The organism is Pseudoxanthomonas mexicana (assembly GCF_001556105.1).
Taxonomy (GTDB): Bacteria; Pseudomonadota; Gammaproteobacteria; order Xanthomonadales; family Xanthomonadaceae; genus Pseudoxanthomonas_A; species Pseudoxanthomonas_A mexicana_A.
The window spans coordinates 1-55,776 of record NZ_LSIF01000086.1 but is presented as its reverse complement, the minus strand read 5'-3'; the positions used below and the strand labels follow the sequence as shown (position 1 = coordinate 55,776).

Annotated in this window: 56 protein-coding genes; 43 read left to right on the top strand and 13 right to left on the bottom strand. The window is 66.3% G+C overall.

Translation table 11 applies throughout. The annotated features are described in order from the left end of the window. The first annotated feature begins 82 nt into the window (after positions 1–82). The 5 genes from AX730_RS15380 to AX730_RS15360 all read left to right on the top strand — a co-directional run bounded on the left by AX730_RS15380 (position 83) and on the right by AX730_RS15360 (position 5,056). Complete coding sequence (locus AX730_RS15380) at positions 83–1,378, top strand: tryptophan--tRNA ligase (RefSeq protein ID WP_062358003.1); 1,296 nt, start codon at positions 83–85, stop codon at positions 1,376–1,378. A gap of 4 nt (positions 1,379–1,382) precedes the next feature. After that, a complete protein-coding gene (locus tag AX730_RS15375; RefSeq protein ID WP_062358001.1) occupies positions 1,383–1,682 on the top strand; it encodes a hypothetical protein in 300 nt (99 codons plus the stop codon). A gap of 95 nt (positions 1,683–1,777) precedes the next feature. After that, positions 1,778–2,707 (top strand): MBL fold metallo-hydrolase, encoded by a 930-nt coding sequence (locus AX730_RS15370; protein WP_062357999.1) that lies wholly within the window; start codon positions 1,778–1,780, stop codon positions 2,705–2,707. Positions 2,708–2,902: 195 nt separating this feature from the next. Next, complete coding sequence (locus tag AX730_RS15365) at positions 2,903–4,549, top strand: M28 family metallopeptidase (RefSeq protein WP_062357997.1); 1,647 nt, start codon at positions 2,903–2,905, stop codon at positions 4,547–4,549. A 72-nt stretch (positions 4,550–4,621) separates the two neighbouring features. Further along, positions 4,622–5,056 (top strand): BLUF domain-containing protein, encoded by a 435-nt coding sequence (locus tag AX730_RS15360; protein WP_198147218.1) that lies wholly within the window; start codon positions 4,622–4,624, stop codon positions 5,054–5,056. 5 nt (positions 5,057–5,061) lie between these two features. Here AX730_RS15360 and AX730_RS15355 read toward each other — a convergent pair whose 3' ends face one another. The 5 genes from AX730_RS15355 to AX730_RS15335 form a co-directional block, all read right to left on the bottom strand. Next, on the bottom strand, positions 5,062–5,448 hold the full coding sequence (locus AX730_RS15355; RefSeq protein WP_062357994.1) for a VOC family protein: 387 nt from the start codon (positions 5,446–5,448) through the stop codon (positions 5,062–5,064). A gap of 139 nt (positions 5,449–5,587) precedes the next feature. After that, positions 5,588–6,967, bottom strand: coding sequence for a dihydrolipoamide acetyltransferase family protein (locus AX730_RS15350; protein ID WP_062357992.1), 1,380 nt, complete (start codon positions 6,965–6,967; stop codon positions 5,588–5,590). 41 nt (positions 6,968–7,008) lie between these two features. Continuing rightward, entirely contained in the window at positions 7,009–8,052 is a 1,044-nt protein-coding gene (locus AX730_RS15345; RefSeq protein WP_062358018.1) for an alpha-ketoacid dehydrogenase subunit beta, read from the bottom strand. Positions 8,053–8,060: 8 nt separating this feature from the next. After that, on the bottom strand, positions 8,061–9,146 hold the full coding sequence (gene pdhA, locus AX730_RS15340) for a pyruvate dehydrogenase (acetyl-transferring) E1 component subunit alpha (RefSeq protein ID WP_062357991.1): 1,086 nt from the start codon (positions 9,144–9,146) through the stop codon (positions 8,061–8,063). 286 nt (positions 9,147–9,432) lie between these two features. Then, positions 9,433–12,678, bottom strand: coding sequence for a lamin tail domain-containing protein (locus AX730_RS15335; RefSeq protein WP_198147217.1), 3,246 nt, complete (start codon positions 12,676–12,678; stop codon positions 9,433–9,435). A 208-nt stretch (positions 12,679–12,886) separates the two neighbouring features. On the opposite strand from AX730_RS15335, the gene AX730_RS15330 reads away from it, so the two are divergent. The 3 genes from AX730_RS15330 (at position 12,887) to AX730_RS15320 (ending at position 17,145) form a co-directional block, all read left to right on the top strand. Next, positions 12,887–13,747 carry a tryptophan 2,3-dioxygenase gene (locus AX730_RS15330; RefSeq protein ID WP_062357987.1) on the top strand — a complete coding sequence of 287 codons (861 nt, stop codon included), beginning with the start codon at positions 12,887–12,889 and terminating at the stop codon, positions 13,745–13,747. A gap of 128 nt (positions 13,748–13,875) precedes the next feature. Further along, the gene (locus AX730_RS15325; RefSeq protein WP_062357986.1) at positions 13,876–15,459 is read left to right on the top strand and encodes an AbgT family transporter; all 1,584 of its coding nucleotides are present in this window, start codon (positions 13,876–13,878) and stop codon (positions 15,457–15,459) included. A 183-nt stretch (positions 15,460–15,642) separates the two neighbouring features. Continuing rightward, positions 15,643–17,145 carry a peptide MFS transporter gene (locus AX730_RS15320; RefSeq protein WP_062357984.1) on the top strand — a complete coding sequence of 501 codons (1,503 nt, stop codon included), beginning with the start codon at positions 15,643–15,645 and terminating at the stop codon, positions 17,143–17,145. Positions 17,146–17,231: 86 nt separating this feature from the next. On the opposite strand, the gene AX730_RS15315 is transcribed toward AX730_RS15320, so the two are convergent. Beyond that, complete coding sequence (locus tag AX730_RS15315) at positions 17,232–17,705, bottom strand: MarR family winged helix-turn-helix transcriptional regulator (protein WP_062357982.1); 474 nt, start codon at positions 17,703–17,705, stop codon at positions 17,232–17,234. A 78-nt stretch (positions 17,706–17,783) separates the two neighbouring features. Between AX730_RS15315 and hppD the strand changes: the two genes are divergently transcribed. The 3 genes from hppD (at position 17,784) to hmgA (ending at position 20,658) form a co-directional block, all read left to right on the top strand. Beyond that, a complete protein-coding gene (hppD, locus tag AX730_RS15310; RefSeq protein ID WP_062357981.1) occupies positions 17,784–18,881 on the top strand; it encodes a 4-hydroxyphenylpyruvate dioxygenase in 1,098 nt (365 codons plus the stop codon). A gap of 63 nt (positions 18,882–18,944) precedes the next feature. Next, positions 18,945–19,343, top strand: coding sequence for an endonuclease domain-containing protein (locus AX730_RS15305; RefSeq protein WP_232310281.1), 399 nt, complete (start codon positions 18,945–18,947; stop codon positions 19,341–19,343). A gap of 10 nt (positions 19,344–19,353) precedes the next feature. Further along, the gene (gene hmgA, locus AX730_RS15300; protein ID WP_062357977.1) at positions 19,354–20,658 is read left to right on the top strand and encodes a homogentisate 1,2-dioxygenase; all 1,305 of its coding nucleotides are present in this window, start codon (positions 19,354–19,356) and stop codon (positions 20,656–20,658) included. A 7-nt stretch (positions 20,659–20,665) separates the two neighbouring features. Here hmgA and AX730_RS15295 read toward each other — a convergent pair whose 3' ends face one another. Next, entirely contained in the window at positions 20,666–21,208 is a 543-nt protein-coding gene (locus AX730_RS15295; protein WP_232310280.1) for a hypothetical protein, read from the bottom strand. Between the two features lie 125 nt (positions 21,209–21,333). On the opposite strand from AX730_RS15295, the gene AX730_RS15290 reads away from it, so the two are divergent. From AX730_RS15290 to AX730_RS15250, 9 genes are all read left to right on the top strand, one after another. Then, complete coding sequence (locus tag AX730_RS15290) at positions 21,334–21,957, top strand: lectin (protein WP_232310279.1); 624 nt, start codon at positions 21,334–21,336, stop codon at positions 21,955–21,957. 85 nt (positions 21,958–22,042) lie between these two features. Continuing rightward, the gene (locus AX730_RS15285; RefSeq protein WP_062357976.1) at positions 22,043–22,993 is read left to right on the top strand and encodes a calcium/sodium antiporter; all 951 of its coding nucleotides are present in this window, start codon (positions 22,043–22,045) and stop codon (positions 22,991–22,993) included. An 87-nt stretch (positions 22,994–23,080) separates the two neighbouring features. Beyond that, positions 23,081–25,912, top strand: coding sequence for a monovalent cation/H+ antiporter subunit A (locus AX730_RS15280; RefSeq protein ID WP_062357974.1), 2,832 nt, complete (start codon positions 23,081–23,083; stop codon positions 25,910–25,912). 16 nt (positions 25,913–25,928) lie between these two features. Beyond that, complete coding sequence (locus tag AX730_RS15275) at positions 25,929–26,351, top strand: Na+/H+ antiporter subunit C (RefSeq protein WP_062357973.1); 423 nt, start codon at positions 25,929–25,931, stop codon at positions 26,349–26,351. Then, a complete protein-coding gene (locus AX730_RS15270; RefSeq protein WP_062357971.1) occupies positions 26,348–27,913 on the top strand; it encodes a monovalent cation/H+ antiporter subunit D in 1,566 nt (521 codons plus the stop codon). The genes AX730_RS15275 and AX730_RS15270 overlap by 4 nt, the downstream gene beginning before the upstream one ends. A 2-nt stretch (positions 27,914–27,915) precedes the next feature. Next, positions 27,916–28,416 (top strand): Na+/H+ antiporter subunit E, encoded by a 501-nt coding sequence (locus AX730_RS15265; protein WP_062357970.1) that lies wholly within the window; start codon positions 27,916–27,918, stop codon positions 28,414–28,416. Between the two features lie 17 nt (positions 28,417–28,433). Next, positions 28,434–28,697: a K+/H+ antiporter subunit F gene (locus tag AX730_RS15260; RefSeq protein WP_062357969.1), complete on the top strand. Its 264-nt coding sequence runs from the start codon at positions 28,434–28,436 to the stop codon at positions 28,695–28,697. Continuing rightward, entirely contained in the window at positions 28,694–29,059 is a 366-nt protein-coding gene (locus AX730_RS15255) for a Na+/H+ antiporter subunit G (protein ID WP_062357968.1), read from the top strand. The genes AX730_RS15260 and AX730_RS15255 overlap by 4 nt, the downstream gene beginning before the upstream one ends. Positions 29,060–29,063: 4 nt before the next feature. Next, complete coding sequence (locus AX730_RS15250) at positions 29,064–29,924, top strand: SDR family oxidoreductase (RefSeq protein ID WP_062357967.1); 861 nt, start codon at positions 29,064–29,066, stop codon at positions 29,922–29,924. A 12-nt stretch (positions 29,925–29,936) separates the two neighbouring features. Here AX730_RS15250 and AX730_RS15245 read toward each other — a convergent pair whose 3' ends face one another. From AX730_RS15245 to AX730_RS15235, 3 genes are all read right to left on the bottom strand, one after another. Further along, complete coding sequence (locus AX730_RS15245) at positions 29,937–30,416, bottom strand: Mpo1 family 2-hydroxy fatty acid dioxygenase (RefSeq protein ID WP_062357966.1); 480 nt, start codon at positions 30,414–30,416, stop codon at positions 29,937–29,939. A gap of 91 nt (positions 30,417–30,507) precedes the next feature. After that, complete coding sequence (locus AX730_RS15240; protein WP_062357965.1) at positions 30,508–30,840, bottom strand: SMR family transporter; 333 nt, start codon at positions 30,838–30,840, stop codon at positions 30,508–30,510. 91 nt (positions 30,841–30,931) lie between these two features. Beyond that, the gene (locus tag AX730_RS15235) at positions 30,932–31,858 is read right to left on the bottom strand and encodes a phosphoribosylaminoimidazolesuccinocarboxamide synthase (protein ID WP_062358015.1); all 927 of its coding nucleotides are present in this window, start codon (positions 31,856–31,858) and stop codon (positions 30,932–30,934) included. Positions 31,859–32,056: 198 nt separating this feature from the next. Here AX730_RS15235 and AX730_RS15230 point away from each other — a divergent pair, with 198 nt between their 5' ends. From AX730_RS15230 to AX730_RS15185, 10 genes are all read left to right on the top strand, one after another. Beyond that, positions 32,057–32,386, top strand: a complete 330-nt coding sequence (locus AX730_RS15230; protein WP_062357964.1) for a J domain-containing protein — start codon at positions 32,057–32,059, stop codon at positions 32,384–32,386. Positions 32,387–32,394: 8 nt separating this feature from the next. Then, complete coding sequence (gene rpe / locus AX730_RS15225) at positions 32,395–33,084, top strand: ribulose-phosphate 3-epimerase (RefSeq protein ID WP_062357962.1); 690 nt, start codon at positions 32,395–32,397, stop codon at positions 33,082–33,084. 244 nt (positions 33,085–33,328) lie between these two features. Beyond that, positions 33,329–34,267, top strand: a complete 939-nt coding sequence (gene yegS / locus AX730_RS15220; RefSeq protein WP_062357961.1) for a lipid kinase YegS — start codon at positions 33,329–33,331, stop codon at positions 34,265–34,267. Between the two features lie 145 nt (positions 34,268–34,412). Continuing rightward, entirely contained in the window at positions 34,413–35,885 is a 1,473-nt protein-coding gene (trpE, locus tag AX730_RS15215; RefSeq protein WP_062357959.1) for an anthranilate synthase component I, read from the top strand. Then, complete coding sequence (locus AX730_RS15210) at positions 35,885–36,976, top strand: threonine aldolase family protein (protein WP_062357957.1); 1,092 nt, start codon at positions 35,885–35,887, stop codon at positions 36,974–36,976. The genes trpE and AX730_RS15210 overlap by 1 nt, the downstream gene beginning before the upstream one ends. 3 nt (positions 36,977–36,979) lie before the next feature. Continuing rightward, positions 36,980–37,558: an anthranilate synthase component II gene (locus AX730_RS15205; protein ID WP_062357956.1), complete on the top strand. Its 579-nt coding sequence runs from the start codon at positions 36,980–36,982 to the stop codon at positions 37,556–37,558. A 65-nt stretch (positions 37,559–37,623) separates the two neighbouring features. Beyond that, positions 37,624–38,667 (top strand): anthranilate phosphoribosyltransferase, encoded by a 1,044-nt coding sequence (gene trpD, locus AX730_RS15200; RefSeq protein WP_062357954.1) that lies wholly within the window; start codon positions 37,624–37,626, stop codon positions 38,665–38,667. A 1-nt stretch (position 38,668) separates the two neighbouring features. Then, on the top strand, positions 38,669–39,028 hold the full coding sequence (locus tag AX730_RS15195; RefSeq protein ID WP_062357953.1) for an antibiotic biosynthesis monooxygenase family protein: 360 nt from the start codon (positions 38,669–38,671) through the stop codon (positions 39,026–39,028). Between the two features lie 47 nt (positions 39,029–39,075). Continuing rightward, complete coding sequence (gene trpC, locus AX730_RS15190) at positions 39,076–39,870, top strand: indole-3-glycerol phosphate synthase TrpC (protein ID WP_062357951.1); 795 nt, start codon at positions 39,076–39,078, stop codon at positions 39,868–39,870. Continuing rightward, entirely contained in the window at positions 39,867–40,589 is a 723-nt protein-coding gene (locus tag AX730_RS15185; protein WP_062357949.1) for an HAD-IB family phosphatase, read from the top strand. Before trpC ends, AX730_RS15185 begins: the two co-directional genes overlap by 4 nt. Before the next feature lie 15 nt (positions 40,590–40,604). Here AX730_RS15185 and AX730_RS15180 read toward each other — a convergent pair whose 3' ends face one another. The 3 genes from AX730_RS15180 to AX730_RS15170 all read right to left on the bottom strand — a co-directional run bounded on the left by AX730_RS15180 (position 40,605) and on the right by AX730_RS15170 (position 43,352). Beyond that, a complete protein-coding gene (locus AX730_RS15180) occupies positions 40,605–40,979 on the bottom strand; it encodes a zf-TFIIB domain-containing protein (protein ID WP_083537963.1) in 375 nt (124 codons plus the stop codon). A gap of 69 nt (positions 40,980–41,048) precedes the next feature. After that, positions 41,049–42,719 carry a type IV secretory system conjugative DNA transfer family protein gene (locus AX730_RS15175; protein WP_062357945.1) on the bottom strand — a complete coding sequence of 557 codons (1,671 nt, stop codon included), beginning with the start codon at positions 42,717–42,719 and terminating at the stop codon, positions 41,049–41,051. 42 nt (positions 42,720–42,761) lie between these two features. Further along, positions 42,762–43,352, bottom strand: a complete 591-nt coding sequence (locus AX730_RS15170; RefSeq protein WP_062357943.1) for a hypothetical protein — start codon at positions 43,350–43,352, stop codon at positions 42,762–42,764. A gap of 653 nt (positions 43,353–44,005) precedes the next feature. On the opposite strand from AX730_RS15170, the gene AX730_RS15165 reads away from it, so the two are divergent. The 13 genes from AX730_RS15165 (at position 44,006) to AX730_RS19195 (ending at position 55,565) form a co-directional block, all read left to right on the top strand. Then, positions 44,006–44,455: a hypothetical protein gene (locus AX730_RS15165; protein WP_232310278.1), complete on the top strand. Its 450-nt coding sequence runs from the start codon at positions 44,006–44,008 to the stop codon at positions 44,453–44,455. A gap of 16 nt (positions 44,456–44,471) precedes the next feature. Beyond that, positions 44,472–45,386, top strand: coding sequence for a VirB8 family type IV secretion system protein (locus AX730_RS15160; RefSeq protein ID WP_062357941.1), 915 nt, complete (start codon positions 44,472–44,474; stop codon positions 45,384–45,386). Beyond that, positions 45,383–46,147 carry a TrbG/VirB9 family P-type conjugative transfer protein gene (locus AX730_RS15155; protein WP_062357939.1) on the top strand — a complete coding sequence of 255 codons (765 nt, stop codon included), beginning with the start codon at positions 45,383–45,385 and terminating at the stop codon, positions 46,145–46,147. The genes AX730_RS15160 and AX730_RS15155 overlap by 4 nt, the downstream gene beginning before the upstream one ends. Further along, the gene (locus AX730_RS15150) at positions 46,144–47,349 is read left to right on the top strand and encodes a TrbI/VirB10 family protein (RefSeq protein WP_062357934.1); all 1,206 of its coding nucleotides are present in this window, start codon (positions 46,144–46,146) and stop codon (positions 47,347–47,349) included. Before AX730_RS15155 ends, AX730_RS15150 begins: the two co-directional genes overlap by 4 nt. A gap of 13 nt (positions 47,350–47,362) precedes the next feature. After that, on the top strand, positions 47,363–48,403 hold the full coding sequence (gene virB11, locus AX730_RS15145; RefSeq protein ID WP_062357932.1) for a P-type DNA transfer ATPase VirB11: 1,041 nt from the start codon (positions 47,363–47,365) through the stop codon (positions 48,401–48,403). A gap of 101 nt (positions 48,404–48,504) precedes the next feature. After that, entirely contained in the window at positions 48,505–49,302 is a 798-nt protein-coding gene (locus AX730_RS18560) for a lytic transglycosylase domain-containing protein (RefSeq protein ID WP_083537961.1), read from the top strand. Between the two features lie 74 nt (positions 49,303–49,376). Further along, positions 49,377–49,751 (top strand): TrbC/VirB2 family protein, encoded by a 375-nt coding sequence (locus tag AX730_RS15135; protein ID WP_062357930.1) that lies wholly within the window; start codon positions 49,377–49,379, stop codon positions 49,749–49,751. After that, on the top strand, positions 49,744–50,058 hold the full coding sequence (locus AX730_RS15130; RefSeq protein WP_083537960.1) for a VirB3 family type IV secretion system protein: 315 nt from the start codon (positions 49,744–49,746) through the stop codon (positions 50,056–50,058). The genes AX730_RS15135 and AX730_RS15130 overlap by 8 nt, the downstream gene beginning before the upstream one ends. 4 nt (positions 50,059–50,062) lie before the next feature. Further along, positions 50,063–52,573 (top strand): VirB4 family type IV secretion/conjugal transfer ATPase, encoded by a 2,511-nt coding sequence (locus AX730_RS15125; RefSeq protein WP_062357926.1) that lies wholly within the window; start codon positions 50,063–50,065, stop codon positions 52,571–52,573. A 22-nt stretch (positions 52,574–52,595) separates the two neighbouring features. Continuing rightward, on the top strand, positions 52,596–53,384 hold the full coding sequence (locus AX730_RS15120; RefSeq protein ID WP_062357925.1) for a hypothetical protein: 789 nt from the start codon (positions 52,596–52,598) through the stop codon (positions 53,382–53,384). A gap of 60 nt (positions 53,385–53,444) precedes the next feature. Continuing rightward, positions 53,445–54,521, top strand: a complete 1,077-nt coding sequence (locus AX730_RS15115; protein ID WP_083537959.1) for a TrbL/VirB6 family protein — start codon at positions 53,445–53,447, stop codon at positions 54,519–54,521. Further along, entirely contained in the window at positions 54,522–55,019 is a 498-nt protein-coding gene (locus AX730_RS19580; protein WP_083537957.1) for a DUF4189 domain-containing protein, read from the top strand. Positions 55,020–55,238: 219 nt separating this feature from the next. Continuing rightward, a complete protein-coding gene (locus tag AX730_RS19195; RefSeq protein WP_198147215.1) occupies positions 55,239–55,565 on the top strand; it encodes a DUF4189 domain-containing protein in 327 nt (108 codons plus the stop codon). The last annotated feature ends 211 nt before the right edge of the window (positions 55,566–55,776 follow it).

Genomic DNA, 55,776 nt, shown 5'->3' with positions numbered 1-55,776 from the left:
CCCCTTGTCCCAGGCCTCGCGCCGGCATGCCCCGGCCCCAGCCGGTAAACTGGCCGCTTTCCCGCACGCCCCCGCACTGCACATGACCACCCGCGTCCTCACCGGCATCACCACCTCGGGCACGCCGCACCTGGGCAACTACGTCGGCGCCGTCCGTCCCGCCGTGGCCGCCAGCCGCGCCGCGGATGCGGAGAGCTTCTATTTCCTGGCCGACCTGCACAGCCTGATCAAGGCGCAGGACCCCGCGCGTACCCAGCGCTCCACGCTGGAGATCGCGGCCACGTGGCTGGCCTGCGGTCTGGAGCCGGACAAGGTGTGGTTCTACCGCCAGAGCGACGTGCCGGAGATCACCGAGCTGACCTGGTTCCTGACCTGCGTGGCGGGCAAGGGCATCCTCAACCGCGCGCACGCCTACAAGGCGGCGGTGGACAAGAACAACGCCGACGGCGAAGACCCGGATGCCGGCGTCAGCGCCGGCCTCTTCATGTACCCGGTGCTGATGGCCGCGGACATCCTGATCTTCAACGCGCACCAGGTGCCGGTGGGCCGCGACCAGATCCAGCACATCGAGATGGCGCGCGACTTCGGCCAGCGCTTCAACCACGTGTACGGCAAGGAGTACTTCACCCTGCCGGAAGCGCTGATCGACGACAACGTGGCCACGCTGCCCGGCCTCGACGGACGCAAGATGAGCAAGAGCTACCACAACACCATTCCGCTGTTCGTGCCGCGGGATGAGCTGAAGAAGCTGGTGTTCTCCATCCTCACCGACTCGCGCGGTCCCGGCGAGCCGAAGGACACCGAAGGCTCGGCGCTGTTCCAGCTGTACCAGGCCTTCGCCAGCGCGGACGAGACGCGCGTCTTCGCGCAGCAATTCGCCGACGGCATCGGCTGGGGCGAGGCCAAGCAGCAGCTGTTCGAACGCATCGATGCCGAGATCGCGCCGCTGCGCGAGAAGTACGAAGCGCTGATGGCGAAACCCGGTGACATCGAAGCGATCCTGCGCGACGGCGTGCGTCGCCTGCGCGAGCGTTATGCCACGCCATTGCTGGCGGAGCTGCGCCATGCCGTTGGCCTGCGCGACCTTTCACAGCTGCCGGTGGTGGAAGCAAAGGTCGCGCCGTCGAAGCTCGCGCTGCCGGTGTTCAAGCAGTACCGCGACACGGATGGCCGGTTCTATTTCAAGCTGGCCGATGCGGACGGCAACGTACTGGTGCAGAGCAACGGCTTCGACTCGCCCAAGGATGCCGGCAAGCTGATCGGCGTGTTGAAGCAGGCCGAACAGGCCGATGCCATGCAGACGCCGGAGATCGTGTTGCAGGTGCCGGCCGACGACGTGCTGGCGGCACTGGCCACGCTGCGTGCCGCGGAGGCCTGAGCCCATGCCGTATCTCGCGGTGATCCTGTTCCTGCCGTGGTTCCTGTTGCTGGGGTCGCTGTTCTGGCTGTTCCCGCGCCAGCCGCGCAATGCGCGCCGCAAGGGCTTCGATATCGCGGTATTGGTGTTGGCCTTCGTGCTGAGCTTCATCGGCATGCAGTGGGGCTACGCACTGGGCGCGTCCGATGTGGGAACAGGCGCGATCTGGAAACAGGTGCTGGCCACGCTGGTGGCGTACGGCGCGTTCCTGTTCGTGCTGACCTGCGCGGTACCGCTGCGCGGCTGGTGGCTGTCGCGCGCTTGATCCCGGACACGGATGATCCGTTCCACCAAAGGCGGGTCGTGCGATCGCGGCGTGGGGACTAGAATCAGGCCATCCGTCCCCACAGAGGCCTGCGGATGAGCCTCCACGGCATCCATACCATCGACACCGCGTTCCATCGCGACCATTTCGACGCCGCTTACCTGGTCGTCGAGGAAGGACGCGGCGCCTTCATCGATTGCGGCACCAACCATTCCGTTCCGTACCTGCTGGCCACGCTGCAACAGGCGGGACTGGGTCCGGAAGACGTCGACTTCCTCATCGTTACGCACGTGCACCTGGATCACGCCGGCGGCGCGGGCCTGCTGATGCAGCACCTGCCGAACGCCACGCTGATCGCGCACCCGCGCGCGGCGCCGCACCTGATCTACCCGGCCAAGCTGATCGAGGGCGCCACCGCGGTTTACGGGGAAGCGGAGATCCGGCGCAGCTACGGTGTCGTCCAGCCGGTGCCGAAATCGCGCATTCGCATCGTCGGCGATGGCGAGACCGTCATGCTGGCAGGACGCCCGTTGCTGTGCGTGGACACGCCCGGCCATGCGCGCCACCACCATTGCATCTGGGACGAGCGTAGCCGGTGCTGGTTCACGGGCGACACCTTCGGTCTGTCCTACCGAGAACTGGATGGACCGAACGGTGCGTTCATCCTGCCGACCACCACGCCCGTGCAGTTCGAGCCGGTTGCGCTGAAGGCCAGCATCGCGCGGATGGTCGCGCAGGTGCCCGACGGCATGTTCCTGACCCACTACGGCCGCGTTGGCGCCGTGCCACGGCTGGCGCAGGCGCTGTACGAGCAGATCGACGCGATGGTCGCCATCGCCGATGCCTGCGACGGACGCGCGGATCGCCACCGCTGCATCGCGGCCGGCCTCTCCGCGTTGTATCTCGAGCGTGCACATGCGCTGCAGGTGCCGCTGGCGGACGAAGACGTGCTGCGCCTGCTCGCGATGGACATCGAACTCAATGCGCAGGGGTTGGGCGTGTGGCTGGATCGTGGGCGGCCGTGAGGGCATGGGTTCCCTGTAGGAGCGACGTGAGTCGCGATCACATGAGGAGAACAATCCTGTCTCCTGCCGGACGATGCGTTGAATCACCACAGAGTCAGATCGATCCCGCGCCGATACCATGCGGTCGCGACTCACGTCGCTCCTGCAACAGCCGCATCGAATAGACTTCCGGTGTTTCCAAGCAAGGCCATGCCCATGAAATCTCCGCTCCCGCTGCTGCTGTTGTCCCTGTGCGCGATGCCCGTCGCCGCCACCGACATTCCCGGTGGCGGCATCAGCGCCGACAACCTGTCGCGACACGTGCGCGTGCTCGCGTCGGACGAGTTCGAAGGTCGCGCGCCGGCCACACCGGGCGAGGAGAAGACGATTGCGTACGTCGTCTCCGAGCTGACGAAGGCGGGTGTGCAGCCCGGGGGCGTGCAGGGCGCGTGGGCGCAGGATGTCCCGCTCGTGCGCGCACAGGTAGATGGATCCGTGACGTCCTCGGTGACGTTGGGCGGTGCGGTCCAGCCGCTGCTCAACGGCGATGACGTGGTCCTGCAGAGCCTGAGCCCGGTGGATCGCATCGATGTGGTCGATGCGCCGCTGGTGTTCGTTGGCTACGGCATCACCGCACCCGAGCGTGGCTGGGACGATTACAAAGGCGCTGACCTGAAAGGCAAGGTCGCGGTGGTGCTGGTCAACGATCCGGATTTCGAAACCGCCACGCCGGGTGCGTTCGACGGCCGTGCGGTGACCTACTACGGCCGCTGGACCTACAAGTACGAGGAACTCGCACGCCAGGGCGCGGTGGGCGTGCTGATCGTGCACGAGACCGCGCCGGCCGCCTACGGCTGGGCCACGGTGCGTGCGTCGGGACTGTCGCCGGTGTTCGACATCCCGCGTGCGGATGCCGCGAAGTACCACACGCGGCTGCGCGGCTGGATGCAGCGCGATCTGGCGGTGTCGCTGATCAAGCGTGCTGGCCTGGATTTCGAAGCGGAGAAGCGGCGTGCGCAGACGCCCGCGTTCGTGCCGATCGCACTCGGCGATGCCACGCTGTCTGCGTCCTTTGCGGTGAAGCGCGACCAGGTGGTGACGCGCAATGTCATCGGGCGGCTGGAGGGCGCCAAGCGACCCGACGAAACCGTCATCTACTCCGCGCACTGGGATGCGTTCGGTGTCGGCGAGCCGGATGCGACCGGTGACGGGATCCGCCACGGTGCGATCGACAATGCGACTGGTGTCGCTGCCGTGATCGAACTTGCGCGCGTGTTCGCCGCGGGCCCTCGCCCGCAGCGCTCCTTGCTGTTCATGGCGCTGACGGCGGAGGAAAAGGGCCTGCAGGGCGCGACCTACTACGCCGCGAATCCGCTGGCGCCGCTGGAGAAGACGGCCGCGGTGCTCAACATCGAGATGCTCAGCCCCGATGGCGCCAATCGCGACATCGCGTCGTGGGGCAATGGCCGCGTATCGCTGGAAGGCGACCTGAAGCGCGTCGCCGAAGCGCAGGGCCGCACCTACTCGCCCGACCCCAATCTGGAAGCCGGCTTCTTCTATCGCGCCGATCACTTCGCCTTCGCGCGCGCCGGCGTGCCGGCGATCACCGTGGGCGCCGGCCTGGATCGCGTCGATGGTGGTGTCGCCAGTGGCAAGGCGCTGCGCGAGGCGTACTTCGCCAAGTGCTACCACCAGCCCTGCGACGCGTGGACGCCCTCATGGGACGCCACTGGCCAAGTGCAGGACGTGGAGGTGCTCTACGCGCTGGGTCGCGAGGTCGCGGAGGGCGATGCATGGCCGCGTTGGCTGGACGGATCGGAGTTCAAGGCGGTGCGTGAAGGCAGCGATGCTGAACGCAAATAGGCGCGCTGGCGCACGCCGTTCATGTGCGGGCCTGCGCTAAGCTGCGGCTCCTGTCGCGACACCGGAATACCCGTGGCACCTCTCCACGCAGTGGTCTACCAGAGCCACGCAACCCGTCCGATGGAGGCGTCGGATCTCGACACGCTGCTGCTGGATGCGCGCGTCAACAACGAGTTGGCGAACGTCACGGGAGCGCTGCTCTACGGCAGCCAGCGGTTCGTGCAGTACCTCGAAGGCGCGCGTGCGGATGTCGAGCAGATCTACGCGCGCATCACCCGGGCCAGCCAGCACCACCGGCTCGAGGTGCTGCAGCAGGGCAGGGTGGAGGCGCGTCGTTTCCAGCGCTGGCACATGGGGTTCGCCGACGCGCCCCGGAGCGTGGTGCAGCAGCTGAGCCAGGCGCAGTGGCAGCGCGAGGTGCCGTGGCTGGAGGACGAAGCCGTGACATCGCCCGGGCTGGAACGCCTGCTGGCGTTCTGGAAAGAGGACGCCGTTCCCGCGCGCTGAACGGATCAGGGCCAGCGGTTGGGCGCGGCGCGCGTGCTGTCTTCGGCCATCGGTACCACGCAGAAGCGGTGTCCGGTCGGCGCTTCCATCACCCACCAGCGATTGCGCACGTGCTGCACGCGCTTCGCGCCGAGTGCTTCCAGACGCACGACCTCCGCTTCGATGTCGTCGGTCTCGATGTCCAGGTGCACGCGCGCTTCGTGCTTCACCTTCTGCACTTCGATGTGCAGGCCACCCGGCCCGGGTTCGAACTTGTCGTAGATGCCCAGGCCGCCGTCATCGGGATCGGTGACCTTCAGCCCCAGGGCGGCACTCCAGAACGCGGATGCCGCGGGCAGGTCGTCGACCTGGCTGTCGATGATGAAACCGGCGAGACGGCTGCGGTGCGACATGGCGACTCCTGCGGTGGGATCACCGCGGCATCCTGCCACGCTCCGCGGTCTGATGTTGTCCTCATCCCATGGGCTCGGCGCAACGAACAAGTGAGCGACCGAAGCCGCCCGGTCGCTCACCTGCAGATACAACGGCCTTCTAGTGCGGCAGGGCGAGATCGTCGATCAGTGCCTTGAGGAAGCGCGCCGCTTCGCCACCGGTGCAGGCACGGTGGTCGAAGGTCACCGACAGCGGGACGATCTTGTGCGATTCGAAGCCGCCCATCACCGGCGTGACCTGGTGGCGCGCGCGGCCCGCGGCGACGATGGCCACGCACGGCGGCACCACCACGGGCGTGGCGTAGCGGCCGGCGAACATGCCGAAGTTGGACAGCGAGATCGTGTAGCCGGTCAGCTCGGACGGCGGGATGCTGCGATCCTCGACCTGCGCACGCAGGCGGTTGATGCTCTCGCGCACGCCACCGGCTTCGAGCAGGTCGGCATTGCGCAGCGCCGGCACGAACAGGCCATCGTCGGTATCCACCGCGATGCCGATGTCCACGTGCGGATGCAGCGTACGGGTCAGCTTGTCGCCGTCAAACCAGGCGTTCATCGCCGGCACCGTCTTGCAGGCGCGGACGATGGCGCGGACGAGGCGGCCAGTGAGGTCGTTGCCCGGCGTCCACGCATGGATGTCGGCATCGTCGCTCAGCGTGGTCGGCACGACCTTGGCGTGGGCATCGGCCATCACGCGCGCCATGTTCCGGCGCACGCCCTTGAGTTGTTCGGGCTGGCCGCTGACCGACACGCCCGGCGGCTGCGTGCGCATCGGCTGGCCGCTTGCGGACAGCGCGGTGCGCTGTGCGGCGGCGACCGGTGCCGGCGCGGTCGCAGGCGTGGTGCTGCGAACCGGTGCAGGCGAGGGGATGCCGCCACGCGCGGAACCGTCCGCTGCGGCCTGCTTCACGTCCTGCATCGTCACCGCGCCGTCGGCACCGGTCGCGCGGACGCGCGACAGGTCCACGCCCAGCTTCTTCGCCATCGCGCGCACCGCCGGCATCGCCTTGACGCCGCCGACAGCGACGGCCTGTTCGGTGTGGATGGCGTTGGAGGATTGCATCGCACCGACCACGGTGCCGGCGTCGGCCTCCCCCTCTGCATCGGCGGGCGTGGCGTCCGCCGCACTCGAGGCGGCGTCGGATGCCGTGGTCGCGGCTGACGTCGTGCCCGCGGTGGGCTTCGGCGGTCCGTGGTGATGGCCGGTGTCCTGGCCTTCCGCGCGCTGCGGCAGGCTGGCATCGGGTTCGAACACCGCCAGCATGCTGCCGGTGATGACGACATCGCCCGCCGCGCCAGCGAGCCTGGTCACCTTGCCGGACACCGGCGAAGGCACCTCGACGATGGCCTTGGCCGTTTCCATCGACACCAGCGGCTCGTCCAGCCGGATCACGTCGCCTTCCTTGACGAACCACTCGACGATGGTCGCGTCCGGGAGGCCTTCGCCCAGATCGGGAAGGTGGAAGGTCTTGCTCTCGCTCATTCGGATGTCTCTCGGTAAGTCGTTTCGTGGGCGGCGCGCGGTCAGCCCGCCGCCATCGCCCGCTTCGCCGCGGCGACGATCTTGTCGACGCTGGGCAGGTACTTCATTTCCAGGCGGAACAGCGGGATGTGCGTGTCGTAGCCGGTGACGCGCTCGACCGGCGCCAGCAGGTCGTACATCGAATGCTCGGCCAGGCGCGCGGCGATCTCGGCACCGAAGCCGGCGGTGCGCGGCGCTTCGTGCACGATCACGCAGCGGCCGGTCTTGGCGACGGATTCGGCGATGGTGTCGAAGTCGAGCGGACGCAGCGTGGCGACGTCGATGACTTCCGCGCTGATGCCTTCGCCGGCCAGCTTGTCGGCGGCTTCCAGCGCTTCCTTCACCTGCGCGCCCCAGGTCACCAGGGTCACGTCGGTGCCATCGCGCAGCACGAAGCACACGTCCAGCGGCAGCGCTTCGCCGTCGTCGGCGACGACTTCCTTGTACTGGCGATAGATGCGCTTCGGTTCCATGTAGATGACCGGGTCCGGATCGCGGATCGCGGCCAGCAGCAGGCCGTAGGCGCGCTGCGGCGACGACGGCATCACCACGCGCAAACCGGGCACGTTGGTGAAAATGGCCTCGTTGGCTTCGCTGTGGTGCTCCGGTGCGCGGATGCCGCCGCCCCACGGCACGCGCAGCACCATCGGGCAGTGCAGGCGGCCGCGCGTGCGGGTACGCAGGCGGGCGGCGTGGCAGATGATGTGGTCCACCATCGGGTAGACGAAGCCGTCGAACTGCGCCTCGGCGACGGGCTTCATGCCCTGCGCGGCCAGGCCGATGGTCAGGCCGGCGATGGTGGTCTCGTCCAGCGGCGTGTCCAGCACGCGTTCGGGGCCGAACTTCTGCTGCAGGCCGGCGGTGGCGCGGAACACGCCGCCATTCACGCCCACGTCTTCGCCCAGCACCAGCACGGCGTCGTCGTGCGCGATCTCCCAGGCCAGCGCCTGGGTGATGGCTTCGATCAGGGTGATCGCCGTCGGTGTCGCTGCGGCATCAGGTTTCGCGACTGACGTCGCTCCCACGGTCTTGTTTTCAGGTTTCATCACGGTGCTCACGAGCGGTTCTCCGCAGCGATGGCGGCAGCGCGCTGCAGCAGCAGCTCCGGCGGTGGATCGGCGTAGAGGTAGTCGAACATCGCTTCGACCGGCTGCACCGGGGTGTTGAGGTAGGCGTTGACCTCCTCGTCCACGCGCGCGCCGCATTCCTCCTTCCAAGCGGCCTCGTCGGCCTCGCTCCACGCGCCCTGGGCGGTCAGCCAGGTGCGCAGGCGCGTCATCGGCTCGCGCTCCCAGCCGGCCTTCACTTCGGCATCGTCGCGGTAGCGGCGGGCGTCGTCGGCGGTGGTGTGGTCGGACAGGCGATAGGTGACGAACTCGATCACGGTGCCGCCCTGGCCCTTGCGGGCGCGCTCGCTGGCGCGGCGCATGCCTTCGAGCACGGCGATCAGGTCGTTGCCGTCCACCTGCAGGCAGTGCAGGCCGCCGGCCAGGCCCTTCTGCGCCAGCGTCTGCGCACCGGTCTGCGCGCTGCGTGGCACCGAGATGGCCCAGCCGTTGTTGATCACGCCCAGCACCAGCGGCAGTTCGTAGGCGCCGGCGGAGTTCAGCGCGGCGTAGAAGTCGGTCTTCGACGAGCCACCGTCGCCGCAGGTCGCCACCGCGATGTGATCCTGCTGGCGCAGCTTGAACGACAGCGCGGCGCCGGCCGCGTGCAGGCACTGGGTGGAGATCGGCACGCAGAACGGGAAGTCGTTGCGCGCATCGCTGTCGCGGTCGTAGTCGCTGCCGCGCTCGTCGCCGCCCCAGTACATCAGCACGTCGCGCGGCTTCACCCCACGCATGAACATGGCGCCGTACTCGCGGTAGCTGGGCGCGTAGACGTCACCGGTGCGCATCGAGGCGCCGATGCCGACGTGGGTGGCCTCGTGGCCCAGGCAACTGGCGTAGGTGCCCAGCTTGCCGGTCCGCTGCAGGGCGATGGCCTTGGTGTCGAAGGTGCGCACCAGCAGCATCTGCTTGAACAGCTCGCGCAGCCGTTCGATGTCGCGCCCGGCTTCGGGCAGGTCGTCGCGCACCAGGGTGCCGTCGGGCCCGAGGTACTGCAGGTATTCGATGGTGAAGCTTGCGGCGGTGGTCATCTGGACGGTGTTCTCGTCGGCCGGCGGAATTGGTTTCAAATGTAATTTTAGGGACGGAGCGTCCGGCAGCCTTCTTGCAATGCAGCAAGACGAGGGCGAATGGCGTGCGTCGCCGGGCGAAAACGGTGCGGAAACAGGCGGTTGCCGGATGTCGTTCGGTGTCAGTCCGCCTGCCGCTCGGGTGGGCTGGACGTGTCGTGCGTCCCATCATGCGCGAACGGCGCCTCCGGAACGACAAGGGGCGCGGTTGCCCGCGCCCCTGTCGACCCCACGATCGCGGGAAAGTTCAGCGGATGCGCTGGACCAGCTTGTCGTGGTTGTTGGCCGGATTCGGATCCGGCGTGTCGCTGCTTACGGTCGCCTCGAACTCGAACGAGGTGCCGCGCTTCGGCTTGCCGGGCACCACCATCGCGAAGGCCAGGGTCTGCACGCCCTTGGCCATGGCGCCCCGGCGCGAGCACTCGGCGCTGGAACCGTCCGCCGTGTTCTGCACGCGCGTGCAGGACCAGCCGCTGGGCGCGGCGACCGCGGCATAGCGAGCATCGACGTTCGTGGACAGCACCACCTTGACCTGCTCTGCGGTGTCCGGACCGGCGTTGCGGACCGGCACCAGCACGGTGGCGATGGTGTTGCGCAGCAGCGGCAGCGCACCGCCGGCCAGCTTCACCGACAAATCGGCCTTGCGGGTCGGCAGCGCGGCGACGGCCACGGAGACGGATGCGGCGTTGTCGCCATTGGCCGGGTCGATCACGGTGGAATTGGCCGAGACGCCCAGGCCCAACGTCGTGCCGGAGGCACTGGCCGGGACGACCGCGTCGATCGCGAATGTCGCATCGCTACCCACCGCCAGGGACGGCACGGTGCAGGCCACGCGCGTAGTGCCGCCGGTGGTTTCGGCGCCGCCGCAGCTCCAGCCCGCCGGCAGCGTGGCCAGCGACGGCGACAGTTCGGCCGAGAACACGAAGGCGAACGCGGCCGGCGAAGCAGCACCCGGACCGGTATTGCGCACCGTGGCGGTGTAACGCACGGTCTCGCCGACGTTGGCGCTGGCGCGGTCGGCCGCCACCGTCGCCGACAGGTCGGCGCGGGCGAACGACGGCACGCGGATGCTCAGGCGTACCGGATCGTGGTCGGAGGAACGCAGCGCCAGCGTGGCATCGCCGAAGTTGTCGACACCGAAGTCCGTGTTGATGCGCGCGTGATCCACGCGCAGCGCGGCGTCCATCACCAGCGACTCGTTGACCAGCACGTGGTCCAGCGTCTGCGCACTGCCCTCGAACACATACGAATAGCGCTGCGCCGGGTCGGCGATCAACTGCGAACCATCCACCAGTGGCGTGGTCAGCGGGCTGGCCATCCAGGTCAGCACCTGGTCCTCCGTGGCCGCTTCACCCTTAATGATGCCGAGGACATCGACGTAGCCGTCGTTGAACTCGAACGCATTGAAGTCGCCGATCAGCACGATCTTCTCGTCCGGGTTCGCCTGCTGCATCTCCTGCACCAGCTGCGCGAGGTAGACCGCCTGTGCGCCGCGCTTGACCCGCACGCGCTCGCCGCCCGTGGCCCAGCCGCTGCTGCCGGGCAGGGTGTCGTTGACGTCGTTGAGCGAACGCAGGTGGTTGACGATCACCGTCAGCGGATAGCTCGACGTGGCGTCGTGGTGCACGCGGGCGCGCAGGCGCAGCGGCGGCCGGTCGTTGAGCAGGCTGGTGGTGCCGTTCGGATTGGCGATGGTGGTTTCCTTGCCGAACTGCGCCACATCCAGCACTTCGACGCGAGCCGCACCGCCGGCGGTCTGGCGCGAACTGACCAGGAAGCCGACGTTGATGCCGCCCACGTCGTTGCCCGGTTGCAGGTAGGGCACGTAGCCCGGACGCGCGGCACAGGTGGCGTCGATGCGCTCGGACAGCAATTGCAGCAGGCGCAGGTTCTCCACTTCCACCGCGCCCACGATGTCCGGTGTTTTCAGGTAGTCGCAGATCGCCAGCGCCGCCTTGGCCAGACGCTTGTCCAGCGCTTCCGGGGTCAGCGTCACCGCGCCGTTGCTGTCGTTGACCTCGTCGAACAGGCGCTGCATGTTGAAGGTGCCGACAGTCACTTCGTCGTAGCTGGCGTCGTTGACGGCTTCCGGCAGGCGGCCGCCACTGATGCTCGGCGGCGTGGCCGTGTCGGGCAGCAGCGCCCAGGTGCCGGCGAAGTAGTCGAGCACGCCGATCAGGCCGGCGACGTCCGCGCCGGTGTCCACCGACAGCGGGACTGCGCCGACCTGGCCACGGCTGCGCACCATCAGGCGTTCCTGGTTGGTGTCGAAGCGCGGCGGGTTCTTGCCCGCGGGCAGGGTGACGGCGTCCATCACGGCGATGCCGGGCTCGCGGAATGGGCGTGCAACGCCCGGCAGGGCGACATGGAACACGCCGTCGCTGCTGGAGGTGGCGTTGGCTTCGTTGAGGCTGCCACCGGACGGTGCGATGACCACCGATTGCGCCACGCTGACGCGCATGCCTTCGAAGCGTTCCAGCGTGCCGGGCAGGGCGTCGGGACCCAGCTCGGCGGCGGTCAGCTCGATCGCGGCAGGCAGGGCGACGCCGGCTTCCAGCACCTCGACCGATGGTGTGACGATCTCGGTGATCGCGAGCTGGTGCGGGTTGGTGGACGGGGTGTACTCCTCGACCGTGCCGGTCACGCGCACGCGGTTGCCGATCGCGGCGGTGGCCGGCGGCGCGCTGCTGGTGAACACGAACACGGCGTTGGAGGTGGCCGGGTCGCCATCGTCGTTGGCGGCCTGCAGGAAGAAGCCGCTGTTGAACTTGATCGCGGTGACGATGCCTTCGGTGATCACGCGCTTGCCGTTGTGAGGCGACAACAGCCCGCTGCCTTGGATCTGCGCGATGGTCAGGGCCACCGGCGGATCCGGTGGTTCCGGCGGCGCGGTGCCGCTGTTGCGCGGATTCGGCGCGCCGACCGCGAAATCGGCGCCGTTGTTGTCGGTGTCGATGCTGCCGTCGCCGCCCCGCAGTGCGGCCGTGGTGTTGCTGAGCGTACCGGTGGGCGCGCTGCCTTCGAAGCAGTTGGCCGCGCTGCCGAAACCGACGAAGTCGGCCAGGTTGGCATCGGTGAGCGGGCAGGCGCCGGTCAGTGCCGTGGTGCTGCGGCTCAGTGCGACCTTGCCGGCGGTGCCGGCCAGGCCGATGGTGCCGACGGCGTCAGGCGTGGGCAGGTCCACCGTGCCGCCGGCGCCCGGCGCCTGCTGGACCAAGTAGAAGCCGCCGGCCGGGATGCTGCCGGTGAGATTCGTGCGGCCACCCCAGGCGGTACCCGCGGACGAGGCGTACTGCACGCTCCATCCGGTTAGGTCGACCGCCGTGGGTCCGTTGTTGCGCAGCTCGATGAAGTCGTTCTTGAACGTGGCGCCGCTGTTGCCGCCGCCGCCGTAGACCTGGCTGATGACCACCTGCGCCTGCGCCGAGGTGGCGGCAAGACACAGGGCGAATGACGCGAACACGGCCGCAAGACGGCCCCGTGGCATTTCCATGTACGGACTCTCCCTCAGTGGTGTGGACGCCGCCCCCCGTCGGAGGCGATGCCACCCCCGGCCGACGCAATGTAGCGGAAGCCTGTGGTACACGCATTGCATGGGCGTGACATAAGTGTCGGTTTTCCAACGCCTTGCCCGGGTCGCCTGCCGCCATCGGTTACGCTGGCGCCCCCGCCGCCCCTGTGGCGCCCCGGTTGATCGACGGATGGCCGTAGAGAAGAACGAACGCCCGCTGGAAGCAGGCATCCACACCGACCTGTCGGGCCGCCTGAGCTACGGCGGCTACCTGCAGCTGGACCGCCTGCTGTCGGCGCAGCACCCGGTATCCGATCCGCCGCACCACGACGAGATGCTGTTCATCGTGCAGCACCAGGTATCGGAGCTGTGGATGAAGCTGATGATCCACGAACTGCGCGCGGCGACCGGGTTCCTGCAGCGCGACCAGGTCTGGCAGTGCCGCAAGGTGCTGGCGCGCGCCAAGCAGGTGCTGCGCCAGCTGACCGAGCAGTGGTCGGTGCTGGAGACCCTGACCCCCTCGGAATACATGGGCTTCCGCGACCTGCTGGGGCCGTCGTCCGGCTTCCAGTCGCTGCAGTACCGCACCATCGAGTTCCTGCTGGGCAACAAGAATGCGGCGATGCTGAAGGTGTTCGAGCACGATCCCGAAGGCCATGCCGGCCTGGAGGCCGTGCTGGATGCGCCGAGCCTGTACGACGAATTCCTGATGTACCTCGCGCGCTGGGATCACGCGATCCCGGCGCAGCACCTGCAGCGCGACTGGCGCCAGTCGCACGCGGCCGACGCCGCCCTGCTGCCGGTGTTCGAAGCCATCTACGAGGACACCGACCGCTACTGGCGCGAGTATTCGCTGTGCGAGGACCTGGTGGACCTGGAAAGCCAGTTCCAGCTGTGGCGCTTCCGCCACATGCGCACGGTGATGCGCATCATCGGCTTCAAGCGCGGCACCGGTGGTTCCAGCGGCGTGGGCTTCCTGCGGCAGGCGCTGGAGTTGACCTTCTTCCCCGAATTGTTCGACGTACGCACCTCGATCGGTCCTGGCCGCTGAGTGTTTTCGGATCGTCGTCGCGCTGCGATGACGGCATGTATTCGTGCGCGCAAACGCAGCCTTCGCGGCGATGGGTGACCGCACGCTGTTAGCATGCGGTCACCGCCACGACAGGAAACGACCGCACGATGACCGACGTCCGTCCGGAGAACGCCCCGCGCAACCTCGCCACCCGCCTGCTTGATCTGGTCGAACGGACCGGCAACCGCTTACCCGATCCCGCCGCCCTGTTCCTGCTGCTGATGCTGTCGGTCTGGGGCCTGTCCTGGCTGCTGTCGGGCGTGGAATTCGAGGCGATCAACCCGACCACGGGCGAACCGATCCGGATCGTCAACCTGCTGGCAGGCGAGTCGCTGACCGCCTTCATGGCCAACATGTACAAGGTGTTCATGGCGTTCGCGCCACTGGGCGTGGTGCTGACGGCGATGCTGGGCCTCGGCGTCGCCGAGCACACCGGCTACATCAACGCGGCGCTGCGGCGGATGCTGTCGGTCACGCCGAAATCGCTGCTGACGCCGGCCCTGGTCGCCGTGGCGGTGCTGAGCCACGTCGCCGTCGACGCGGGCTACGTGCTGGTGATCCCGCTGGGCGGGGTGATCTTCTATGCGGCGGGCCGGCATCCGCTGGCCGGCATCGCGGCGGCGTTCTGCGGCGTGTCGGGCGGATTCTCGGCGACGCTGCTGGTGCCGTCCTCGCTCGATCCGCTGCTGGCGAGTTTCACCCAGGAAGCCAGCCGCATCATCGATCCGGCGCTGGTGGTGAACCCGCTCAACAACTGGATCTTCACCACCGTCTCGAGTGCGCTGATCATCGCGATCGGCTGGTTCGTCACCGACCGCATCATCGAGCCGCGCCTGGCGCGGACGGTGGTGGACGGCGATACGAAGGACCTGCCGAAGATGGAGCCGCTGACCGCCGGCGAACGCCGCGGCCTGCTGTGGGCGACGCTGGCGATGCTGGTCGCGCTGGCCCTGTTCGCGCTCAGCCTGTGGCCGGCCACCTCGCCGTGGCGCGCGCCGGCCGACACGCCCGCAGTGCTGGCCGGCGGCAACGCGTTGCTGGTCGCGCAGGCGCCGGTGATGCAGTCGATCGTGGCGCTGATCTTCATCCTGTTCCTGATCCCGGGCGTGGTGTACGGCTACGTCGCTGGCACGGTGAAGACCCACCGCGATGTCATCGCCGCGATGACCAAGGCGATGGGCGGCATGGCGTACTACATCGTCATCGCGTTCTTCATCGCGCAGTTCCTGGCGGGCTTCAACGGCTCCGGCCTCGGTACGCTGATGGCGGTCGAGGGCGCGGACCTGCTGAAGGCGCTGGGCCTGCCGATGTGGCTGACGCTGATCGGCCTGATCGCGATGACCGGCATCGTCAACCTGTTCATCGGCTCGGCCTCGGCGAAGTGGGCGCTGCTGGCGCCGATCATGGTGCCGCTGATGATGCAGCTCGGGGTGTCGCCCGACCTGACCCAGGCGGCGTATCGCGTGGGCGATTCCATGACCACGATCATCACCCCGCTGATGCCGTACTTCCCGCTGATCGTGGTGTTCTGCCAGCGCTACGTGAAGGCCGCCGGCATCGGCACGCTGGCGTCGCTGATGCTCCCGTATTCGGTTGCCCTGTCGGTCCTGTGGACCCTGCTGCTGCTGGCGTTCTGGGGCCTTGGCATTCCGCTGGGCATCGGCGCGCGCTACGACTACGTGCCCGCCTGAGTGCCTGGACTGCCGGGAAAACCGTTTCCCGGCAATGACTTGTCCATCTGAACAGGGTGGGCGGGTCGGATGGAGGCGTCTGGGCGCCGATTGACGCGCCCGTGCCGGTCGGTAATCCTCGCCCGTCCCTTGCGGTTGCAAGGGAAACCGAAATCCTGAACTACTTTTTTAGGGGGAGCCCGCATGAGCGGAGCCGTCGATTCACCAACGCCGGAACGGATACCGGAGTTCAAGCAGGTCCTGGGTCATCCGCGTCCGCTGTGGATGCTCTTCATGTCGGAATTCTGGGAGCGCTTCGCGTTCTACGGCATCCGCTGGGCGATGGTGCTGTACATCGTGTCCCAGTTCCATGGTGGCGACGCGGCTGGCGAGAAGCCCGCCAGCGAGATGTACGGCGCCTACCTGGCGCTGGTCTATGCCGGCGCGATCTTCGGCGGTTACGTGGCCGACAAGCTGATCGGCTTCCAGCGCTCGATCCTGCTCGGCGCGGTGTTCATGGCGCTGGGCCTGTTCCTGCTGGCTTCGCCGACCGAGCCGCTGTTCAAGCTGGGCCTGGCCACGATCATCGTGGGCAACGGCCTGTTCAAGCCGATCATCTCGACGATGGTGGGCAAGCTCTACTTCCAGGGCGATGCCCGCCGCGATGCCGGCTTCACCATCTTCTACATGGGCATCAACATCGGCGCGATGATCGCACCGGTCATCACCGGCTGGCTGGCGCGCAAGATCTTCGGCACCAATGAAGATCCGCATTACCAGTGGGTCTTCATCTCCGCCGGCATCGGCATGATCGTCAGCCTCATCTGGTTCTGGGTGGGGCGCGGCCAGCTGAAGGGCATCGGCCTGCCGGCGCCGGGGCAGGAAGGCCTGGGCCGCGTCGGCCTGGTCGCGCTGCTTGGCCTGGTGGTCGGCATTCCGCTGTTCTACTTCCTGCTGACCATCGATGCGAGCGCGCTGCAGGCGATCCTGATGGCGCTGTTCGTCGTGCCGGCGGTGATGCTGCTGCTCGAAGGCGCCCGCAACGGCAAGGTCGCGCGCGACATGGTCGTGGCGATGTTGATCATCTTCGCGTTCAACGTGCTGTTCTGGATGTTCTTCGAACAGGCGGGCAGCTCGTTCACCTTCCTCGCCGACAAGATCGTCAACCGCGACTTCGGCGACTGGGTGTTCCCGCTGGAGTGGTTCCAGTCGGTGAACTCGATCGCCATCATCACGCTGGCGCCGATCATGGCGTGGATGTGGGTGCGGATGGGCAAGAACAATCCATCCATTCCGCGCAAGTTCGGCCTCGGCCTGATCTTCAACGGCCTGGCGTTCCTGCTGCTGATGATCGCGTTGAACAGCATGGTCGACGGCAGCGGCAAGATCCCGTTCTGGACCCTGTTCATGGTCTACGTCATCCAGTCGGTCGGTGAGCTCTGCCTGTCGCCCATCGGCCTGTCGATGACGACCAAGCTGGCGCCGGCGCGCCTGGCCGGCATGGCGATGGGCTGCTGGTTCCTGTCGATCGCCATCGGCAACAACCTGGCCGGCATCTTCGCCGGACACGTCAGCGGTACCGGTGGCATGACCGTGCAGTCCGCGCATTCGGGCTACACCTTCGGCTTCTGGGCGCTGGTCGGCTCGGGGGTGCTGCTGTTCCTGATCGCCCCGCTGGTCAACCGCCTGATGCACGGCGTGAAGTGATCCCCGACGATCCGGCAGTTGCCGGGTCGGAGGAAAAAGAACGGCGGCCATCGGCCGCCGTTCTTCGTTTCCGGGTGTGGAAGGTTTCAGCCTTCGATGCGCTTGACGCCTTCGCCCGCCAGTTTGTCGATCAACTGGTCGAGCATCGCGCGTTCCTCGTCGGTCAGCGGTTCCAGCATGCGCTGGTGGTATTCGATGACCATCGGGGCGACTTCGTCGTAGACCCGGAAGCCCTCGTCGGTCAGCGCCAGCACCGAGCGGCGGCGGTCGTCGCCGTGGATCTCGCGCTGGATCAGCGCCCGTTCCAGCAGGCGGGCGACCGCCCGGCTGACCGCCACCTTGTCCATCGCGGTGCGGTTGGCGACCTCGCCGGCGGACAGGCCCGGGAAGCGCCCCAGCACCGCCATGACCCGCCATTCGGTGATGGCCAGGCCGAAACGGCGGTGGTACTCGCGGGAAATCGCGCTGCTGATACGGTTGGACAGCACGCTCAACCGGTAGGAAAACAGGCGGTCGAGGTCGAAATCGGCGTGGGTGGCGGGGCTGGCTGGCTGGCTCATGCTGCGCTGCTACTTGTTGTTGGTTTCAGCTGAAACTATAGAATGGGTCACATCCCGGCAAGCCTAGCGAGGCGCCCCATGACCGCACAACCCAATTCTGGCATCCAGCCCACCACGTTCGACAACCCGATGGGCATCGACGGGTTCGAGTTCGTCGAGTTCGCCGCCCCCGAGGGCCAGGCGCACCTGCTGCACGACTACTTCCGCAAGCTGGGCTTCGTGCAGGTCGCGCGCCACAGGACGCGCGCCATCAGCACCTACCGCCAGGGCGACTGCACCTTCCTCATCAACGAGGACCCGGACTCGTTCGCCGCGCGCTTCGCCGCCGAGCACGGCCCCAGCGCATGCGGCTTCGCGATCCGGGTGAAGAAGCTGGCCGAGTGGGCGCGCGTGCAGGCGCTGAAGAACGGCGCGGAATCGTTCGGTGCCGCCGACGAACTGACCAAGGCCGTCGCCGCGCCGGTCATCAAGGGCATCGGCGACTGCATGCTGTACATCGTCGACCGCTACGACGCGCAGGGCACGATCCACGACCCGGACTACGAGTACCTGCCGGGCGTGGACCTGATGCCGACCGGCTTCGGCCTGACCTTCATCGACCACCTGACCCACAATCTCTACCACGGCAACATGGCCAAGTGGGCGGACTACTACGAGCGGCTGTTCAACTTCCGCGAGATCCGCTACTTCGACATCAAGGGCGCCAAGACCGGCCTGCTGTCGAAGGCGATGACCGCGCCCGACGGCATGGTGCGCATCCCGCTCAACGAATCGAGCGATCCGAAGAGCCAGATCAACGAATACCTCGATGCCTACAAGGGCGAGGGCATCCAGCACATCGCCTGCTTCACCGACGATATCTACACCACGGTGGAAAAGATGCGCGAGGCGGGCGTCGAGTTCCTCGACACGCCGGACACCTACTTCGACGTGATCGACCAGCGCATCCCCAACCATGGCGAGGACGTCGCACGCCTGGCCCGCAACAAGATCCTGATCGACGCCGACGTGGAGACCAAGGAGCGCAAGCTGCTGCAGATCTTCACCCAGAACGCGCTGGGCCCGATCTTCTTCGAGATCATCCAGCGCAAGGGCAACGAGGGCTTCGGCGAAGGCAACTTCCAGGCGCTGTTCGAGAGCATCGAGCGCGACCAGATGAAGCGCGGCGTGCTGTAGTCTCCCGCTTGAAGCCCCTCTCCCTGCGGGAGAGGGGTTGGGGTGAGGGGCAGGAGGATGACGATGACGAACCACCGCAGGCCTCCCATGGCGACGCGCTCGCTGGAGCGGGCGAGGGAATTGCGGGCAGGTTCGACAGATGCGGAACGCAAGCTGTGGTCGATCCTCAGGGGCGGTGGCATCGACGGTTTGAAGTTCCGTCGACAGCATCCGATCCCGCCCTACACGGTGGATTTCTGCTGCGTATCGGCCAGGCTGGTAATTGAAGTGGATGGATCGCAGCACACGGAAACGTCTGATCACTCGCGAACGCAGTTTCTGGAATCAAAGGGTTTCACCGTCCTGAGGTTCTGGGACAACGATGTACTGATGCAGATTGAAGCGGTGGCCGAGGCGATCTTCAGGACCGTCTCACCATCGCCCCTCACCCCAACCCCTCTCCCGCCGGGAGAGGGGCTTTAAAGGCATCAACATGAAGACCTCCACTGACCGCGGATACCAGACCGGCTTCGGCAACCATTTCGCCAGCGAGGCGATCCCTGGCACGCTGCCGGAGGGCCGCAACTCGCCGCAGTGCGTGGCGCATGGCCTGTACGCCGAGCAGTTGAGCGGCACCGCTTTCACCGCGCCACGCGCGGAGAACCGCCGCAGCTGGCTGTACCGCATCCGCCCGGCGGCGATGCACGGGCCGTTCGCGCCGTATGCGCAGCACCGGCTGCACAGCGACTTCAGCGCGGGCCCGGTGTCGCCGGACCAGATGCGCTGGTCGCCATTGCCGATGCCGGAAACGCCGACGGATTTCGTCGACGGCCTGTACACGATGGCGGGCAATGGCTCGCCGGATGCGATGCATGGCGTCGGCATCCACCTGTATGCGGTCAACCGGTCGATGCAGGGCCGCTACTTCTACGATGCCGATGGCGAGCTGCTGATCGTGCCGCAGCAGGGTCGCCTGCGCATCGCGACGGAGTTCGGCGTGATCGAGGTCGAACCGCAGCAGATCGCGGTCATCCCGCGCGGCGTGCGTTTCCTCGTCGAACTGCTGGACGGCGAAGCGCGTGGTTATGTCTGCGAGAACTTCGGTGCGGCGATGCGCCTGCCGGACCTGGGGCCGATCGGGTCGAATGGCCTGGCCAATCCGCGGGATTTCGAAACGCCGGTCGCGGCCTACGAGGACGTCGAGGGCGAGTTCGAACTGATCGGGAAGTTCCAGGGCCACCTGTGGCGCGCCGACATCGGCCACTCGCCGCTGGACGTGGTGGGCTGGCACGGCAACTACGCGCCGTACCGCTACGACCTGCGCCGCTTCAACACCCTCGGCTCGATCAGCTTCGACCATCCCGATCCATCGATCTTCCTGGTGCTGACGTCGCCCAGCGATACGCCCGGCGTGGGCAACATGGATTTCGTGATCTTCCCGCCGCGCTGGCTGGTGGCGCAGGACACGTTCCGCCCGCCGTGGTTCCACCGCAACATCGCCAGCGAATTCATGGGCCTGATCCATGGCGTGTACGACGCCAAGGCCGAAGGCTTCGCGCCGGGCGGCGCGTCGCTGCACAACTCGATGACCGGGCACGGACCGGATGCGGCGACGTTCGAGAAGGCATCGAACGCCGACCTGTCCAAGCCCGACGTCATCACCGGCACGATGGCCTTCATGTTCGAGACGCGTGCGGTGATCCGGCCGACGCGGCAGGCGATCGAAGCGCCACACCGGCAGCGCGATTACCAGGCGTGCTGGGCCGGGCTGCGCAAGCACTTCGCACCGAAGGGCTGACCCGCTTTCAGGGCAGCGCGGCTTCCTTCGGGGAGGTGAGCAGCGCCAGCAGGCGCTGCACGGCGTCCTCTGGCAACGCTTCCAGCAGGCGTTCGCGGATGCGGCCGGCAAGCGTCGTTGCCATGCGCGCTTCCAGAAACCGCAAGGCCTCGGTGATCGCTTGCAGCATCGCATCGTCATCCAGCCGTGCCTGCAATCGTTCGCGATGATGGCGCGCGCGGTCGTCGCGCTGCAGTTCCAGCATGCCGGCCAGATAGACCTTCGCCGCGACCAGGGATCGCCGTGGGCCCGCCGGTGCCTGGGGTGAAGGAAGCGGGCGTGCGATGGCAGACGGTGCCGGCGACATGCGCGTGGTGCCCGCATCGGCGAGATAGCCCGCCTGCACCAGGCGTTGCACCAATATGGGCGCATCCTGGCCCAGCAGGCGCACCAGTTCCGCCAGATCGCGCTGTCCGTCGCAGAGGATCACCAAGCGTCGCTCGCGCATGCCGAGCGCGCCCGTGTGGGCTTGCAGCGTCTGGCGGGCGAGGTCGGTCTTGGACGGACGCATGGCGAAGTAGGGGAAAGGCCGCGCGCAGACTAGTCGCGGGCGATGAAGTGGCGATGACAGCGATGCATTCGCAGTGACTTAACGCGCAAACGCTAGGATTCAGGTTTGTGCACTGGAGAGAGTCGATGAAGTCGATGTTGCCGATCGTGATGGTCGTCACGCTGTTGTCCGCGTGTCAGCGCGAAGGTGCGCCGACGCCCGCGGATGCCGAACCGCTGACCACCGCGACCAGCACGCCGATGGCCGAAGCCGCCGCCCCTGCGCCCGCGGTCGACGACACGGCAGCGCCTGCGGGTCCGGTCAGCCAGGCCAGCTTCCTCGGCTATGGCGACATGAAGCTGGGCAGCACGGTGGATGAAGCGCGCGCTGCGTGGGGCGGCGAGCTCAACGGTGCGCCGATGGAAGGCACGACCTGCCACTACCTGTGGCCGAAGTGGATCACGCGCCCGGCCGAGTTCGCCTTCATGATGGAAGAAGGCAAGTTCGTCCGTTACGACGTCGGCATCGACAAGGAAACCGCACCCGGTGGCGGCAAGGTCGGCATGAGCGTCGACGAGGTGCAGAAGCTCTATGGCGGTGCGTTGAAGGCGACGCCGCACAAGTACACGCAGGGCGGCCAGTATTTGTCGATCGATGCGGGCGATGTGGCGCCGACGAAGCTGGTCTTCGAGGCCGATGCCGGCGGCAAGATCACCGCGTGGCGCGTAGGCCTGTCGCCGCAGGTCGAGTACGTGGAAGGCTGCTCCTGAGCCAGCGCAGCCCTGGCGTGGCGTTGCTGGCCCTGCCGTCACCGGCGGGCATAGAATCGCCGCAGATTCGACGGGGAGTGCGGCGATGGCGGATGCCTGGGGATATTTCGTGGTGGGCCTGGTGCTGCTGGCACTGGGCGGAGACTCCATCGTCAAGGGTGCTTCGGGCCTGGCCCAGCGCATCGGCGCATCGCCGTTCGTCGCCGGTCTGCTGCTGATCGCCTTCGGCACCTCGCTGCCGGAACTCGCGGTCAATGCGCGTGCGGTGTGGGCCGGGTCGCAGGAACTCGCGCTCGGCAATGCCGTAGGCAGCAATATCGTCAACCTGGGCCTGACGCTCGGTCTCGCGGCGATGGCCGCACCCATACTGGTGCGGTTGCGCGCGCTGTCGCCGCTGCTGGTGCTGCTGGCGCTCGCCACGCTGGCACTGATCGTGTTCGGCCTGGATGGCGTGGTCAGCCGCGTCGAAGGCGGCGTACTGCTGCTGGGCTTCGTGGCGTCGCTGGCGTTCCTGCTGGCGCGTGCGCCGCGCGAGGACGTGGCCGTCAAGCAGGACATCGAGGCATTCGCCACGACGCAGACCGTGTTGTGGATGAACCTGCTGCGCTTCGTCGTGGCCGCGGTGTTGCTCTATTACGGTGCGCGGTTCGTGGTGCAGGGCGCGCCGGTGATCGGCGCGCATTGGGGCCTGTCGCCGCTGTTGACCGGCCTGCTGCCGGTGGCGATCGGTACGGCGCTGCCGGAAATCGCCGCTGCCACGATGGCGGCGCGCCGCGGCCAGGGCGACATGGTCGCGGGGCACGTCATCGGTTCCAGCCTGTTCAACCTGCTGGTCGTGGTGGGCGGCATGGCGGCCTTCCGTCCGCTGGCGCTGCCGGAGTCGTTCGTGCGCCTGGAATTGCCGGCCGCCATCGCCTTCGTGCTGGTGCTGTATCCGATGCTGCGCGGCGACCTGCGGATCAGCCGCGTGGAGGGTGGCATCCTGCTTGCGGCGTTCGTCGGGTGGGTGATCCTGGAGATCGCGTTGCTCGCCTGATCTGAACGCAGGGTCAGGTAGGTGTGAACGAGTTTGTTAAACTCGGGCGGATTGCTCGCGAATCCCGCATTCCCTGCAAGGCCGTTGATGATCCCTTTTCTTGAAATCCTGCTGGCGCTGCCCTTCGTGCTTGCGCTGGTGGTAGCGCTGGCGCGCGGCCTTCCGCGCGGCGCGACCGCATGGCTGGCCGGACTGGCGCCACTGCTGGGCCTGCTGCTGCTGGCCTGGGTCACGCCCGGCGTGCTGCAGGGCTGGAACCTGCGCGCCGACCACGCCTGGATTCCGCAGATCGGCCTGGCCTTCACCCTGCGCCTGGACGGGCTGGCGTGGATGTTCGCCGGCATGGTGCTGGCGATCGGCGTGCTGGTGGTGATGTACGCACGCTACTACCTCAGCGAGAAAGACAGCGCGCCGCGCTTCTTCGCCTGCCTGCTGCTGTTCATGGGTTCGATGCTGGGCGTGGTGCTGGCCGGCAACCTGCTGTTGCTGGTGGTGTTCTGGGAGCTCACCAGCATCAGTTCGTTCCTGCTGATCGGCTTCTGGTCGCATCGGCAGGACGCGCGCGAAGGCGCGCGCATGGCGTTGGCGATCACCGGCGCCGGTGGTTTGGCCCTGCTGGGTGGCGTGCTGCTGATCGGGCGCATCGTCGGCAGCTACGACCTGGACGTGGTGCTGGCTTCGGGCGACCTGATCCGGGCGAGTGCGCTGTATCCGTGGGCGCTGGCGCTGGTGCTGGCAGGCGTTTTCACGAAGAGCGCGCAGTTCCCGCTGCACTTCTGGCTGCCGCATGCGATGGCGGCACCGACGCCGGTCTCGGCCTACCTGCACTCGGCGACGATGGTGAAGGCCGGCGTGTTCCTGCTGGCGCGGTTGCATCCGGCGCTGGCCGGCACCGATCTGTTCTTCTACGTGGTCACCAGCGTCGGCGCGCTGACGCTGCTGGTGGGCGCCTGGTTCGCGATCTTCCAGCACGACCTCAAGGGCCTACTGGCGTACTCGACCATCTCGCACCTGGGCCTGATCACGCTGCTGTTCGGCATTTCCACGCCGATGGCGGTGGTCGCCGGCGTCTTCCACATCCTCAACCACGCCACGTTCAAGGCGTCGCTGTTCATGGCGGCGGGCATCATCGATCACGAGACCGGCACGCGCGACATGCGACGGCTCGGCAACCTGCGGCGCTACCTGCCGTGGACCAGCGCGCTGGCGATCGTGGCGTCGTTGGCCATGGCAGGCATCCCGCTGCTCAACGGGTTCCTGTCGAAGGAGATGTTCTTCGCCGAGACGCTGGACATCAACGGGCACCGCGGCATGCGCAATGCGATCGCGGTGGCGGCGCTGCTGTACGGCATGTTCGGCGTGGCCTACAGCCTGCGCTTCGTCTACGAGACGTTCTTTGGCAAAGGCCCGCGCGACCTCGACGAGGTGCCGCACGAACCACCGCGCTGGATGAAGATCCCGGTGGAAGTGCTGGTGGTGCTGTGCGTGGCGGTGGGCATGTTCCCCGCATGGACGGTGGCGCCGGTGCTTGCCGCCGGCGCGGGCGCGATCCTGGGCGATGCGATGCCCGAGTACACATTGGCGGTGTGGCACGGCATCAACGGGCCGCTGCTGATGAGCCTGGCCGGTATCGCCGGTGGCATCGCGCTGTACTTCAGCCTGCGTCGGCTGTTCGGCCTGCATGCGATCGTGCGTCGCTCGCTCGGGCGCAACGTGTTCCGCTGGAACATGGAAGCGCTGTACGCGCTGGCCGGACGCTTCACCGATGCCTTGGCCAACGGTAGCCTGCAACGCAGCCTGCTGTTCCTGGTGCTGGCTGCGATCGCCGCCGGCGCCGCACCGTTCCTGGGCGGCGATGCCGCACCGCTGCAATGGCGCGCGCCGCAGCCGATGCCGTTGCTGGGTTGGCTGCTGTGGGCCGTGCTGGTCGCCTGTGCCGCGTGGACCATCCGCCTGTATCGGCAGCGGCTGTTGGCTGTCATCGTGCTTGGCGGTGCCGGCCTGGTGGTCAGCCTGACCTTCGTGTTCCTGTCCGCACCGGATCTGGCGCTCACGCAGCTGATGGTGGAAATGGTCAGCCTGGTCCTGCTGCTGCTGGGCCTGCATTACCTGCCACCGCGCTCGCCGCCGGAGCGTACGCCGCGGCGGCGCCTGCGCGACATCGTGGTGGCGACGACGGCTGGCCTGGGTGCTGGCGCGCTGGCGTACCAAGTGATGACGCGGCCTGGCGACACGATCAGCGGCGAACTGCTGGCGCGTTCGCTGCCCGAGGCGTACGGCAGCAACGTGGTCAACGTGATTCTGGTGGACTTCCGCGGTTTCGATACCTTCGGTGAGATCACCGTGTTCGGCGTCGCGGCCCTGATCGTGCATGCGCTGCTGCGGCGCGCCCGGATGGCGCCGGAGAAGGTGATGTCGGGGCCGCCGGTGAAGCTGCCGGTGCCCGCCGATCTTGCGCAGCTGATGTTCCCGTTGACGTTGACGGTATCCGTGTTCCTGTTCCTGCGCGGGCACAACGCGCCGGGCGGTGGCTTCATCGCGGGGCTGGTGCTGGCGGTGCCATTGCTGGTGCAGTACGTGATCCAGGGCGCGGCGTCGGTGGAATCGCGCTTCGGCTTCGACTACATCAAGTGCATCGGTGCCGGACTGATCGTCGCGGGGCTCAGCGGCGTGGCATCGATGGGCTTCGGCGTGCCGTTCCTCACCAGCGGATACCTGAAGCTCGACCTGCCGCTGATCGGCACCGTGCCGCTGGCCAGCGCCATCGGCTTCGACACGGGCGTGTACCTGGTGGTGTTCGGCAGTGCGATGCTGATCCTGTCGATGATGGGCACCATCAAGCCCTCGCGCACACGCATCTCGCATCTGGGCGTGCTGGAACCGGGTGACCGCTCCACCCGCACGGGAGAATTGCGTTGATGGAGGGTGCGCCGTAATGGAACTGGCGATGGCGAGCGCGATCGGCATCCTGACCGCAGTGGGCGTCTACCTGCTGCTGCGCGCGCGCAGCTTCGACGTCATCCTCGGACTGACGCTGCTGTCGTACGCGACCAACCTGCTGATCTTCTCGGGCGGACGGCTGGTGCCCGGCAAGCCGCCGGTGCTGCGCGACGGCGTGGCGCATACGCTGGCGAATCACACCGATCCGCTGCCGCAGGCGCTGGTGCTGACGGCCATCGTGATCGCCTTCGCGATGACGGCGGTCACCGTGGTGCTGGCGATCCGCAGCCGCGGCGACAACGACAGCGACCACGTCGACGGTCCGCGCGCCGAACGCCAGTTCCAGGCCAACGAGCAGCGCCGTCACGAAGAAGCCCGCGAGGCCGCGAAAGCGGATGACGCCGAGGGTGGCGCATGAGCCATCTTGCCGTGCTGCCGATCCTGATTCCGCTGTTCGCCGCGTCGCTCGCGCTGTTCTTCGAGCACCGCCGCTTCGGCATGGTGCCGCAGCGCATCGTGGCATGGGGCTCGCTGGCGGCGATGCTGGCCGTGGCTGGCGTGCTGCTCGCGCGGGCGTCGACCGGCGACGTCTCGGTCTATCTGCTCGGCGACTGGCCGGCGCGGCTGGGCATCGTGCTGATGGTCGACCGGTTGTCGGCGCTGATGCTGCTGGTCGGCCTGCTGTTGGGCGCCGCATGCCTGTTGCATGCATGCGCGGGCTGGGACAAGCGCGCGCCGCACTTCCACGCGTTCTTCCAGTTCCAGCTGATGGGCCTCAATGGTGCATTCCTGACCGGCGACATCTTCAACCTGTTCGTGTTCTTCGAAGTGCTGCTGATCTCGTCCTATGGCCTGATGCTCAGCGGTGGCCGCGGCGAACGCCTGCGCGCGGGCCTGCATTACGTCACCTTCAACATCGCCGCATCGACGTTGTTCCTGATCGCACTCGGCCTGCTGTACGGATTGCTGGGTTCGCTCAACATGGCCGAGCTGTCGGTGCGCGTGGCGCAACTGCCGCCGGGCGATGTCGCACTGGTGCAGGCGGCGACCGGCCTGCTGTTCGTGGTGTTCTGCGCGAAGGCGGCGTTGCTGCCGATGTACTTCTGGCTGCCCGACACGTACACGCATGCGCCCGCGGCCGTGGCGGGCCTGTTCGCCATCATGACCAAGGTCGGGCTGTACGCGGTGCTGCGCCTGGGGACGTTGAGCTTCGGCGCATCCGGACCGTTGGATGGTTTCGCGTGGCCGGCGCTGCTGGTGCTCGGCGCGGTAACGCTGGTGCTGGCGGCACTGGGCGTGCTGGCGGCGAACCGGTTGCGCGCGCTGGCGGCGTACCTGGTGCTCGGCTCGGCGGCGACGCTGTTCGTGGCGTTCTCGCTGGGCACGGCCGGCACCATCGGCGCGGGCCTGTACTACTTGGTGCACAGTAGTTTCGCGGGCGCTGCGCTGTTCCTGCTGGCCGACGTGATCCGGCGTCGACGCGGACGTGCAGGCGACCGCAAGGACGTCATCGCCGCGCTGCCGGACAAGACCGTGCCGGGCCTGCTGTTCCTGGTGGCGGCGGTGTCGCTGGCGGGCCTGCCGCCGCTCTCCGGCTTCATCGGCAAGCTGCTGCTGCTGGATGCCGTGCCTGCAGGCCCGCGTACGTTCTGGATCTGGCTGCTGGTGCTGGGTACGAGTTTCCTGATGCTGGTCGGGTTGGCGCGTGCGGGCACGCGGCTGTTCTGGCGCGTCGAACCCTGGCCGGATGCCAGCCCGGAGAAGCAGGCGGCTTTCACGCCGGCCGGCGAGCTTGCGTCCGCACCGTCGCGGCCGCTGGAGACGGCGGCCATCGTCCTGCTGCTCGCCTATGGCGTGGCGCTGGTACTGGCGGCGGCGCCGGTGCTGGCCTACACGCAGGCCACCGCGGGGCAGTTGCAGGCGCCGGCGGACTACGTCGAACACATACGCGCGGCCGCGCCCGTCTTGAGGAAGCCCTGAGCATGGTCGCGAGATGGCGCAAACGCTGGTTGCCGTCGCTGCCCTTGAGCACCACGGTGTTCTGCTTCTGGCTGCTGATGAACGACGAAATCAGTGTCGGACAAGTCGTGCTGGCGTTGCTGCTCGCGTTGACGATTCCCTTGTTCGCCGCCCGCCTGGACCGCGAGTTCGCGCGCATCGGACGCCTGCGCAGCATTCCGCGCATGCTGTGGGTGCTGGCACTGGACATCGTGCGTTCCAACATCAGGGTCGCGCTGCAGGTGCTCGGACCCGAGCGCAACATCCATCCCGGCTTCATCTGGGTACCGTTGGACATCGGCAACCTGCACGGCATCGCGGCGCTGACCAGCATCATCACCCTGACGCCGGGCACGGTGTCGTCGGCGCTGTCGGACGACCGACGCTACCTGCTGGTGCACGTGCTGAACCTCGACGACGCCGACGAGGTGATCCGGCAGATCAAGGAGCGCTACGAAGCGCCGCTGATGGAGATATTCCCGTGACCCCGCAGGCCCTCGTGATGTACGCGGTGATCGGCGCGATGCATGTCGTCGGGCTGGCGATGCTGCTGGCGCTGTACCGGCTGGTACGCGGCCCGTCGGTGCCGGACCGCATCCTGGCGCTGGACACGATGTTCGTGGCGGCGATCGCGCAGCTGATCCTGTTCGGCATGTACGTGGGCACCGCGGTGTATTTCGAAGCCGCGCTGATCATCGCCATGCTGGGCTTCGTCGGCACCGTGGTACTGAGCAAATACGTACTGCGCCGGGATATCGTCGAATGAGCTGGGTCTTCGCCATCCTGCTGGTGGTGCTGCTGGCCGTCGGCAGCTTTTTCATCCTGGTCGGCTCCTTCAGCCTGGTGAAGCTGTCGGAGTTCTTCAAGCGGCTGCACGGCCCGACCAAGGCCAGCACGATGGGCGTGGGTTGCATGCTGCTGGCCTCCGTCGGCTACCACGCGCTGGGCGGCACCGATCCGCAACCGCGCGAACTGCTGGTCACCGCCTTCCTCTTCATCACGGCGCCGATCAGCGCGCACCTGATGGCGAAGGCCGCGCTGTCGCTGAAGATGGCCGAGCGTCCTCCGATGCCCGACGGCGATCCCGTCGACGACGACACTGCCGCGGAAGACGGCGACGGGAAGTAACCGCATGCGGACCGCACTCGTCTTCGGTGCCAGCGGGCAGATCGGTGACGCGCTGCTGCGCCGGCTCGATGCACAGGACTGGCAGGTGTTCGCGGTGTCGCGCCTCGCGCGTCCGTCAGCATCGAACGTGCGCTGGCTGCGTGGCGAGTTCGGCAGGATCGAGGACGTGCCTGCGGCAGTCGACGTGATCTTCAGCACCGGGCCGCTGGATGGATTTTCGCAGTGGTACGCGCGCGGCCCGGTCGCGACGGCGCGCGTGGTCGCGTTCGGCTCCACCAGCCTGGACACCAAGCAGGCGTCGCACGATGCGCACGAACGCGACATCGTGGCCCGCCTCCAGTCCGCCGAACGCCTGGTGTTCGATACCGCCGCTGCGAACGGTGCTTCCGCCACCGTGCTGCGTCCGACGCTGGTCTACGGCGCGGGCCGCGACCAGACGCTGGTACGGATTGCCGCGATGGCGAAGCGGATGGGGTTTTTCGTGCTGCCGCGTGGCGCGGACGGGAAACGCCAGCCGGTGCATGTCGACGATCTTGCGGCGGCGGCACTCGCCGTCGTCGATGTGCCGGCCACGCATGGCCAGGCGTATGCACTACCCGGGGGTGAAACGCTGGCGTATCGCGAGATGGTGGCGCGTACGTTGGCGGCGGTGCAGCCCGCCGTGCGTCTGCGCGAGGTGTCGATGCCGATGTTCAAGCTCGCACTGGCTTTCGCCCGGAAGGCGGGGATGATGCGCGGGCTGACCGATGATGCGGTCTCGCGGATGCGCGAGGATCTGGTGTTCGATGCGTCGCCGGCGCAGCGCGACTTCGGTTACGCGCCGCGTGCCTTTATCGTGGACGCGCAGGCGGTGGGGCAGGGGTGAGTCGCCGGCGGCTCAGTACCGCCAGCCCATCCTCCGGTAGAACTTGCTGAGCACCCACACCGGGCCGATGAGGAGGTAGGTGAGGTCGGTCAGGAAGCTGGGCTTCTTGCCTTCGATCTTGTGACCGATGAACTGCGCGATCCACGCGATCACGAACACCGCGACGGCGACGAAGAACAGCTTCTGCAGGCCGAGCAGGCCTTCCAGCCAGCGCGTCAGCCAGGCCATCGCGATGAAGATCGCCAGCATGCCGAAGCCGAGTGGCCGCGAGAGTTTGTAGTAGTACATCCATGCACCGAACATCGCCAGCGCCGCCCACATGCCGGACTTCACCCAGGTGCCGAATACCGGGATGCACCACAGCAGCGCCACCACCGTCCACAGGATCGCCGGTACGGCGAACACATGGATCAGCTGGTTGGTCTCGTTGACGTGGTCGCCGGAGTAGCTGGCGAACCAGCGGTCCACCGGACGTTGTGCGGTCGCGTTCATTCATCCCTCCCGAGGATGGCAATGCGGCGGGGTATGGAGCATACCCCAGCCGCCGAGGCGCTGCCGGGCCGGCCGTCAGGCCTTGCGGATCTCAGTGCGCCGCGGACTTGGAGAACAGCTGGATGACCGCGACGCCGGCCACGATCAGGCCCATGCCGAGCACCGCGGGCAGGTCGAGCGGCTGCTTCAGCACCAGCCAGCCGATCAGCGCGATCAGCACGATGCCGGCGCCGGACCAGATGGCGTAGGCCACGCCGACCGGCACGCTCTTCAGCGTCAGCGACAGGAAATAGAACGCGATGCCATAACCCGCGGCGACCAGCAGCGAAGGACCCAGCCGGGTGAAGCCCTCGGAGGCCTTCAACGCGCTGGTGGCGATGACTTCGGCCACGATGGCCAAGGCGAGGTAAACGTAAGCGTTCATGCGCGCACCCAAGGAAGCGGGTGGCAAGCCTACTGCACGGAACGCTGAACCCGGGCTTGCCCCGCACCCTGCGATGCGGGGCAAGGAACCGTCAGTCGATGACGATGCCGGCCAGCTTCTGCAGCGCCTCGGCGTACTTCGCACGCGTGCGCTCGATGACCTCGGCGGGCAGCGAAGGACCGGGCGCGGTCTTGTTCCAGTCCAGCGTTTCCAGGTAGTCGCGCACGAACTGCTTGTCGTAGCTCGGCGGGCTGGTGCCGACCTCGTACTGGTCGGCCGGCCAGTAGCGCGAGGAATCCGGCGTCAGCATCTCGTCCATGATGTAGAGGCGGCCATCTTCGTCCGTGCCGAACTCGAACTTGGTGTCGGCCAGCAGGATGCCGCGTTCGGCGGCGACATCGGCGGCGAAGCGGTAGATGCGCAGCGTGGCATCGCGCACGCGCTCGGCCAGTTCCGCACCGACGGTCTTCACCATCGCGTCGAAGTCGATGTTCTCGTCGTGGTCGCCGACGGCGGCCTTGGTCGAGGGGGTGAAGATCGGTTCGGCCAGCTTCTCGGCCTGGCGCAGGCCGTCGGGCAGTTCGATGCCGCTGACCTTGCCGGTGCGCTGGTAATCCTTCCAGCCGCTGCCGATCAGGTAGCCGCGGGCGATGGCTTCCACCGGCACGGGCTTGAGCTTCTTCGTCACCACCGCACGCTGGGCGTACAGCGATGCATCGACGCCGGCCGGCAGCACGCCGGCCACGTCGACGCCGGTGAGGTGGTTCGGCATCAGGTGCGCGGTCTTGGCGAACCAGAAGTTGGAGATCTGGCAGAGCATTTCGCCCTTGCCGGGAATGGGATCGGGCAGCACCACGTCGAACGCGCTCAGGCGGTCGGTGGCGACCATCAACAGGTAATCGCCGGCAGGCGCGTCGGCAGGCAGGCGGTCGCGGGGCAGGTCGAACACGTCGCGGACCTTGCCGCGATGGCGCAGGGTGAGGCCGGGCAGATCGGATTGAAGCAACGTCGTGGGCACAAACACTCCTTCGGGAGTCCGGAAACCATCGAGGCGGTACAGCGTCGTGGGGGCGTGCGGCAGGCCGTGCGCCCGTGCCCCGGGGCGGCCGTCTACCCGCTGCTGCGGGGCCGGGTACCGGACCGGGCCGCGTAGTGTACGGCGCTTGGGGCCGCCATGTGCCGTAAAATGCCGCGATTGCCGGAGAAGGCGGGCCGAATGAAGCGCTGGTACGGAAAACTGCTGGGATTCGTGGCCGGTTGGCTGCTGATGCGCCATCCGTTGGGTGGCCTGGTCGGCCTGATCATCGGCCACGCCTTCGACGAAGACTGGTTCAAGCTCAGTCGCGAGAACCCTTACCGCGTATTCGGCCTGACCAGCGACGCCAGCGATGCCGAGGTCGACCAGGCCTATCGCCGGCTGATCTCCCAGTACCACCCCGACAAGATGGCCGGCGCCGCGGAAGACCTGCGCGACCAGGCCGAACAGAAGGCGCGCGAGATCAACGCCGCCTACGACCGCATCAAGACCCTGCGCAATCGCAAGTGAGCCCTTCCATGTCGAACTGCATCATCGCCCCCTCCATCCTGTCCGCGAACTTCGCCCGCTTGGGTGAGGAGGTCGACAACGTGCTGAAGGCCGGCGCCGACTGGGTGCACTTCGACGTGATGGACAACCACTACGTGCCGAACCTGACCATCGGTCCGCTGGTGTGCAGTGCGCTGCGCAAGCACGGCGTCACTGCGCCGATCGACGTGCACCTGATGGTCGAGCCGGTGGACCGGATCATCCCGGACTTCGCCGAGGCCGGCGCCAGCATCATCAGCTTCCATCCGGAAGCCTCGAAGCACGTGCACCGCACGATCCAGCTGATCAGGTCGCTGGGCTGCAAGGCCGGTCTGGTGCTCAATCCCGGTACGCCGGTCGAGGTGCTGGACTGGGTGCTGCCGGAACTGGACCTGGTGCTGCTGATGTCGGTGAACCCGGGCTTCGGCGGGCAGGCGTTCATCCCATCGGCGCTGGACAAGCTGCGCGCGGTGCGCGCGATGATCGACAAGAGCGGGAAGGACATCCGCCTGGAGATCGACGGTGGCGTGAAGGCCGACAACATCGGCCAGATCGCGGCCGCGGGCGCGGATGCCTTCGTTGCCGGCTCGGCGATCTTCAACGCGCCCGGCTCCAACGAGGCAGGTTACGCGGACGTCATCGGTCGCATGCGCCAGGCCGTGGCGGAAGCGCGCGCCTGAAAAAGCAGAAGGGCGATGACTTTCGCCACCGCCCCGGAAGAATTGGAGGCTGATCCTGCCTCCGCCCGTCGTCCCTGCTATGGCCTCCCATGCTACGGATCGTCTGTGACGGGCCCATGACAGTGCGTTCGGCAGGGATGCTGTGGGAGCGACGTGAGTCGCGAGCATGTCGGTTCCTGTGTTCGCGACTCACGTCGCTCCCACGACGGACCGGCTATGCTCGCGCCACCCTCAAGGACTCCCCATGACCGCACCCCGCTGGCGCCTGATCCTCAACGGAAAATCCGCCGGCGATGACGACCTGCGTGGGGCCGTGACCGCCATGCGCGACGACGGCATCGTCCTCGACGTGCGCGTGACCTGGGAAGACGGCGATGCCGAGCGCTACGTCGCCGAAGCGATCGCAGACGGTGTGGACACCGTGATCGCCGCGGGCGGCGACGGCACGCTGAGCGAAGTGGCGACGACGCTCGCCCATCGCGACGAGCCGGCCGACGCACTGCCGTCGCTGGGGCTGGTGCCGATGGGGACGGCGAACGACTTCGCCACCGCGGCCGGTATTCCGGACGCGCCGCTGGCGGCTATGCAACTGGTCCGCGATGCGGCGGCAGTGCCCGTGGATCTGCTGCGCATCGACGCCGACGATGGCCCGCACTGGTGCGCCAACCTGGCCAGCGGCGGTTTCGGTACCGAGGTGACGGTGGAGACCGACGAAGGCTTGAAGAAGATGCTCGGTGGACTGGCGTACCTGATCACGGGCATCGCCAAGCTCGGTCGCATCGAACCGATGACGGCGCGTGTCAAGGGTCCGGAGTTCGAATGGCAGGGCGAATTCATCGCGCTGGGCATCGGCAACGGGCGCCAGGCCGGCGGCGGGCAGGCGCTGTGTCCGGACGCATTGATCGACGACGGCGCGCTGGATTTCACCGTCGTGCCGGAGCTGTCCGGTGAGGTCGCCGCCACGATGGGCACGCTGGTGAAGGACGGCAAGCATGCGGCCCTGGATCGGGTGGCCACCCGCGCCCGATTGCCCTGGGTCGAACTGGAGGCCGACCAGCCGCTGACGCTCAACCTGGATGGCGAACCCGTGCAGTCGCGGCGGTTCCGCGTCGCCTGCGTTCCCGGTCGCGTCCGCATGCATTTGCCGGCAACCTGTCCGTTGCGTCTGAAACCAGGCGCCTAGTGGCCGGCGGGTCGATGCGTCGGGTAAAGTAGGCCCGTGTCCCATCCCGCGCTCCCGCTTTCCAAAGATTCCGCACGCCTTGGCTGGCGATGGTGGCCCGTAGCCGTCGCCCGTACCGCCACCGTGTCCCGGAAGGAAAGCCCGCTTGATCTCGCACGCCCAGTTCCAGCAGTACGCTGCTGAAGGCTTCAATCGCGTCCCCGTCGTCCGTGAAGTGCTGTCCGACCTGGACACGCCGCTCTCGGTCTACCTGAAACTCGCCGACGCGCCGCACACCTACCTGTTCGAATCGGTGGAAGGCGGCGAGCGCTTCGGCCGCTATTCCATCATCGGCCTGCCGGTGCGCCGCGTGGCCACGTTCCGCGGCCACACGCTGCAGATCCACGATCACGGCCAGCTGGTCGAGACGCGCGAGGTCGCCGACCCGTTCGCCGAAGTCGAGGCCCTGCGTGCGGCCTACGCAGTGCCCAAGCTGGACGGCCTGCCCGGATTCACCGGTGGCCTGGTCGGCTGGTTCGGCTTCGAGTGCATCGGTTACATCGAGCCGCGGCTGGCGACCGGCGACAAGCCGGACGAACTCGGCACGCCCGACATCCTGCTGATGCTGTCGGAAGAAGTGGCCGTCTTCGACAACCTCAAGGGGCGGCTGTACCTGATCGTCCATGCCGATCCGCGCGAACCCGACGCGTGGGACGCCGCGCAGGCACGACTCGATGCCTTGACCCACAAGCTGCGCCAGCCGGGGTCGTATCCCACGCCGATCACCCGCGACGTGCTGGACGAGAGCCACTTCGTCTCCGGCTTCACGCACGACGGTTTCATCGCCGCGGTGGAGCAGTCGAAGGAATACATCCGCGCCGGCGACATCTTCCAGGTCGTGCTGAGCCAGCGCCTCAGCGTGCCGTTCAATGCGCGGCCGGTGGATGTCTATCGCGCGCTGCGCGCGCTGAATCCGTCGCCGTACATGTACTTCCTCGATGTCGGCGACGTGCAGGTGGTCGGGTCGTCGCCGGAGATCCTGGTGCGGCTGGAACAGGGCGAGGTCACCGTGCGCCCGATCGCCGGCACGCGTCCGCGCGGGAAGACGCACGACGAGGACATCGCGCTGGAAGCCGAGCTGCTGGCCGATCCGAAGGAGCGCGCCGAGCACCTGATGCTGATCGACCTGGGCCGCAACGACACCGGCCGTGTGTCGGAAGCCGGTACCGTGCAGGTCGGTGAGCAGTTCGTCATCGAGCGCTACAGCCATGTCATGCACATCGTCAGCGAGGTGACCGGCAAACTGCTGCCCGGGCTCAGCTACGCCGACGTGCTGCGTGCGACGTTCCCGGCCGGCACCGTCAGCGGCGCGCCGAAGATCCGCGCGCTGGAAGTGATCCGCGAGCTGGAACCGATCAAGCGCAACGTCTACGCCGGCAGCATCGGCTACATCGGCTGGCATGGCGATGCCGATACCGCCATCGCCATCCGCACTGCCGTCATCAAGGACGGCCGCCTGCACGTGCAGGCCGGTGCCGGCATCGTCTACGACTCCGATCCCGAGAAGGAATGGGACGAGACGATGAACAAGGGCCGCGCGCTGTTCCGCGCCGTGGCCGAAGCGGCGAAGGGGCTGTGATGGACGTCGCTACCGACAACGCGCGGATCAGCCTGCGCAACGACTACAGCGAGGGTGCGCATCCGCGCCTGCTGCAGGCGCTGGCCGTGGCGAGCACGGAGATCAACCGCGGTTACGGTCTGGACGTCCACAGCGCCCGTGCCGCGGCGCTGATCCGTGATCGCCTCGCCCGCGATGCCGACGTGCACTTCCTCGCCGGCGGCACGCAGACCAACCTCGTCGCGCTGGCGGCCTTCCTGCGTCCGCACGAAGCGGTGGTCGCGCCGGCCAGCGGCCACATCGCCACGCACGAGACCGGTGCCATCGAGGCCAGCGGCCACAAGGTGCTGACCGTCGTCACCCCTGACGGCAAGTTGACTCCGGCGCTGATCCAGCCCTGTATCGACGGCCACAGCGGCGAGCACATGGTGAAGCCGCGGCTGGTCTACATCTCCAACACGACCGAATGGGGCACGCTCTACAGCGCGATGGAGCTGCAGGCGCTGGGCGAGTTCTGCCGCAGCCGTGGCCTGTTGCTCTATGTCGACGGCGCGCGCCTCGCCTCGGCGCTGACCACGCCCGGCAACGATGTCGACCTGGCGCTGCTGTCGACGGAAGCGGATGCGTTCTACATCGGTGGCACCAAGAACGGTGCGCTGCTGGGCGAGGCGCTGGTCATCGTCAATCCGGCGTTGCGTACGGATTTCCGCCACGTCATCAAGCAGCGCGGTGCGATGCTGGCCAAGGGCATGGTGGTCGGCGCGCAGTTCGAGGCCCTGTTCGAGGACGGGTTGTACTTCGTGCTGGCGACGCATGCGAACGTCATGGCGGAACGCTTGCGCGAGGTCCTGCAACAGGCTGGCGTGCCGCTTGCGGTGGATTCGCCGAGCAACCAGGTGTTCCCGGTGCTGCCGGACGCGGTCGTCGAGCGCCTGCGGGAGCAAGTCGAGTTCGAGACCTGGGAACGGCGCGGCGACGGCACTACGGTGATCCGGCTGATGACGTCGTGGGCGACGCCGGAATCGGTTATCGAGGCGTTTGCAGCGACCTTATTCTCGATTTATCAGGACGGACCGGCCGCGCCTTCCGCCCCGCAGGCACAAGGAGCCTGAGCGATGCTGTTGATGATCGACAACTACGACAGCTTCACCTACAACCTCGTGCAGTACCTGCAGTCGCTGGGGGCCGAGGTGAAGGTGGTGCGCAACGACGCGATGACCGTGGACGAGATCGCCAAGCTGGCGCCCGAGCGCATCGTCATCTCGCCCGGCCCATGCACGCCGAACGAGGCCGGGGTGTCGCTCGAGATCATCGAGCGGCTTGGCGCCACCACGCCGATCCTCGGCGTCTGTCTCGGCCACCAGAGTCTCGGTCAGGCCTATGGCGGCAACGTCATCCGCGCCGGCCGCATCATGCACGGCAAGACCTCGCGCATCCGTCATGAAGGCAAGGGCGTATTCGCCGGCCTGCCGGATGCCTACGAAGCCACGCGCTACCACTCGCTGGTGGTCGAACGCTCCAGCCTGCCGGAGGCGCTGGAAGTCACCGCCTGGACCGAGAACGACGACGGCAGTTTCGAAGAGATCATGGGGCTGCGCCACCGTGAATTCCCGGTGGAGGGCGTGCAGTTCCATCCGGAGTCGATCCTGACCGAGCACGGCCACGCCCTGCTGAAGAACTTCCTCGAACGATGAGGTAGGGCGGGCCTTGGCCCGCCGTTGCCACGCCGGTGGGCCAAGGCCCACCCTACGGAGCCGACATGCCATTGACCCCACAAGAAGCGCTGCAACGCACGATCGAGCACCGTGAGATCTTCCATGACGAGATGGTCGATCTGATGCGCCAGATCATGCGCGGCGACGTGTCGCCGACCATGACGGCGGCCATCCTGACCGGCCTGCGCGTGAAGAAGGAAACCGTCGGTGAAATCGCCGGCGCGGCCACGGTCATGCGCGAGTTCTCGCGAACGGTGGACGTCGCGGATCGCACGCACCTGGTCGACATCGTCGGTACCGGCGGCGACGGCTCGCACACGTTCAACATCTCCACCTGTTCGATGTTCGTCGCGGCGGCGGCGGGTGCGCGCATCGCCAAGCACGGCAACCGCAGCGTGTCGTCGAAGTCGGGTAGTGCGGACGTGCTGGAGGTGCTGGGCGTCAACATCGAACTGCAGCCGGATCAGGTGGCGCAGTCGATCGCGCAGGCCGGCATCGGTTTCATGTTCGCGCCGGTCCATCATCCGGCCATGAAGGTCGTCGCGCCGGTGCGGCGCGAGATGGGCGTGCGCACCATCTTCAACATCCTCGGGCCGCTGACCAATCCGGCGGGTGCGTCGAGCATCCTGATGGGCGTATTCCATCCGGACCTGGTCGGCATCCAGGCGCGCGTGCTGCAGGAGCTGGGCGCAGAGCGCGCACTGGTGGTGTGGGGCCGTGACGGCATGGATGAGCTGTCGCTGGGCGCCGGCACGCTGGTTGGCGAGCTGCGCGACGGCGAAGTTCGCGAGTACGAGCTGCACCCGGAAGATTTCGGCATCGCGATGGCGGCCAGCCGCAACCTGCGCGTCGCCGATGCCGCCGAATCGAAGGCGATGCTGCTGGGTGTGCTGGACAACCGGCCCGGTCCGGCGCGCGAGATCGTGGTCCTGAACGCCGGTGCGGCTTTGTACGTAGCCGGCGTGGCGGAGAGCATCGAAGACGGCATCGCACGTTCGCGCGACGCCATCGCCAGCGGCCGTGCACTGGAGCGGCTGCAGCAGTTCGTCGCCACCACCCAGGCATTGGGAAAACAGGACACGCTCTGACATGGCCGCCAGCGGATTCGCCAGCCTGCCCAAGCCTCCTTACTACGCGGTGCTCTTCTCCTCGCAGCGCAACGGCCAGGACGATGCCGGTTACGGTGCCATGGCCGAGCGCATGGTCGAACTGGCGCAGCAGCAGCCCGGCTTCCTCGGCATGGAGTCCACGCGTGGTGCGGATGGCTTCGGCATCACGGTGGCGTACTGGGAGAGCGAGGCCGCGATCCTTGCCTGGCGCCAGCATGCCGAGCACACGGCGGCGCGCGAGCAGGGACGTCGGGACTGGTACGACCACTTCGAACTGCGGGTCGCCAGGGTCGAGCGTGCTTACGGCTGGGACCGCGAAGCCGCCGGGCGCCGCGGATAGTGCGAAAATAGGGGTCCCGCACAGGCGGGTGCCCGCCTGAGGACTGCATGAGCGACATCCTGACCACCATCCTCGCCCGCAAGGCAGAGGAAATTGCCGACCGCAGCGCACGCGTTCCGCTGGCCGACCTGCGTGCCCGCATCGCCGACGCATCGCCGACCCGTGGTTTCGCCGATGCACTCAACGCGATGATCGCGCAGGGCGATCCGGCGGTGATCGCCGAGATCAAGAAGGCGAGCCCGTCGAAGGGCGTCATCCGTCCGGACTTCCGTCCGGCCGACATCGCGGTGAGCTACGAGTTCGGTGGTGCGGCCTGCCTGTCGGTGCTGACCGATGTCGACTTCTTCCAGGGCGCGGACGATTACCTGAGACAGGCGCGCGAGGCATGCACGCTGCCGGTGCTGCGCAAGGACTTCACCGTCGACCCCTACCAGGTGTACGAGGCGCGCGTGCTCGGCGCCGACTGCATCCTGCTGATCGTGGCGGCGCTCGATGACGGGCAACTGGTCGACCTGTCCGGGTTGGCGATGGAACTGGGCATGGACGTGCTGGTCGAGGTGCACGACATCGATGAACTCGAACGCGCGCTGCAGGTGCCCGTCCCGCTGGTCGGCATCAACAACCGCAACCTGCGTACGTTCGAGGTATCGCTGCAGACCACGCTGGAGATGAAGACTGCGGTGCCGAAGGACCGCGTGCTGGTGACCGAAAGCGGCATCCTGGCACCGGCCGACGTGACGCTGATGCGTGATGCGGGCGTCAATGCCTTCCTGGTCGGCGAGACCTTCATGCGGGCCGAAGAACCCGGCGAGGCGCTGCGTCAGCTATTCTTTGCGGCATGACGGACGTTTCCTATCCGACGCCACGTCCGGACGCCCCGGTCGTCGTCTTCGATTTCGACCACACGCTGTACGACGGCGATTCCGGTGGTCACCTGGTCAAATGGCTGATCCAGCGCAATCCGCTGCGCACGGCGGTCGCGCTGGCCGCGTCGATCGTGCTGGGGCCGATGGTGGCCTTCCTGCCGACGCGCCGCCGGGGGATCTCCGGCTATATCTGGATCGGCACGTTCGGCCTGCACGGCCGGCGCAGCTTCGATGCGCTCATCGACCAGTACGTGGCGACGCATCGTGACGACGTGCAGCAGCGCCTGCTCCCGCACGCGCTGGAGGTGTTCCGCGACCACCGCACGCGGGGCGACAACGTGGTGGTGGCTACTGGCGCACCGCCGGAACTGGCGCGCGCGATCCTCAGCTTCGTCGCCCACGAGGACGTGCCGGTCATCGGCACCGCCGTCGGCCCGCGTTTCGGCGCGGTCGTGGCCACGCGTCACTGCCACAACGAAGAGAAGATGCGCATGCTGCGCGAACGCGGCTATGGCGAAGTCGCCGTAGCGTATTCGGACAGCAGCGCCGACCTGCCGTTGCTCAAGGCGGCGCGCGCGCCCGTGGTGGTGAACCCGAAGGCCGCGCGCGTGGCGATGTTCCGCCGCGTGCTGCCGCCCGGCACGCCCATCCTCAACTGGGGTTGCAAGGAACGCGGCGGGGCAGGCTCGGCCTGACCGCCTGGCGCCGGCTCAGATCCGTTCCGGTGCGTTCCAGTCCCTGATCAGGTCGGCGAACTCGATCTCCGCGAAATCCTGGTACTCGCCGGCATCGTAGAAGCGGCCGTAACAGTTCTTGCAGCTCTCGAACCAGATGTGCGGCTGCTGCGGGTCGACCATGCGGATCAGGTCCCAGTGGCCGATGCAGACCGGGCACTTGATCCGGTCCACCTTGTTGCATTCCTCGCCCTGCGCCGGATCGCCGGTGTCGATCTCCTCGGCCCGGTGCTTGAGCGTCTCGTGCGCCATCATCTCGAACCACAGCCCCTTGCAGCGGGTGCAGCGATGCGCGCTGGCCTCGGGTTCTACAATCAGCTCCATGGAGCCTTGGCACTTGGGGCATTGCATGGCGGCATCTCGGCGGGGCGGACGGCGGGATTCTACCCCGGACGTCCGCCGTTGCCAGCGATGGGGCCGCTACAGCCGCAAGGGTTCGATGTCGACCTTCGGCAGCAGGCGCTTGGTGAAGTAGCTGTCCTGGTAGTAGCGGACCTTCCGGCACAGGATGGGGTGGGCGAGTCCCTCGTACAGCACGATTTCCTTCTCCGGTCCCATCGCCTTCAGTTCCTGGGGTAGCATCAGCGCACGCTTCTCCAGCACCTCGTTGTCCGACACGTTGCGCCCTTGTCCGTGCGAGCGTGTGCGGGCGCGGCGCTTGATGGTGGTGTAGCCCAGCATCTCCGAGTAGTCGTTGGCATCCTGCTGTTCGCGCGGGGCGTAGATGATCTGCAGTGCATGGTTGGTGATGATGGTGCGCGACAGCTCCTTGCCGTAGACCGCGTCCAGCTGCGCCATCGACTGGATGATCGGCAGCAGGCGCAGGTTGTAGCCGGCCATGTAGGCGACCGCCTTGGCGATGATGTCGACGCGGCCGATCGCGGTGAACTCGTCCATCAGCAACAGGCACTGGTGCTTGAGCGTCGGATCGTTCTGCGGCAGCACCTTGGTGTTGACGTTGATCAGCTGGCTGAAGAACAGGTTCACGATCAGGCGGCTCTCTGCCAGCTTGTTCGGCTGGATGCCGACATAGATCGTCATCCGGCGTCGGCGCACGTCGTCCAGGCGGAAGTCATCGGCGCTGGTCGCCGCATCCAGCACCGGGTTCAGCCAGGGATTCAACGGCTCGCGGAAGGAGCCGATGATGGACGCGAAGGTCACGTCCGCCTGCGACAGCAGGCCGGCGAACGCGGTGCGTGCCTGTCCGCTCAGGAAGGGCGCCTCCACCAGTTTCTGCAGGTAGGGCTTCATCTCGCCACCGTCGCCCGACGACAGGCGCAGTACCGAGCCCAGCGTGGGCAGTTCCGCCGTGCTGTCGTGGTCGCGTCGTTCGAACAGGTACAGCGTGAAGGCGAGGAAGGCGTTGCGCGCCTGGCTGACCCAGAACTTGTCCTTGTCATCGCCATCCGGATACAGCATCGCGGCGATGCTCTGCAGGTCCGACACGCGGAAAGCCGGATCCGGCGAGACGTAGGTCATCGGATTCCAGCGATGGCTGCGACGGTCTTCGGCGAACGGGTTGAACAGGTACACCTCGTGGCCGATGGACCGCCGCCAGCCCGATGTCAGGTCGAAGTTCTCCTGCTTGATGTCCAGCACCACCGCGGATTCACGGTAATCCAGCAGGTTGGGAATCACGACGCCGACACCCTTGCCGGAGCGCGTCGGCGCGGCAAGGACGACGAACTGTTGCCCGGACAGGCGCAGCAGTTTCCCGTTCATCTGGCCCACCACGATGCCGGTGTCCTTGCCCGACAGGAAGCCCTTGTTCGCCAGGTCGATCATGCCGGCGAAGCGCGCGCGTCCGTGCAGGTTCCGGTAGCTGCGCAACTGGTAGACCATCACCGACAGTGCGGCCCAGACCAGCAGCATCAGTCCACCACCCACGGCGCCCGCCGTCTTGATGCGCCACGCGTAGGGCTGCACGCGCGGGTGATCGAGATGCTTCAGGTAGTCGATGTAGGTGCCGATGCCGACGAGCCCGCCGTCCAGACCCAGGAGCAGCAGCGCCAGATAACCGGAGAGATACAGGGCGCCCACCGCTGCGAGCGCGGCAAGCACCACGATGATCAGAATACGTGTACTGCCCACGCGACCCCCTGTCGTCGTTCCATGATGAATGCGGTGGCGGTTTCAGCGTCCGCCGCCCGCGGCTCCTTCCTGCTTCCCCGATGTGTCGATCAGCACGTACTGGTCGTTCTTCTGCCAGCGCGGCAGGCCATCCTGCAACTTGATGCAGGGCTGCCCGCTGCAGGAGGTGATGGTGATGTGCTGCAACGCTTCCAGTACCTCCGCATCTACCTTCGCGCGCTCCGAGCGCTGCACGTTGTGCCATGCCGCGTAGCCGCTGCCCGCCACCAGCAGCAGGCAGGCGACCGACAGCACGCCCAGCGATTTCCAGCCGAGGAAGCGCGCGCGCTGCGACAGGTGCGCCTGCTCGCGTTGCAGGTGGTCGGCTACCTGGCGAAGTCGTGCCGCCGTCTCACCGATGCTGTGCGTCGCCGCGGAAATCTCTTGCGCCAATGCGTCATGCACCGCGCCGCGCGCCTGCGCGCTCATCTCGCGCTTGCCGTCCTCGATGGTCTGCCTGACCACGATGGCGGATGCCTGAAGCTCATGTGCCGAGCTCTGTTGCGCGGCTGCGGCCTTGTTGCACTGTTCTGTCAGATGCGCCGCCAGCAACGTTGCATTGGCAACGAACTCTTCCATCTTCGACGGTTCCATATCGCTCCTTGTCGCCCGAGGAATGACCACAGCCTCATCGCCAGCATGATGCAAGAGGTGTTTTTCATTCAAGAGAGAAGCAGATCTTCGAGGCATGCCGTAGGAAATTTCCTACAGGCGTGACGAAGTTTCGTCTGTAGCAATCCGGCGACGTCATTCTTGTTCATCGCAGCGAATGTAGTTTTCACATTCGATGTGACGTCGTTCGTTCTTTCACATGCTTCTTCACGCTGATGATCGAACAGGCGCGTGAAGTTTCATCAAGTTGCAGTGCACGCGTTGTTTTATGGGCTTTAGTGGGTTTGGTTAATGACGGTGAAAATAGTCGTACACATGTTTACGTTTTTATTTTTGTTGACGACACAAAACCGCGTGGCTATGTTCGGCTCGACTGTGGTGATGCACTACGCGGATTCAACGTGCGATGCACGTGAGGTCGCATGAGCGTCAAAGGAGTGTGAGCGCATGGATGCGAGTACAGGGGGTAATGCGCAGGCAGGTGTCCTGCGCAAGGCGATGGCCTCGGGAAGCCTCTGGATCCCGACGCGCGCGGGCGTGCATTGCCACCCGGACACATTCATCAGTGCCGTGACGCGCCCCATGAGGGGCACGCATCGGATGTGTGTTGCCGAAAATTGCAGAAAGGTGGATTCGTGATCCGGAGCGTCGTTCTTCGCAAGGCGATGGTGTCGTGTGTCGTGATGGTGCCGGTGGTGGTCGCGGGATGCGCGACGCCGCAGGCCGCGGATATCAATGGACGCTGGCGTCCGGTGAACCGGTTTGCAGAGGCACCGCAGGCCATTCCCTTGCAGCAGACCTACATCTATCAGGCCTCGCCCGCAGATGGCACGCTCAAGACGATGCTGATGCGCTGGGCCAAGGACGGACGGCTCACGCTGGCGTACCTGCATCCGAACGATTACACGCTGCACGCGCCGGTCGCGCAGATCCGCACCAGCAGTCTGGACGACGCGGCCTCATCGCTGTCTGCCGCATATGCGGATCAAGGGGTCCAGGTCGTCATCGAACGCCCGCGCATCATCGTGAGCCAGGTGTCGCTGCCCTCGGCGGACGTGCGGCCGGCCACAGCGCTGGGTGACTGAGAACGACGGCCCGCGCATGTTCAAGAAGAAGACCTCTTCCCCCGATATCGATCGCGCCGTCACGCAGGGCGTCAGTTTCGAACTGACGCTGGCGGAACGCGCGCGAAAAAGCGAGCGGCGCGCCTGGCTGGTGGCGTGGTTGGCCATCGTGATGTCGCTGATCCTCGCAGGTGGGTACTTCCTGTTCCTGCCATTGAAGGAGAAAGTGCCGTACCTGGTCATGGCCGATCCGTATACCGGTACCGCCAGCATCGCGCGCCTGTCCGGCAACTTTCAGGATCGCGACGTCACCACCGAGGAGGCGATCAACAAGAGCAACGTCGCGCAGTTCGTGCTCGCGCGTGAATCCTACGATTCGGGCCTTATCGGTCAGCGCAACTGGCGCACGACATTGTCGATGGCGGGCCCGGCGGTGTCGCCTGCCTACATCGCGCTGCACTCGGAGAGCAATCCGGAGCGGCCGTTCCGTCTGTACGGCGGGGCCAGTTCGGTGCGTAGCCGTATCCTCAGCATCGTCCTGATCGGGGCAGGCACCGGTGCTCGTCCTACCGGTGCGACGGTGCGCTTCCAGCGCAGCCTCTACGACAAGGGACGAGGCCAGGTGCAGCCGCTGGACAGCCGCATTGCCACGCTGGAGTTCACCTACAACCCCGACCTTCGCCTGAGCGAGGAAGACCGGCTGTTGAATCCGTTGGGATTCCGCGTGACCAACTACCGCGTCGACGATGATTTTACCGCCACGCCAGTGCCGGAGCGCGAGTTCCCGGCGCCGCCTGCGCAGCCCGCCTCGCCCACCGTGGCCGCTCCTGCGCCTGTCGATCCCGTCGCTGCCGGTGCGCACGCAGCCCCCGCCGAGAACGACGTATCGACGGCGCCGCAGCCCGCGGAGCAGTCGGAAACCCGGAATGGACCTGGAGTGCCACAACGATGAGCTTGAAGGACGCCCTGCTGCGTGTGGCCGCCATCGGCCTGTTGCTGGCGATCCTGCCGGCGGTTGCGCAGGTGATCGAGGAGTACACGTATGCGCCCGACAAGGTGTATCCGGTGCGCACCGGCCTCGGCATTACGACGCAGATCGAGTTGTCCCCGCACGAGGAGATCCTGGACTTCAGCACGGGCTTCAGTGGCGGCTGGGACATCAGCCGTCGCGGCAATGTGTTCTACCTGAAGCCCAAGAACGTGGATGTGGACACCAACCTGCTGGTGCGTACCGCCGCCCACTCGTACATCTTCGAGTTGAAGGTCGTGGCGACGGACTGGCGCGTGCTCGACCAGGCGCGGGCGGCAGGTGTGCAGTACCGTATCAAGTTCGCCTATCCCGGCGATACCAGCTTCGCCGGCATCGACAACAAGCCGCAGGAAGTGGCGTCCGAACTCAGCACCGAGGTGCAGCCGGGGCGCGCCTACCACTTCAACTACGAATACGCGCAGCGCAAGCGCGGTCCCGCCTGGCTGGTGCCGACGACGGTCTACGACGATCGCCGCTTCACCTACATCCGGATGGGCGACCGCACACGCTTCCCCAGCGGCAACTTCCCGGTGGTGTTCGCACGGGAGAGCGAGGAAGGCGATGAGTTCGTCGTCAACTCGACCGTGCAGGACGACACCATCGTCGTGCACGGCACGTATCCCTACTTGGTCATCCGCCACGGCGACAACGTGGTGGGCCTGCGCAGGAGCCCGGAGCAATGAACCAGACGCCGAACGATCATCCGGACATGGGCCCCGAGCGCGTGGCTCCGCAGAGTCCGTACCAGACCGCGCGCCCGGCGCTGGAGCCCGACCTGGACGCGAACGCGCCCTACCTGCGCTCTGCGGACGTGCAGCGGCTCAACCGCAAGGCGCTGCTGTTCCTCGCCGGCATCATCATGCTGATGTTGCTCGTGGTGTTCTGGATATTCGGCGGCGGGCTGTCCTCGAAGGGCGACCGCGAACCACTGCCAGCGAAGGGCGAACAGGTAGTGATCCCCGCCGCGCCGCGCGATCTGCCCGAACTGCCGCCAGAGGCGATGCCGGTCGCGGTCGAACCGGACCTGCCGCCGTTGCCGGTGATGGATGATACAGGCCCATCGACAGCCTCGATGATGGCCATGCCATCCGGCATGCCGGGACGACAGGAGCCCACGCTGCGCGAGCGGCGCATGCTCGATATGGCCAGCACGTTCGGCGAAGGCGGACGGGATGCCGCCGCTCCACCGCAGGAGCCGGGCATGGCCGAGTACGCCGCGATGCTGGCCGGACAGCCGGGGCAGGGGCCCGCGATCCCGCGCGAGGCGCCGGATGGCATGACCAGCGCGAAGCCGCTCTACAACCCCAACACCCTGCTGCTGCGCGGGACCTACATCCGCTGCGTGCTCGAATCACGCGTGATCACCGACGTGCCGGGTTACACCTCCTGCGTCGTCACCGAGCCGGTGTACTCCGTCAACGGCAAGCGCCTGCTGCTGCCGCGCGGCTCGAAAGTGATGGGCAGCTACACCTCCGAAGCCATCATCGGCGAGCGTGCCGCGATCGTGTGGGACCGCATCACCACCCCCACCGGAATGGACGTCAACATGCGCAGCCCCGGCACCGACATGCTGGGCGCGGCCGGCAATCCGGGCCATTACTCCGCACACTGGGCGCAGCGCATCTCGTCCGCGCTGCTGATCAGCATGCTCAGCGATGCCTTCAAGTACGCCGGCGCCAAGCACGGTCCGCAGGAGACCTCGATCGTCAGCGGCGCCGTCGTCCAGAACCCCTACCAGAGCAACACCGCCAGGACCATGGAGCGCCTGGCCAACATGGCACTGGACCGCAACATGGCGCGGCCACCCACGGTGACGATCAACCAGGGCACCATCGTCAACGTCTACGTGGCGCGCGATGTTGATTTCGCCGCGGTGATGCGCTGACGGGCCTGCAGTCATGGATACGCAGAACGAGCCACTTGCCCGCGTCTCCAACGAGTTCCTGGACTACCAGTACCAGGTGCTCGGGATCGGCGAGCACATGCACTCCTCGGACGTCACCGAGATCTGCATCAACCGTCCGGGCGAGCTCTACCTCGAGACGGCGCGCGCGGGCTGGCTGAAGGCGGACGTGCCGACACTGACCTTCGAGCGCGCCCGCCAGTTCTGCACCTCCGTCGTCAACGAAAGCAACACTGGCCAGCGCATCACCGACATCGACCCGATGGTCTCGCTGACCTTTCCGACCGGTCAGCGCGCCCAGTTCGTGATCCCTCCGGCCTGCGACGCTGGCAAGGTGTCGATCACCATCCGCCTGCCGGCGAAATTCAGCAAGACGCTGGAGCAATACGAGCAGGATGGCTTCTTCGACGAAATCCTCGAGCAGCAGCAGATCCTCGGCGACCACGACCAGGAACTGCTGGAACTGCGCCGCAGGCGCAACTACGCCGAGTTCTTCCGCAAGGCCGTGCAGTACCACAAGAACATCGTGGTGGCAGGTGCGACCGGCAGTGGCAAGACCACTTTCATGAAGTCCCTGGTCAACCACATCCCCGACCAGGAGCGCCTGGTGACGATTGAGGACGCGCGCGAGCTGTTCATCCGGCAGCCCAACGTCGTGCACCTGCTGTACTCCAAGGGCGGGCAGAGCGCCAGCAACGTCACCGCCAAGAACTGCATGGAGGCCTGCCTGCGCATGAAGCCGGACCGCATCATCCTGGCCGAGCTGCGTGGCGACGAATCGTTCTACTTCATCCGCAACTGCGCATCCGGCCATCCGGGCTCCATCACCAGCTGCCATGCAGGCAGCACGGCGCAGACGTGGGACCAGCTTGCGCTGATGGTGAAGGCCTCGGCCGAAGGCGCCGGACTGGAGTTCGATGTCATCAAGCGCTTGCTGAAGATGACCATCGACATCGTTGTGCACATCAAGGCGCACGCCGGACGCCGCTACATCACCGGCATCGATTTCGATCCCGCCCGTGCGCTGGGCTCCTGAAGGACGCGTATGAAGCTCCCACGCACATCGATGGAAACAACGGCAGGGGAAAAGCGTACGGACGCCTGCATCACCTGTGGCCGGACGAGGAGGAACCGCTGATGTTGCCGGGCATGGAACTGATGGGATGCACCGGACTGGCGGTTCCGCCGACGGTGATGGAGCACGTCGTGAAAGTCGAATCGTCGTTCAATCCCTACGCGATCGGCGTGGTGGGAGGGCGGCTCGCGCGACAGCCGCGCAACCTTGACGAGGCGGTATCAACGGCCCGCATGCTGGAAGACCGTGGCTACAACTTCTCGCTGGGACTGGCCCAGGTCAACCGGTACAACCTCGCGCGGCAAGGTCTGCACAGCTACAAGAAGGCATTCGACGTCTGCCCCAACCTGCAGGCCGGTTCGCGCATCCTCGCCGAGTGCTATTCGCGCTCCGGCAGCGACTGGGGCAAGGCGTTCAGCTGCTACTACTCCGGCAACTTCACCACCGGCTACCGGCACGGCTATGTGCAGAAGGTGTTCGCGTCCTGGCAGCGGCAGGCGGGCGAAGGCAGCACGGCGGCCATTCCCGTGATCGACCGCCGGACCGCGAGCACTCCGGCGCGAATCGGGTCGCGGGCGGCCGCGACATCGTCGCGCGTGGCGCGACGCATCGAGGAAGCGCAGGGCGATCGCCCGGACGTGCAGCGCCGCGTCGCTGCGTCGGCTGGAGTGCCGCAAGCGCCCGCGGCCGTCGCACCCGCGGTGGCGAGGTCGCCGATTGCGGCCGCGGCGACGGCCACCGCCCAGGCCTCCGCCGAGGCGCCGGTTCTCGTGCAGGCCTACTACCAGAACACCGCCGAGGCGCCGCAGGCGCCACAGGCCGTGCAGGCATCCGGGAGGGACGACGCTTTCGTCTTCTAGCAGAACCCGCCAGGGATGGCCCATCGGCACGCGAAAGTGCCACACACCGTTGCAACCACCATTTGGGGTCCACTATGAACAACATCCAGGTTATCCAAGCAAAGCAGGCATCCGGTGCCTTCGTCATGGCGGTCGCCGCCGCCATCGCGCTGGCTTTCCCCGAACTGGCGTTCGCCCAGGACGTTACCGGCGCGCAGGGGCGCGTCACCAGCTTCTTCACCAACATCAACTCGCTGTTGAACGTGGCGTCGATTGCCATCGTGACCATCGCGGTGATCTTCGCGGGCTACCAGATCGCGTTCAACCACAAGCGCGTGGGCGATGTGGCGCCGGTGCTGATCGGTGGCTTCCTGATCGGCGCTGCCGCGCAGATCGCCAAGATGCTGCTGCCGGCAGATGTCACCTCAACCACGATGGTCGTGGGCCAGATGCTGACGCAGTATGCATAGGAACGTGCTGTTCAGGGGTTGCACGCGCCCGCCCATGTTCATGGGGGTGCCCTACGTGCCCTTCACGATCGGGGCGGGCGGCTGCCTGCTGCTCACGTTCTACTTCAACATGTTCTTCCTGGCCTTGCTGCCGCTGGTCATCTTCATCATGCGGCAGATGGCACGCCGCGACGAAATGATCTTCCGGCTGCTCGGCTTGCGGTGGCAGTTCCGGACCAAGGTCCGGAACCTCCGCCACCACGAAGGCATGTGGGTGTTCACGCCCAATACCTACCGCAAGCGTTTCGACGAATCGATTCCGGACTGATCCCATGCTCGCGCCCGACCCGTCCATCGCCGAGTTCGTTCCGCTGTCCGCCCATGTGTCGCCGCACGTGGTCAAGACGACGGGCGGCGATTTCCTGCTGACATGGCGGCTGGACGGGCTCCCGTTCGTGGGGCGCGAGGAGTGGGAACTGGAGCACCGCCACAACACGTTCAACCGCATGCTGCAGACCCTGCGCGCCCCCGACTTCGTGAACGTCGCGTTCTGGGTGCACGACCTGCGGCGACGCGGACGCGTGCGCTCCGGTGCGCGCTTCGGACAGGCATTCAACCAGGAATTGTCGGACGGATACCTCGACGCGTTGTCGGCGCAGAAGATCATGCAGAATGAGCTGTACCTCACGATGATCTACCGACCCATCGTGCTGGGAAAGAAGTTCGTCGAGAAGTCAGCCAGCGTGCCGCGCCTGCAGGCCGAACAGGAGCAGGCGGTAGGCAAGCTGATGGAGCTCGCCGGCAACGTCGAGGCGGTACTGAAGGACTATGCGCCGATCCGGTTGGGCATGTACGAGTCCGATGCGGGGGGCGTGTTCTCCGAGACGCTGGAGTTCTTCGGCTTCGTGCTCAACCGCATCTCGGAGCCGGTGCCGGTGTTGAACGCGCCGCTGTACGACTACCTGGCCGTCAGCCGTCACATGTTCTCATCGAAGACGGGCGACTTCGCGGTGAGCGCGCCGGACGGAAAGAACCACTTCGGTGCCATCCTCAATATCAAGGAATACACCGATGGCACCTGGCCCGGCATCCTCAATGGCTTGAAGTATCTGGACTTCGAGTACGTCATCACCCACTCGTTCAGCCCGATGGGACGCCAGGATGCCTTGAAGGTACTGGACCGTACCAAGGGCATGATGATTTCGTCCGGCGACAAGGCAGTCAGCCAGATCGTGGAACTGGACCACGCCATGGACCAGGTCGCCTCGGGCAACTTCGTCCTCGGCGAGTACCACTTCATCATGGTGCTATACGCGGAAGACCAACAGCGCCTCTCGCAGAATGTGGCCGTCGCACGTGCGGAACTGTCCAACGCCGGCTTTGTCTCGGCGAAGGAAGACCTGGCCGTCTGTTCGTCGTTCTATTCGCAGCTGCCGGGCAACTGGCGTTACCGCACCCGTCTGGCCAACGTCAGTTCACTGAATTTCTTAGGCCTATCGCCATTGCACAATTTCGCCACCGGAAAGCGCGACAACAATCCGTGGGGCGACAGCGTGACCGTGCTGCAGACCACCAACGGGCAGCCGTACTACTTCAACTTCCACGCCACCCATCCGGCGGAGAACTCGCTCGGCGAGAAGGCCATTGCCAACACGATGGTCATCGGCAAGTCGGGTACGGGCAAGACGGCGCTGATCAACTTCCTGCTCAGCCAGGTGCAGAAGTTCGATCCCGTGCCGACGATCTTCTTCTTCGACAAGGACCGCGGCGCGGAGATATTCGTGCGCGCCTGCGGTGGCAATTACCTGGCACTGGAGAACGGGCAGCCGACCGGGTTCAATCCGTTCCAGTGCGAGCGCACCGACGCCAACGTGCAGTTCCTCGCCGGGCTGGTCAAGGTCCTGGCGGGCAAGACCCACTACACCGCGCGCGAGGACGAGGATGTGTTCCGTGCGGTGGAGGCGATGCTGGACATGCCACTCCATTTGCGGTCGATGACCAATTTCCAGAAGAGCCTGCCCAACATGGGCGACGACGGCCTGTACGCACGCCTGCGCAAGTGGACGGCCGGGAATGTGCTGGGCTGGGTCTTCGACAATCCCGTGGACACCATCGACCTGAGCCGCGCCAGCATCATCGGCTTTGACTACACCGACGTCATCGAGAACGCGGAGATCCGTGTGCCGGTGATCAACTATCTGCTGCACCGGCTGGAGGAGCTCATCGACGGCCGGCCGCTGATCTACGTGATGGACGAGTTCTGGAAGATCCTCGACGGCGGCGGTGCGCTGAAGGACTTCGCGAAGAACAAGCAGAAGACGATCCGGAAGCAGAACGGCCTGGGCATCTTCGCCACGCAGAGCCCGGAGGATGCGCTGGCCAGCGACATCTCAGCCGCGCTCATCGAACAGACGGCCACGCTGATCCTGCTGCCCAATCCGAATGCGGCGCGCGAAGACTACATCGACGGCCTGAAGCTGACCGATGCGGAGTTCCAGGTGATCAAGAGCCTGGACGAGCGTTCGCGTTGCTTCCTGGTCAAGCAGGGTCACGCGTCGACGGTCTGCCAGCTCAACCTGCGCGGGATGGACGACGCGCTGGCGGTGATCTCGGCCAGCACCGACAACATCGAGATCATGCACAGGATCGTCGACGACGAGGCGCTGCGCCTCGGCATCGACAAGGCCGACCTGCTGCCCGAGCAGTGGCTGCCGCGTTTCCAGCAGGAGCGGAAGGGCTCGCGAAGCCGAAGGGAAACATCCGGCGCGTCGTCATCCACTCCGGAAGACCGTTCCACCGGCCCGCGCTCCACACGGCCCGCCTACTCCAGTATTCAGCGCTGAACGGATCGAAGAGGACACCATCATGAACCCGCTGACATTGCACCTCACCACACGCCATATCGCCATCGCCTTCCTTGTGGTGGGGATGGGCGCCGCGTCCATCGCACACGCGCAATGGCGGGTGGTCGACAACGCGGCCAACACCAAGCTCCAGGACATGAACGGCCGTATCGGCACGACCAGCGCCAACGGGACCGGCAATGGCACGGTCAACGGCAACCTTCGCGAGTTGTATCAGCAGCAGGTCTTCGAATCGTTCAACGGCAACAACGACGACAGCAAGGCCGCGCCCGAGCCGGAGGAAAAGCTGCAGCACGCGCAGCCGACCCGGAGCGGCGTCAACATGAATGCCGACAACCGCTGCAAGCAGGCCAGCAGCGGCATCGCCCAGCAGCAGTACCAGCTGTGCCGCGAGATCGTGGACACGGAGCTTGCGAAGTACAACTACTCGCTGAAGATGTACGAGGTGACCACGCAGCGCCAGCGCTACCTGGATGATCTCAAGCGCCAGCGCGGTGGCATCCGCAGCCACGAGGTCGGCAAGCTGCAGGACAACACGAACCGCATCCTGCTGCTGATGTCGCAGATGGAGATCGATCGCCAGCAGCAGCAGACTTACATGGACGCGTATATCGCCCGCATCGGCTACCTGCAGGAAGCGAGCAAGACGCTTTCCCAGCAGGCGCTGGACGGCAAGGGCAACGCATCGGGAGGTCCCGGTGGCGGCCTGGGCGGCATCATCGGGGGTGCCGTGGGTATCGGTACGCTGAAGATCGCGCTGGATGCAGCGCAATCCAGGCGCCGCAACTGATCTGATCCGGAACACGGGCGGCGAAGCAGGACGCATCGCCGCCACACGAAGGAATGAAGCATGGTGCATTTGCCATCATTGGATAACGGACTTGCCTTCCTGCTGCGCGGAATGGAAGCAGCGATCGGCGCCGTCGAGCGCTGGGCGTTCTTCAGGCTGATCTTCGATTGGGTCGACGAGGAGATCAACGTGTTCCGCGACAACCTGCTTGGCGCGATGGCCGAGTGGGTGGGCGGCATCGCGTTCGTCCTGCTGACGCTCTGGGTGCTGCTGCAGGGGTACCGCATCGTCACCGGCCAGTCCCGGCAGTTCATGATGGAGCTGGTGGTCAAGTCGTTGAAGTGGGTGATGATCATCACCGTCGCGACCACGTTCGCGCTGGGAAGTAGCAACATCCACCAACTGCTGACCGACGACATGCCGCGCACCATCAACGAGCTGGTGACCGGCGAGGACGAAGGGCCTGAGGATTCGATCGACGACAACCTTCAGACGATGGAAGTTGCAATGGTCGCGATCGACGCGCTCTACACCAGCTTCGACGAAACACTGCAGGCCGCCAAGACCCGGACCATGTGGTTCACCGGCGTCGGGGTTGCCGGGCCTTCGCTGATGGGCGGTGCAATTCTGCTGATGTACAAGATGGCCATGGCGCTCTTCATCGGCCTGGGTCCGTTCTTCATCCTGACCCTGGGATTCGAACAGACCAAGAGCATGTTCCAGAAGTGGGTGTGGTACGGCATCGGCACCATGTTCTCGCTCGCGGTACTGAGCTTCACGGTGTCGATGATCTCGAAATTGCTCGGCGTGGTCGCCGTCGCCTATGTCGCCCAGTACGTGGCGACGCTCGCGGCCAACACCTCGCCGCAGGGTGTCAGCAGCATGGCCATGCAGCAGGGTGGCCTGGGTCTGTTGATGACCCTCTTTCTGGTCACGGTGCCGCCGATGGCTGCTGCGTTCTTCCAGGGCACTGTCGGTCAGTTCATGGCGTACAACGCGTTCGGGCAGGGGCAGGCGATGCAGCCGACCGGCTCTGGCTACACCCCGGTTCCAAGCCAGCCTGCTACCGGCCAAGCGGATGCCAGAGCTACCGTTCAGGCCGGCGTGCCGAACGGAACTCATAGGAGCGCAGGTTAGATGCGCGCAACGATTTTTGTCACGACACTTGTCGCGGGGCTGCTTGTTTCCAGCGGTCACGCATCAGCTCAGATGGCATGTCCTCAGGGTGTGACGCCAGGAAGCTCCCAATGTTTACCTACCGGTGGTGCCGTCGCGCCTCCTGCACGCGCACCCCGCTGGGTGCTTACATGGGGGGCGATGGCCGAAGATCAGAGGTCGTCGATCGTGGGAACCTCGAGTGGTGAGCTGTCGCGTGGTGCTGCGCAGCGAGCGGCAGTGAGGAAGTGCGAGGCGATGGGGGGCGAGGGCTGCAAGGCTGTGTATTCCTACAAGAATACGTGCGCGGTAGTTGCAGAGCCGATTGCACTTTTGGAATTTATGCATGGGTACTATCAGAACGGACCTACGGTAGAAGAGGCAACCCGCCTGGTGATTCCCCAATGCAGAAATGGGAACGGCGGACACGATTGCCGCGTCATCTATTCTAATTGCACCGCGCCGATCCTGCGGAAGTAAGGATATGGAGCCGATCAATTCCCAATATTTGATTAAGCCGCCATGGAGATGAAGTTCATGATCTTCCTTCTATCGCTATGCGGGAGCTTGAGCGCGATGGCGAGTGCCCAGACTGCATGCCCGCAAGGCGTGAAACCGGGGAGCTCGCAATGCCTCCCAACTGGTGTGTCGGGAGAACAAGCAGCGCCACCGCTCCACTGGCGAAACACCTGGGGCCCCATGGCAGAAGACGAAGAGAACGGATACGTCGGTACGTCGGCAGGCCAGTTGACCAAGGCAGCGGCACGACGCGAAGCGAAGAGAAAATGCGTCGCGATGGGTGGGATCAACTTCAAGCCGGCCTACGAGTACAAGAATAGCTGTGCGGTCGTGGCAGAGCCCATCGATGCCGTAGGCAAGTCTATTGCTTACCATCAGAATGGCCGGGATGTCGAGGAGGCCTCCAGTCTTGCACTTCCGAAGCGCGTCGCACTGAATGCCAGAGTCTGCAAGGTAAATTACTCGAACTGTTCCCATCCAGTATTGGTCAACTACAGCGGAACATGATCGGTCGTCGCGCATGTCACTCCCCGATCTTGATGGCTGGCGTTGCTTTGGCTGCGGGTAGTGCTTCTGCTTTCGCGCAGACAGCCTGCCCTCAGGGCGTGACGCCTGGGAGCCAACAATGTCTACCGACCAATCAGGGCGCCACATCAGCGCCTATGACCCACCCCCAGAGAACTGGGCCAACGTAAAGTAGAGACTTTGTTCCGCATGG

Bases quoted from the DNA above. Each gene is read 5' to 3' on its own strand.
- virB11 (WP_062357932.1), top strand. From the start codon at position 47,363: ATGGATACGCAGAACGAGCCACTTGCCCGCGTCTCCAACGAGTTCCTG.
- AX730_RS15335 (WP_198147217.1), bottom strand. From the start codon at position 12,678: ATGGAAATGCCACGGGGCCGTCTTGCGGCCGTGTTCGCGTCATTCGCC.
- AX730_RS15280 (WP_062357974.1), top strand. From the start codon at position 23,081: ATGATCCCTTTTCTTGAAATCCTGCTGGCGCTGCCCTTCGTGCTTGCG.
- AX730_RS15330 (WP_062357987.1), top strand. From the start codon at position 12,887: ATGGCCGTAGAGAAGAACGAACGCCCGCTGGAAGCAGGCATCCACACC.
- trpC (WP_062357951.1), top strand. From the start codon at position 39,076: ATGAGCGACATCCTGACCACCATCCTCGCCCGCAAGGCAGAGGAAATT.
- hmgA (WP_062357977.1), top strand. From the start codon at position 19,354: ATGAAGACCTCCACTGACCGCGGATACCAGACCGGCTTCGGCAACCAT.
- hppD (WP_062357981.1), top strand. From the start codon at position 17,784: ATGACCGCACAACCCAATTCTGGCATCCAGCCCACCACGTTCGACAAC.
- AX730_RS18560 (WP_083537961.1), top strand. From the start codon at position 48,505: ATGTTGCCGGGCATGGAACTGATGGGATGCACCGGACTGGCGGTTCCG.
- AX730_RS15380 (WP_062358003.1), top strand. From the start codon at position 83: ATGACCACCCGCGTCCTCACCGGCATCACCACCTCGGGCACGCCGCAC.
- AX730_RS15120 (WP_062357925.1), top strand. From the start codon at position 52,596: ATGAACCCGCTGACATTGCACCTCACCACACGCCATATCGCCATCGCC.
- AX730_RS15155 (WP_062357939.1), top strand. From the start codon at position 45,383: ATGAGCTTGAAGGACGCCCTGCTGCGTGTGGCCGCCATCGGCCTGTTG.
- AX730_RS15255 (WP_062357968.1), top strand. From the start codon at position 28,694: ATGAGCTGGGTCTTCGCCATCCTGCTGGTGGTGCTGCTGGCCGTCGGC.
- AX730_RS15260 (WP_062357969.1), top strand. From the start codon at position 28,434: ATGTACGCGGTGATCGGCGCGATGCATGTCGTCGGGCTGGCGATGCTG.
- AX730_RS19195 (WP_198147215.1), top strand. From the start codon at position 55,239: ATGGCAGAAGACGAAGAGAACGGATACGTCGGTACGTCGGCAGGCCAG.
- AX730_RS15115 (WP_083537959.1), top strand. From the start codon at position 53,445: ATGGTGCATTTGCCATCATTGGATAACGGACTTGCCTTCCTGCTGCGC.
- AX730_RS15265 (WP_062357970.1), top strand. From the start codon at position 27,916: ATGGTCGCGAGATGGCGCAAACGCTGGTTGCCGTCGCTGCCCTTGAGC.
- AX730_RS15370 (WP_062357999.1), top strand. From the start codon at position 1,778: ATGAGCCTCCACGGCATCCATACCATCGACACCGCGTTCCATCGCGAC.
- AX730_RS15185 (WP_062357949.1), top strand. From the start codon at position 39,867: ATGACGGACGTTTCCTATCCGACGCCACGTCCGGACGCCCCGGTCGTC.
- AX730_RS15270 (WP_062357971.1), top strand. From the start codon at position 26,348: ATGAGCCATCTTGCCGTGCTGCCGATCCTGATTCCGCTGTTCGCCGCG.
- AX730_RS15245 (WP_062357966.1), bottom strand. From the start codon at position 30,416: ATGAACGCGACCGCACAACGTCCGGTGGACCGCTGGTTCGCCAGCTAC.
- AX730_RS15250 (WP_062357967.1), top strand. From the start codon at position 29,064: ATGCGGACCGCACTCGTCTTCGGTGCCAGCGGGCAGATCGGTGACGCG.
- AX730_RS15210 (WP_062357957.1), top strand. From the start codon at position 35,885: ATGGACGTCGCTACCGACAACGCGCGGATCAGCCTGCGCAACGACTAC.
- AX730_RS15275 (WP_062357973.1), top strand. From the start codon at position 25,929: ATGGAACTGGCGATGGCGAGCGCGATCGGCATCCTGACCGCAGTGGGC.
- AX730_RS15285 (WP_062357976.1), top strand. From the start codon at position 22,043: ATGGCGGATGCCTGGGGATATTTCGTGGTGGGCCTGGTGCTGCTGGCA.
- AX730_RS15180 (WP_083537963.1), bottom strand. From the start codon at position 40,979: ATGCAATGCCCCAAGTGCCAAGGCTCCATGGAGCTGATTGTAGAACCC.
- yegS (WP_062357961.1), top strand. From the start codon at position 33,329: ATGACCGCACCCCGCTGGCGCCTGATCCTCAACGGAAAATCCGCCGGC.
- AX730_RS15150 (WP_062357934.1), top strand. From the start codon at position 46,144: ATGAACCAGACGCCGAACGATCATCCGGACATGGGCCCCGAGCGCGTG.
- AX730_RS15160 (WP_062357941.1), top strand. From the start codon at position 44,472: ATGTTCAAGAAGAAGACCTCTTCCCCCGATATCGATCGCGCCGTCACG.
- AX730_RS15135 (WP_062357930.1), top strand. From the start codon at position 49,377: ATGAACAACATCCAGGTTATCCAAGCAAAGCAGGCATCCGGTGCCTTC.
- trpD (WP_062357954.1), top strand. From the start codon at position 37,624: ATGCCATTGACCCCACAAGAAGCGCTGCAACGCACGATCGAGCACCGT.
- AX730_RS15205 (WP_062357956.1), top strand. From the start codon at position 36,980: ATGCTGTTGATGATCGACAACTACGACAGCTTCACCTACAACCTCGTG.
- AX730_RS15350 (WP_062357992.1), bottom strand. From the start codon at position 6,967: ATGAGCGAGAGCAAGACCTTCCACCTTCCCGATCTGGGCGAAGGCCTC.
- AX730_RS15325 (WP_062357986.1), top strand. From the start codon at position 13,876: ATGACCGACGTCCGTCCGGAGAACGCCCCGCGCAACCTCGCCACCCGC.
- AX730_RS15315 (WP_062357982.1), bottom strand. From the start codon at position 17,705: ATGAGCCAGCCAGCCAGCCCCGCCACCCACGCCGATTTCGACCTCGAC.
- AX730_RS15290 (WP_232310279.1), top strand. From the start codon at position 21,334: ATGAAGTCGATGTTGCCGATCGTGATGGTCGTCACGCTGTTGTCCGCG.
- AX730_RS15345 (WP_062358018.1), bottom strand. From the start codon at position 8,052: ATGAAACCTGAAAACAAGACCGTGGGAGCGACGTCAGTCGCGAAACCT.
- rpe (WP_062357962.1), top strand. From the start codon at position 32,395: ATGTCGAACTGCATCATCGCCCCCTCCATCCTGTCCGCGAACTTCGCC.
- AX730_RS15125 (WP_062357926.1), top strand. From the start codon at position 50,063: ATGCTCGCGCCCGACCCGTCCATCGCCGAGTTCGTTCCGCTGTCCGCC.
- AX730_RS15355 (WP_062357994.1), bottom strand. From the start codon at position 5,448: ATGTCGCACCGCAGCCGTCTCGCCGGTTTCATCATCGACAGCCAGGTC.
- AX730_RS15170 (WP_062357943.1), bottom strand. From the start codon at position 43,352: ATGGAACCGTCGAAGATGGAAGAGTTCGTTGCCAATGCAACGTTGCTG.
- AX730_RS15375 (WP_062358001.1), top strand. From the start codon at position 1,383: ATGCCGTATCTCGCGGTGATCCTGTTCCTGCCGTGGTTCCTGTTGCTG.
- AX730_RS15305 (WP_232310281.1), top strand. From the start codon at position 18,945: ATGACGAACCACCGCAGGCCTCCCATGGCGACGCGCTCGCTGGAGCGG.
- AX730_RS15320 (WP_062357984.1), top strand. From the start codon at position 15,643: ATGAGCGGAGCCGTCGATTCACCAACGCCGGAACGGATACCGGAGTTC.
- AX730_RS15240 (WP_062357965.1), bottom strand. From the start codon at position 30,840: ATGAACGCTTACGTTTACCTCGCCTTGGCCATCGTGGCCGAAGTCATC.
- AX730_RS19580 (WP_083537957.1), top strand. From the start codon at position 54,522: ATGCGCGCAACGATTTTTGTCACGACACTTGTCGCGGGGCTGCTTGTT.
- AX730_RS15130 (WP_083537960.1), top strand. From the start codon at position 49,744: ATGCATAGGAACGTGCTGTTCAGGGGTTGCACGCGCCCGCCCATGTTC.
- AX730_RS15230 (WP_062357964.1), top strand. From the start codon at position 32,057: ATGAAGCGCTGGTACGGAAAACTGCTGGGATTCGTGGCCGGTTGGCTG.
- AX730_RS15365 (WP_062357997.1), top strand. From the start codon at position 2,903: ATGAAATCTCCGCTCCCGCTGCTGCTGTTGTCCCTGTGCGCGATGCCC.
- AX730_RS15295 (WP_232310280.1), bottom strand. From the start codon at position 21,208: ATGCGTCCGTCCAAGACCGACCTCGCCCGCCAGACGCTGCAAGCCCAC.
- AX730_RS15195 (WP_062357953.1), top strand. From the start codon at position 38,669: ATGGCCGCCAGCGGATTCGCCAGCCTGCCCAAGCCTCCTTACTACGCG.
- pdhA (WP_062357991.1), bottom strand. From the start codon at position 9,146: ATGACCACCGCCGCAAGCTTCACCATCGAATACCTGCAGTACCTCGGG.